51 protein-coding genes, 1 tRNA gene and 1 rRNA gene are annotated in these 57,671 nt (G+C 60.6%); 21 read left to right on the top strand and 32 right to left on the bottom strand.

The window, feature by feature from the left end; all coding sequences use genetic code 11:
• Nucleotides 1–2: 2 nt before the first annotated feature.
• The 10 genes from B3605_RS15565 to B3605_RS15520 all read left to right on the top strand — a co-directional run bounded on the left by B3605_RS15565 (nt 3) and on the right by B3605_RS15520 (nt 8,937).
• Nucleotides 3–758: an SDR family NAD(P)-dependent oxidoreductase gene (locus tag B3605_RS15565; RefSeq protein ID WP_112941142.1), complete on the top strand. Its 756-nt coding sequence runs from the start codon at nt 3–5 to the stop codon at nt 756–758.
• Between the two features lie 58 nt (nt 759–816).
• Nucleotides 817–1,818: a zinc-binding dehydrogenase gene (locus B3605_RS15560; RefSeq protein ID WP_112941141.1), complete on the top strand. Its 1,002-nt coding sequence runs from the start codon at nt 817–819 to the stop codon at nt 1,816–1,818.
• 45 nt (nt 1,819–1,863) lie between these two features.
• Nucleotides 1,864–2,217 (top strand): putative quinol monooxygenase, encoded by a 354-nt coding sequence (locus B3605_RS15555; RefSeq protein ID WP_296434939.1) that lies wholly within the window; start codon nt 1,864–1,866, stop codon nt 2,215–2,217.
• Nucleotides 2,218–2,312: 95 nt separating this feature from the next.
• A complete protein-coding gene (locus B3605_RS15550; protein WP_296434937.1) occupies nt 2,313–3,581 on the top strand; it encodes an epoxide hydrolase family protein in 1,269 nt (422 codons plus the stop codon).
• Between the two features lie 29 nt (nt 3,582–3,610).
• Nucleotides 3,611–4,054, top strand: a complete 444-nt coding sequence (locus B3605_RS15545; RefSeq protein ID WP_112941138.1) for a nuclear transport factor 2 family protein — start codon at nt 3,611–3,613, stop codon at nt 4,052–4,054.
• 144 nt (nt 4,055–4,198) lie between these two features.
• Nucleotides 4,199–5,482: an epoxide hydrolase family protein gene (locus B3605_RS15540; RefSeq protein ID WP_296434935.1), complete on the top strand. Its 1,284-nt coding sequence runs from the start codon at nt 4,199–4,201 to the stop codon at nt 5,480–5,482.
• 125 nt (nt 5,483–5,607) lie between these two features.
• Nucleotides 5,608–6,099, top strand: a complete 492-nt coding sequence (locus B3605_RS15535) for a DUF305 domain-containing protein (protein WP_296434933.1) — start codon at nt 5,608–5,610, stop codon at nt 6,097–6,099.
• 16 nt (nt 6,100–6,115) lie between these two features.
• Complete coding sequence (locus B3605_RS15530; protein WP_296434931.1) at nt 6,116–7,573, top strand: YncE family protein; 1,458 nt, start codon at nt 6,116–6,118, stop codon at nt 7,571–7,573.
• Between the two features lie 72 nt (nt 7,574–7,645).
• On the top strand, nt 7,646–8,173 hold the full coding sequence (locus B3605_RS15525) for an RNA polymerase sigma factor (RefSeq protein WP_113168385.1): 528 nt from the start codon (nt 7,646–7,648) through the stop codon (nt 8,171–8,173).
• Nucleotides 8,170–8,937 (top strand): anti-sigma factor family protein, encoded by a 768-nt coding sequence (locus B3605_RS15520; protein WP_113168386.1) that lies wholly within the window; start codon nt 8,170–8,172, stop codon nt 8,935–8,937. Before B3605_RS15525 ends, B3605_RS15520 begins: the two co-directional genes overlap by 4 nt.
• A 39-nt stretch (nt 8,938–8,976) precedes the next feature.
• Here the strand turns inward: B3605_RS15520 and B3605_RS15515 are convergent, their stop codons facing one another.
• The gene (locus B3605_RS15515) at nt 8,977–9,864 is read right to left on the bottom strand and encodes a LysR substrate-binding domain-containing protein (protein WP_183795240.1); all 888 of its coding nucleotides are present in this window, start codon (nt 9,862–9,864) and stop codon (nt 8,977–8,979) included.
• 106 nt (nt 9,865–9,970) lie between these two features.
• On the opposite strand from B3605_RS15515, the gene B3605_RS15510 reads away from it, so the two are divergent.
• Both B3605_RS15510 and B3605_RS15505 read left to right on the top strand, forming a co-directional pair.
• The gene (locus tag B3605_RS15510) at nt 9,971–11,224 is read left to right on the top strand and encodes an aromatic ring-hydroxylating oxygenase subunit alpha (RefSeq protein ID WP_113168387.1); all 1,254 of its coding nucleotides are present in this window, start codon (nt 9,971–9,973) and stop codon (nt 11,222–11,224) included.
• Entirely contained in the window at nt 11,214–12,305 is a 1,092-nt protein-coding gene (locus B3605_RS15505) for a hybrid-cluster NAD(P)-dependent oxidoreductase (protein ID WP_113168388.1), read from the top strand. The genes B3605_RS15510 and B3605_RS15505 overlap by 11 nt, the downstream gene beginning before the upstream one ends.
• A gap of 24 nt (nt 12,306–12,329) precedes the next feature.
• Here the strand turns inward: B3605_RS15505 and B3605_RS15500 are convergent, their stop codons facing one another.
• From B3605_RS15500 to B3605_RS15445, 12 genes are all read right to left on the bottom strand, one after another.
• Nucleotides 12,330–13,103, bottom strand: coding sequence for an MOSC domain-containing protein (locus B3605_RS15500; RefSeq protein WP_113168389.1), 774 nt, complete (start codon nt 13,101–13,103; stop codon nt 12,330–12,332).
• The gene (locus tag B3605_RS15495) at nt 13,070–14,080 is read right to left on the bottom strand and encodes a GlxA family transcriptional regulator (RefSeq protein ID WP_296434960.1); all 1,011 of its coding nucleotides are present in this window, start codon (nt 14,078–14,080) and stop codon (nt 13,070–13,072) included. Before B3605_RS15495 ends, B3605_RS15500 begins: the two co-directional genes overlap by 34 nt.
• A gap of 29 nt (nt 14,081–14,109) precedes the next feature.
• Nucleotides 14,110–15,108: a 4-hydroxyproline epimerase gene (locus B3605_RS15490; protein WP_113199775.1), complete on the bottom strand. Its 999-nt coding sequence runs from the start codon at nt 15,106–15,108 to the stop codon at nt 14,110–14,112.
• 8 nt (nt 15,109–15,116) lie between these two features.
• Nucleotides 15,117–15,974: an ABC transporter permease gene (locus tag B3605_RS15485; RefSeq protein WP_296434923.1), complete on the bottom strand. Its 858-nt coding sequence runs from the start codon at nt 15,972–15,974 to the stop codon at nt 15,117–15,119.
• A complete protein-coding gene (locus B3605_RS15480; protein WP_296434921.1) occupies nt 15,974–16,819 on the bottom strand; it encodes an ABC transporter permease in 846 nt (281 codons plus the stop codon). Before B3605_RS15480 ends, B3605_RS15485 begins: the two co-directional genes overlap by 1 nt.
• Nucleotides 16,820–16,841: 22 nt before the next feature.
• Nucleotides 16,842–17,933 carry a quaternary amine ABC transporter ATP-binding protein gene (locus B3605_RS15475; RefSeq protein WP_296434920.1) on the bottom strand — a complete coding sequence of 364 codons (1,092 nt, stop codon included), beginning with the start codon at nt 17,931–17,933 and terminating at the stop codon, nt 16,842–16,844.
• 85 nt (nt 17,934–18,018) lie between these two features.
• On the bottom strand, nt 18,019–18,870 hold the full coding sequence (locus tag B3605_RS15470) for a glycine betaine ABC transporter substrate-binding protein (RefSeq protein WP_113199778.1): 852 nt from the start codon (nt 18,868–18,870) through the stop codon (nt 18,019–18,021).
• A 77-nt stretch (nt 18,871–18,947) separates the two neighbouring features.
• The gene (locus B3605_RS15465; protein WP_296434959.1) at nt 18,948–20,294 is read right to left on the bottom strand and encodes an NAD(P)/FAD-dependent oxidoreductase; all 1,347 of its coding nucleotides are present in this window, start codon (nt 20,292–20,294) and stop codon (nt 18,948–18,950) included.
• Nucleotides 20,291–21,808: an aldehyde dehydrogenase gene (locus B3605_RS15460; RefSeq protein ID WP_296434917.1), complete on the bottom strand. Its 1,518-nt coding sequence runs from the start codon at nt 21,806–21,808 to the stop codon at nt 20,291–20,293. Before B3605_RS15460 ends, B3605_RS15465 begins: the two co-directional genes overlap by 4 nt.
• Entirely contained in the window at nt 21,801–22,715 is a 915-nt protein-coding gene (locus B3605_RS15455; protein ID WP_296434915.1) for a dihydrodipicolinate synthase family protein, read from the bottom strand. The genes B3605_RS15460 and B3605_RS15455 overlap by 8 nt, the downstream gene beginning before the upstream one ends.
• Nucleotides 22,712–23,428 carry a GntR family transcriptional regulator gene (locus B3605_RS15450; RefSeq protein ID WP_296434913.1) on the bottom strand — a complete coding sequence of 239 codons (717 nt, stop codon included), beginning with the start codon at nt 23,426–23,428 and terminating at the stop codon, nt 22,712–22,714. Before B3605_RS15450 ends, B3605_RS15455 begins: the two co-directional genes overlap by 4 nt.
• Before the next feature lie 306 nt (nt 23,429–23,734).
• Nucleotides 23,735–23,953 carry a hypothetical protein gene (locus tag B3605_RS15445; protein ID WP_296434911.1) on the bottom strand — a complete coding sequence of 73 codons (219 nt, stop codon included), beginning with the start codon at nt 23,951–23,953 and terminating at the stop codon, nt 23,735–23,737.
• Nucleotides 23,954–24,070: 117 nt separating this feature from the next.
• On the opposite strand from B3605_RS15445, the gene B3605_RS15440 reads away from it, so the two are divergent.
• Nucleotides 24,071–24,952 (top strand): LysR substrate-binding domain-containing protein, encoded by an 882-nt coding sequence (locus B3605_RS15440; RefSeq protein WP_112941130.1) that lies wholly within the window; start codon nt 24,071–24,073, stop codon nt 24,950–24,952.
• A gap of 900 nt (nt 24,953–25,852) precedes the next feature.
• Here B3605_RS15440 and B3605_RS15435 read toward each other — a convergent pair.
• From B3605_RS15435 to B3605_RS15420, 4 genes are all read right to left on the bottom strand, one after another.
• Nucleotides 25,853–26,890, bottom strand: coding sequence for an AI-2E family transporter (locus B3605_RS15435; RefSeq protein WP_112941249.1), 1,038 nt, complete (start codon nt 26,888–26,890; stop codon nt 25,853–25,855).
• 151 nt (nt 26,891–27,041) lie between these two features.
• Nucleotides 27,042–28,856 carry an SLC13 family permease gene (locus tag B3605_RS15430; RefSeq protein ID WP_113008598.1) on the bottom strand — a complete coding sequence of 605 codons (1,815 nt, stop codon included), beginning with the start codon at nt 28,854–28,856 and terminating at the stop codon, nt 27,042–27,044.
• 57 nt (nt 28,857–28,913) lie between these two features.
• Nucleotides 28,914–29,435 carry a DUF1269 domain-containing protein gene (locus B3605_RS15425; RefSeq protein WP_112941128.1) on the bottom strand — a complete coding sequence of 174 codons (522 nt, stop codon included), beginning with the start codon at nt 29,433–29,435 and terminating at the stop codon, nt 28,914–28,916.
• Nucleotides 29,436–29,575: 140 nt separating this feature from the next.
• The gene (locus B3605_RS15420; RefSeq protein WP_296434908.1) at nt 29,576–30,547 is read right to left on the bottom strand and encodes an alpha/beta hydrolase; all 972 of its coding nucleotides are present in this window, start codon (nt 30,545–30,547) and stop codon (nt 29,576–29,578) included.
• A gap of 471 nt (nt 30,548–31,018) precedes the next feature.
• Here B3605_RS15420 and B3605_RS15415 point away from each other — a divergent pair, with 471 nt between their 5' ends.
• Nucleotides 31,019–32,848, top strand: a complete 1,830-nt coding sequence (locus B3605_RS15415; RefSeq protein ID WP_113168400.1) for an SLC13 family permease — start codon at nt 31,019–31,021, stop codon at nt 32,846–32,848.
• Between the two features lie 79 nt (nt 32,849–32,927).
• Nucleotides 32,928–34,370 carry a metal-dependent hydrolase family protein gene (locus B3605_RS15410; RefSeq protein ID WP_112941125.1) on the top strand — a complete coding sequence of 481 codons (1,443 nt, stop codon included), beginning with the start codon at nt 32,928–32,930 and terminating at the stop codon, nt 34,368–34,370.
• Between the two features lie 346 nt (nt 34,371–34,716).
• On the opposite strand, the gene B3605_RS15405 is transcribed toward B3605_RS15410, so the two are convergent.
• On the bottom strand, nt 34,717–35,142 hold the full coding sequence (locus B3605_RS15405) for a hypothetical protein (protein WP_296434905.1): 426 nt from the start codon (nt 35,140–35,142) through the stop codon (nt 34,717–34,719).
• Between the two features lie 60 nt (nt 35,143–35,202).
• On the opposite strand from B3605_RS15405, the gene B3605_RS15400 reads away from it, so the two are divergent.
• The 4 genes from B3605_RS15400 (at nt 35,203) to B3605_RS15385 (ending at nt 41,683) form a co-directional block, all read left to right on the top strand.
• Complete coding sequence (locus B3605_RS15400) at nt 35,203–35,694, top strand: helix-turn-helix domain-containing protein (protein ID WP_296434904.1); 492 nt, start codon at nt 35,203–35,205, stop codon at nt 35,692–35,694.
• Nucleotides 35,695–36,072: 378 nt separating this feature from the next.
• Nucleotides 36,073–37,122 (top strand): helix-turn-helix domain-containing protein, encoded by a 1,050-nt coding sequence (locus B3605_RS15395; protein ID WP_113168401.1) that lies wholly within the window; start codon nt 36,073–36,075, stop codon nt 37,120–37,122.
• Between the two features lie 380 nt (nt 37,123–37,502).
• Complete coding sequence (locus tag B3605_RS15390; RefSeq protein WP_296434902.1) at nt 37,503–38,540, top strand: efflux RND transporter periplasmic adaptor subunit; 1,038 nt, start codon at nt 37,503–37,505, stop codon at nt 38,538–38,540.
• On the top strand, nt 38,537–41,683 hold the full coding sequence (locus B3605_RS15385; protein WP_296434900.1) for an efflux RND transporter permease subunit: 3,147 nt from the start codon (nt 38,537–38,539) through the stop codon (nt 41,681–41,683). The genes B3605_RS15390 and B3605_RS15385 overlap by 4 nt, the downstream gene beginning before the upstream one ends.
• 48 nt (nt 41,684–41,731) lie before the next feature.
• Here B3605_RS15385 and B3605_RS15380 read toward each other — a convergent pair whose 3' ends face one another.
• The 12 genes from B3605_RS15380 to B3605_RS15325 form a co-directional block, all read right to left on the bottom strand.
• Nucleotides 41,732–42,712, bottom strand: coding sequence for an urea transporter (locus tag B3605_RS15380; RefSeq protein WP_112820447.1), 981 nt, complete (start codon nt 42,710–42,712; stop codon nt 41,732–41,734).
• Between the two features lie 102 nt (nt 42,713–42,814).
• Nucleotides 42,815–44,518 carry an urease subunit alpha gene (ureC, locus tag B3605_RS15375; protein WP_414706966.1) on the bottom strand — a complete coding sequence of 568 codons (1,704 nt, stop codon included), beginning with the start codon at nt 44,516–44,518 and terminating at the stop codon, nt 42,815–42,817.
• A 9-nt stretch (nt 44,519–44,527) separates the two neighbouring features.
• On the bottom strand, nt 44,528–44,833 hold the full coding sequence (locus B3605_RS15370) for an urease subunit beta (RefSeq protein WP_296434895.1): 306 nt from the start codon (nt 44,831–44,833) through the stop codon (nt 44,528–44,530).
• A gap of 10 nt (nt 44,834–44,843) precedes the next feature.
• The gene (gene ureA / locus B3605_RS15365) at nt 44,844–45,146 is read right to left on the bottom strand and encodes an urease subunit gamma (RefSeq protein WP_037179616.1); all 303 of its coding nucleotides are present in this window, start codon (nt 45,144–45,146) and stop codon (nt 44,844–44,846) included.
• A 24-nt stretch (nt 45,147–45,170) separates the two neighbouring features.
• Nucleotides 45,171–45,929 carry an urease accessory protein UreD gene (locus tag B3605_RS15360; protein WP_296434891.1) on the bottom strand — a complete coding sequence of 253 codons (759 nt, stop codon included), beginning with the start codon at nt 45,927–45,929 and terminating at the stop codon, nt 45,171–45,173.
• A gap of 170 nt (nt 45,930–46,099) precedes the next feature.
• Nucleotides 46,100–46,630: a YqhA family protein gene (locus tag B3605_RS15355; protein ID WP_289729514.1), complete on the bottom strand. Its 531-nt coding sequence runs from the start codon at nt 46,628–46,630 to the stop codon at nt 46,100–46,102.
• Between the two features lie 53 nt (nt 46,631–46,683).
• Nucleotides 46,684–47,340, bottom strand: a complete 657-nt coding sequence (locus tag B3605_RS15350; protein WP_296434885.1) for an urease accessory protein UreF — start codon at nt 47,338–47,340, stop codon at nt 46,684–46,686.
• Between the two features lie 113 nt (nt 47,341–47,453).
• The gene (locus tag B3605_RS15345) at nt 47,454–48,032 is read right to left on the bottom strand and encodes a HupE/UreJ family protein (RefSeq protein ID WP_296434883.1); all 579 of its coding nucleotides are present in this window, start codon (nt 48,030–48,032) and stop codon (nt 47,454–47,456) included.
• Nucleotides 48,033–48,129: 97 nt separating this feature from the next.
• Nucleotides 48,130–49,566 carry a GntP family permease gene (locus tag B3605_RS15340; protein WP_113008600.1) on the bottom strand — a complete coding sequence of 479 codons (1,437 nt, stop codon included), beginning with the start codon at nt 49,564–49,566 and terminating at the stop codon, nt 48,130–48,132.
• Nucleotides 49,567–50,878: 1,312 nt separating this feature from the next.
• Nucleotides 50,879–51,889 carry a hydroxyacid dehydrogenase gene (locus tag B3605_RS15335; RefSeq protein ID WP_296434880.1) on the bottom strand — a complete coding sequence of 337 codons (1,011 nt, stop codon included), beginning with the start codon at nt 51,887–51,889 and terminating at the stop codon, nt 50,879–50,881.
• Nucleotides 51,886–53,742, bottom strand: coding sequence for a DUF2264 domain-containing protein (locus tag B3605_RS15330; RefSeq protein WP_296434878.1), 1,857 nt, complete (start codon nt 53,740–53,742; stop codon nt 51,886–51,888). The genes B3605_RS15335 and B3605_RS15330 overlap by 4 nt, the downstream gene beginning before the upstream one ends.
• 5 nt (nt 53,743–53,747) lie before the next feature.
• Nucleotides 53,748–54,779 carry a LacI family DNA-binding transcriptional regulator gene (locus B3605_RS15325; RefSeq protein ID WP_296434876.1) on the bottom strand — a complete coding sequence of 344 codons (1,032 nt, stop codon included), beginning with the start codon at nt 54,777–54,779 and terminating at the stop codon, nt 53,748–53,750.
• 137 nt (nt 54,780–54,916) lie between these two features.
• On the opposite strand from B3605_RS15325, the gene B3605_RS15320 reads away from it, so the two are divergent.
• Both B3605_RS15320 and B3605_RS15315 read left to right on the top strand, forming a co-directional pair.
• Nucleotides 54,917–56,200 (top strand): ABC transporter substrate-binding protein, encoded by a 1,284-nt coding sequence (locus B3605_RS15320; RefSeq protein ID WP_296434874.1) that lies wholly within the window; start codon nt 54,917–54,919, stop codon nt 56,198–56,200.
• A 73-nt stretch (nt 56,201–56,273) separates the two neighbouring features.
• On the top strand, nt 56,274–56,918 hold the full coding sequence (locus B3605_RS15315) for a ThuA domain-containing protein (protein ID WP_113168408.1): 645 nt from the start codon (nt 56,274–56,276) through the stop codon (nt 56,916–56,918).
• Between the two features lie 224 nt (nt 56,919–57,142).
• Here B3605_RS15315 and B3605_RS15310 read toward each other — a convergent pair.
• Nucleotides 57,143–57,219, bottom strand: a tRNA-Met gene (locus tag B3605_RS15310).
• Nucleotides 57,220–57,461: 242 nt separating this feature from the next.
• Nucleotides 57,462–57,576, bottom strand: a 5S ribosomal RNA gene (rrf, locus tag B3605_RS15305).
• Nucleotides 57,577–57,671: the final 95 nt, after the last annotated feature.

Genomic DNA, 57,671 nt, shown 5'->3' with positions numbered 1-57,671 from the left:
AAATGACCAACAGACTTGAAAACAAGATCGCCGTCGTCACCGGAGCAACCAGCGGCATCGGCCTCTCGACCGCCAAGCTCTTCGCCGCCGAAGGCGCTCGCGTCTACATCACCGGCCGCCGCAAGGATGCGCTCGATAAGGCAGTGGCCGAGATCGGCCATGGCGCGGTTGGCGTACAGGCCGACTCCTCGAGCAATGCTGATCTCGACAAGCTGTTCGCCCAGGTGAAAGCGGAACAGGGTCGCCTTGACGCCCTCGTCGTAAACGCCGGCGGCGGCAGCATGCTTCCGCTTGGCCAGATCACCGAGGAGCAGGTCGACGACACCTTCGGCCGCAACGTGAAGGCCGTGATCTTCACGGTGCAGAAAGCTCTTCCGCTGCTCGGCAACGGCTCGTCGGTCGTTCTGACCGGCTCGACCGCAGGGACCGAAGGCACCGCCGCCTTCTCCGTCTACTCCGCCTCCAAGGCCGCCGTCCGCAACCTCGCCCGCTCCTGGGCGCTTGATCTCAAGGGCACCGGCATCCGCGTCAACGTCGTCTCGCCCGGCGCCACACGCACCCCTGGCCTCGTCGAGCTTGCCGGCGACGACAAGGAGCAGCAGCAGGGCCTGCTCGACTATCTCGCCTCGCGCATCCCGCTCGGCCGCGTCGGTGAGTCCGAGGAGATCGCCAAGGCAACTCTGTTCCTCGCTTCCGACGACGCAAGCTTCGTCAACGGCGCCGAGCTCTTCGCAGACGGTGGTCAGGCCCAGGTCTAACCGCAAAACAGGAGCGGCGAACAGCCGCTCCACTTCTCATTCTCAAGGAGAGCTCGCGATGCGTGCCGCAGTCTATTTCAAGCATGGCAAGCCTGAGGACGTTCTTCAGGCAGTCGACGTCGAAGATCCCAAACATCCAGAGCACAACGAAGTGCTGATCCGGGTGCTTCTCCGGCCGGTCCACCACGGCGACCTTCTCGGTATAGCAGGACGCTACCAGCCGGGAGCAACGCTGCCGAAAGAGGGCGTGCGCGTCGGCTTCGAAGGCTACGGCATCGTCGAGGAAGCGGGCAGTGGCGTCGATCTGAAGCCAGGCACCCGCGTCGCCTTCTTCCCCGGCCGAGGCGCGTGGAGCGAAAAGGCAATCGTCTCGGCCGAATACGTCACCGAAATCCCCGATAACGTATCGGACGAAGCCGCAGCACAGCTGCACGTCAATCCGCTGACCACCGCACTCCTTTTGCGGGCCGTCGAGACATCCGGCGCGAAGCCGGGCCGCGACGTCGTCGTTCTCACCGCCGCAGGCTCGGCGGTCGCCAGACTGGTGATCGGACTGCTTCTCGATCGCGGCTTCGACGTCGTGGGTGTCGTCCGGCGCGAAGCCGGCGTGAACGAGCTCAACGTTGTGTTTCCGGATCTCCCGGTGGTTTCCACAGACAAGCCGGACTGGCAGGACAAGGTCGTTGCGGCTGCCGACGGCCATCCCATCGGCGTCGTGCTCGACCCTGTTGGCGGCGAGACCGCCAGTGCGGCGGTCGGCCTGCTTGCCCAAGGCGGTAGCCTGGTCTCCTACGGCGACCTTTCCGGACAGCCGATCTCGGTCCCCGCGCTTTACTTTTCGACACGTGACATCCGGCTGTCGGGCGTGACGGTCGGTCGATGGGCGGGCTTGCCCGTAGACGTCCGCAGAGCCGATCTGAAGCTCGCGCTTGAGCTCGCAGCCGGCAAGCCGGAGCTCTTTCAGGTCGAGCAGAACTTCGATCTCGCGGATGTCGGCAAGGCTGCCGCGCTTGTCGAGAAGCCAGGCAAATCCGGCACGGTTCTGATCGCGTCACGCTAGGCGCGACGCATCCCAAACACACAGCCACCCAAAGGAGAAACGGCCATGGCCGATCACGACAAGACACTGCCGACGAACATGCTCGTCAGCGCCTATTATCGCGTTCACCCTGACGATCGGCAGACCTTCATCGACGCGGTGATCCCTGACATGAAGGCGGCAACTGAGATCGACGGATGCGTCTTCTACGCCTTCGCACAGGATCTGACGGATCCGAACACCTTCCACCTTGTCGAGGGCTGGAGAAACGAAGCCGCCTACGAAGCGCACGAGAACTCGCCGATCTTCCTCGAGGCTCTGAGCACTGTCGTGAAGAATGTCCGAATCCTCGACCGACAGGGTATCCGCTACGATGTCGCAAAGCAGCACATCGATGACCCGCGCGGCCGCGTCTCCTGACGCCATCGGGATCGGATCGCGCCCCCCAGCGGACGCCTCCGATCCCGAAACGCTTGAGAGCGGGCTCAAACAGCAATCAAATCGAGGAATAAGAAATGACCGCCCCATCGACCGTCGCAACGCGCCGACGCATCCTTCAGTTCGCCCTTGCAGCACCTGCCGTTGCGTCGCTGGCATCCCAGGCGATTGCGGCGCAAGCGGAACCAATGCTTTCACCGGCAACCGACGCGGTGACGCCTTTCAAGGTGTCCGTTCCGCAGGCCGCGATCAACGATCTGAAGCGCCGTCTCAAGAATACGCGATGGCCCGATCAGGAAATCGTCTCGGACTGGTCGCAAGGCGTTCCGCTCCACAAGGCTAAGTCTTTGATCGCCTATTGGGAGCGCAAATATGATTGGCGGAAATTCGAGAAGCGTATCAATGCGTTTCCACAGTTTCGCACCCGCATCGATGGTCTCGGTATCCACTTCATCCATGTGAAATCGAAGCATGAGAACGCCCTGCCGATCATTCTCACGCATGGATGGCCGGGATCGGTCGTCGAGTTCCTCAAGGTCATCGGCCCCCTCACCGACCCGACCGCGCACGGCGGCTCGGCTGAGGACGCTTTCCACGTCGTCATTCCGTCACAGCCCGGCTTCGGCTTTTCCGACAAGCCGGCCTCGGAAGGATGGACTGTCGTTCGGACCGCCAATGCCTGGGCCACGCTGATGAAGCGCCTCGGCTACGACAGGTGGGTCGCGCAGGGCGGAGATTGGGGATCGGGCGTGACCCATGCGCTCGGACATGTCCGCCCCGAAGGACTTATGGCAGCCCATGTGAACTGGCCGCTCGTCTTTCCGGAGAAACTCCCGGAGAACCCGACGCTCGAGGAAAAGGCAGCGATGGATGCGGCGATGAAGTTCGCGAACGATCAGTTCGGCTACTTCAAGGAACAGGCGACGCGGCCGCAGACGATCGGATATGCGCTCGCCGATTCACCGGTCGGCCAAGCGACATGGATCTACGAGAAATTCCAGGCATGGACGGACAATCGCGGCGAGCCGGAAGACGCGCTGACGATCGATGAGATGCTCGATGACATCTCGCTCTACTGGTTCACGGACACGGCCGCCTCGTCTGCTCGCATCTACTGGGAAAACGCCCGTAACGGCGGCGGCTTCGACGCCGGCCGGATCGAACTGCCGATGGCCGCCACGATCTTTCCGAAGGAGATCTACCGCGCGCCGAAGGCGTGGGCGGAAGCCCACTGGCCGAACCTGTTTTACTGGAACGAGGTCGACAAGGGCGGTCACTTCGCCGCCTTCGAGCAACCCGACCTCTTCGCGCAGGAAATGCGCAAGGCCTTCAAATCCATCCGCTGATCAAGCTCTAGCAAAAGCAAGGAACCAACATGTCTACCAACGAAGAAATCATCCGCGAACTCTATCGGACCGCAGAAGTGAAGGATGTGGCGGCATTCGTCGCCCTCTTCGCCGAGAACGGCTATTTCTGGGATGTATCGGCCGGCGCGAAATATTACGGCGACGATATCGGCAAGACGGTCGATATCTACGCCACCGCCTTTCATGACATGCACCGCGAGCTCGGAAACTTCTACGTGACCGACGACGTGGTCATCGTGGAACTGACCCTCAACGGCACCCATACCGGCCCTCTCGCGCTGGCAGCCGGCACGATCGCCCCGACGGGCAAGGAAATGCACGCACCATGCTGCGACGTCTTCCACCTGAAGGATGGCAAGGTGACGTCCTTCCATTGCTACACTGCCGCAACGATCATCTTCGGCCAGCTTGGCGTGCTCGGCAACCTCGGCGCGTCGCTCCAGCAAGCGTGAAGCGGCTGCGGCCGGTTTCGAAAAGCCGCGGCGCATTCTGATCATCCATGCTGATGGATTGTATCTCCCTGCGCCGCCGCTTCTGCGCTGGTCGCCTGCCGCCTAGATCAAGGCATCTCTTTGAACCCCAGAATGGAAATGACGATGAACGATGTGAACCCTGATAGCCCCCGCGATATCGACCCTGGCCGCCGGCTGTTCCTTGGCGCTGCGGCGGCAGTTTCGGCCGTCATGGTGGTCGGTGGAGCGGCGGCGGCAATGCAGTCGACCGGCGGCATGGAGATGCCCGCTGCGACGAATGCCATCGATCCATTCAAGGTGAAAATCCCGGCCTCAGCAATTCAAGACCTTCGCGCCCGTCTCCGTGCTGCACGCCTGCCAGAAAGGGAAACCGTCTCCGACTGGTCGCAAGGTGCTCCCCTGAGTTCGGTCGAGGCGCTGTTGAAATACTGGCGCGACAGATACGATATGCGTCGGCTGGAAAAGCGCCTGAACGCCTACCCACAATTCCGGACCGAGATAGATGGCTTGGGCATTCACTTCATCCATGTGAAGTCGAAACATGCGAATGCACGGCCACTGGTCCTGACGCATGGATGGCCTGGTTCCGTCGTCGAATTCCTCAACGTGATCGGCCCGTTGACCGATCCGACAGCCCACGGCGGCAAAGCCGAGGACGCATTCCACGTCGTTATACCCTCGCTACCGGGCTACGGCTTTTCCGACAAACCGAAGGAGCCCGGTTGGGGCCTGCCGCGGATCGCGCGAGCATGGGCGCAGTTGATGCAGCGCCTGGGCTACACGCAATATCATGCGCAAGGTGGCGACTGGGGTGCTGGCGTCACCACATGGATGGCGAAGCAGCATGTAGCCGGACTGAAAGGTATCCACCTTAACCTGCCCCTGCTGTTTCCGCCGCCGATTGAAGGCACTCCTGATGCGGAAGAGCAGGCATCGATTGCCCAACTGGTCGCTTTCGGGACCCATGGCTCCGGCTACGCCAAAATACAATCCACCCGCCCGCAGACGATTGGCTATGCGCTTGCGGATTCTCCGACCGGTCAAGCGGCCTGGATCTACGAAAAATTCGGAGAATGGACCGATGCGGACCATCATCCGGAGAAGGAGCTCGGCTACGACCAGATGCTGGATGACATCATGCTCTACTGGCTGACGGACACTGCAGCGTCTTCGGCACGGCTCTACGCCGAAAGCTTCGATACCGATTTCAGCCCTCAGAAGCTCGATATCCCGGTCGCGGTCAGCGTGTTCCCTGCCGAGCTTTACAGACCTCTGAAGATTTGGGGGGACCGTATGTACTCAAAGCTGACCTATTGGAACGAGGCCGCGCATGGCGGGCATTTCGCGGCTTTCGAACAGCCTGAGATTTTCACCGACGAACTTCGCAAGGCCTTTGCGACCATGTGAGGCGTGAGACGTCAGAGCACTACAACGAGCCGTGTCGAGCGGGCGGCGCAAAAAAGTTTTGCGCCGTTCGGGAATAGAACCTCTGCCCGGGTGTCTACCTCAATGTAACAAGAAGGAATAAGCCGATGAACCTTTGGTCCTCCCGAAAGTCGATGGCTCTTGCTGCCACCATTCTCGCAACTGCGGGCGCCTGCGCCGCCTTCGCCAATGATCCCTCGCAGCACGATCATTCGGCGATGCAGATGGATGACGCCGGTCCTGAGGCGGCCTATCTCGCGGAAAACGACGCGGCCATGAACAAGATGATGGCGGACATGGAGGTCAAGCCATCAGGCGATGTCGATCGCGACTTCGTGGCGATGATGACGCCCCATCACCAGGGCGCCATCGAGATGGCGCTCGCCGTCCTCAAGTACGGCAAGAACGAACAGCTCAAGCGCATCGCGCAGGAGATTATTGTGGATCAACAGCAGGAGATCGCAGCGATGAAGCTTGCGATCGGCGATCCGCTCCCCCCATCCGAAGCGGCCCCAACCCAGGTCAGCCCGGAGACTACCCCCACCGGATCCACGCCCAGCAAGACCATGCAGGGCATGGACCCCAACATGAAGATGTAACCCAGAGGTCCTCCCAATGAACATTCGTACATCTTTTGCCGCCACCTTGCTGGCGGGCAGCATGCTATTGCCTTTCTCCGCCTTCGCCGGACAGGCGCCCTTCGCCGCCGCTGATCCGGACATTCCAGTCAGCAGCAAGGACCGCGTCTACGCCGCCGAGCAATTCTCCAACACCGTGTCGGTGACCGATCCCGCGACCAACAAGCTTCTCGGCGTCATCAAGCTCGGCGATCCCCAGCCCGGCAATCTCTCGCCGCTCTACAAGGGCCAGGTGCTGGTCCACGGCATGGGCTTTTCGCCCGACAAGAAGACGATCGCGGTGGTCTCGATCGGCTCGAACTCCGTGACCTTCATCGACACCGCAACAAACGCGGTGAAGCACACCACCTATGTCGGCCGCTCTCCGCACGAGGCATTCTATACGCCGGATGGCAAGGAAGTCTGGGTAACGGTCCGCGGCGAAGACTATATCTCCGTCATCGACGCCGCCACCTTCGAGGAGAAAACGCAGATCAAGGTGCCTGCAGGTCCCGGCATGCAGATCTTCTCGCCTGACGGCAAGTACGGCTACATCTGCTCGTCCTTCAATCCCGAGACCGTCGTCGTCACCGTCGCCGATCACCAGATCGTCGGCCACGTGAAGCAGGCAAGCCCCTTCTGCCCGAACATCGCGGCATCGCCGGATGGAAAACAGGTCTGGTTCACGCTCAAGGACGTCGGCAAGACCCAGGTCTTCAATGCCCAGCCGCCTTTCGATCTGATCCAGACGATCGATACCGGCCCGATCACCAACCACGTCAACCTCGTCACCAACAAGAACGGCAGCTTCGCCTACATCACCGTCGGCGGCCTCAACGAGGTCAAGGTCTTCCGCACCGACAATTTCGAACAGGTCGCGACGATCCCCGTCGGCAACCTGCCACACGGTGTCTGGCCCTCCGGCGACGGCACGCGCGTCTATGTCGGCCTTGAAAACGCCGATGCGATGGCCGCAATCGATACGCTGACCAACAAGGTCATTGCGACGATTCCGATCGGCCAAGCGGCGCAAGCCGTCAACTATGTGCCCAACGCCGTTCCTGAAGGCGACGGCATGCAGAACCTGCAGCCGCTCGGCACCGCAGGCGTCGCTGCTCATCTGACGCTGTCGGCAAAGGGCGACAAGGGCAACACGGCACCGACGAGCGTCACGCTCTTCGACCAGGGGCTGACGCAGGTGTTGCAGGCATCGGTGACGGGACTGGAACCGAAGACGATGTATGTGCTGGCGCTGTCAGACAAGGCGGATGGCAGCGGCCCCCTTCAGGGTCTGTCGAATTTCATGACGAACCCGGCCGGCTCGGCAATCGTCAACGCAGTCGGCCCGATCCGGCAGATCGTCGAATCCAAGCACAAGGACGAACGCAGGTATATCGTCGTTGCCTCATCGGTCGACGGCAAGCCCGGCAAGGTCCTGCAGGTGCAGGCCGATTGATGTGACCTGACTGGCACAAACCAGATGGTCCGCGGTTTGACTGCGGGCCATTCGCCCTCGAGGATTTGAGACATGGATGATCTGCTGACGCAGGTAGAGCCGATGATCCCGGCGCTGAGACGATACGCGCGCGGGCTGATCCGCGATCGCGAGGCAGCTGATGACATCGTCCAGGATTGCCTTGAGCGGGTCGTCACGAACTGGGCGCACCGACGCGATGCCAATGCCCGCTCCTGGGTATTCGCCATCCTGCACAATCTCGCGGTCAACAGGATACGCCAGGAGGCCAGGCGCGCCGGCCTCGTCACGATCGACGAAATGCCGGAAGCGACCGCGGCGGTCGATGCCAGCCAGGACAGCACCTTGTTCGGCCAGGATGTTCTTGCGGCCATCGAGCGGTTGCCGCCGGACTATCGGAGCATCCTACTACTGGTCGCAGTCGAGGACCTGAGCTACGCCGAGGCAGCGACGGTGCTTAACGTGCCCGTTGGAACAGTGATGTCACGCCTGTCTCGCGCACGGGAGCAATTGAGACTTCTTCTTGAGACCAAACCAACGAGCGCCAAACCTGTTGGTCCATTTATCCGGAGGGTCAAATGACGAATAGACCGATCAACGAAGATGACCTTCAGGCTTTCGTCGACGGAGCCCTCGATGCAGAACGGCACCAGGAGGTGGCTGCCTTCCTCGGGACGAACAAGGATGCCGCGAAACGCGTCTCAGCCTATCAGCAGGGTTCTACGGCGCTCAGATCGGCTCTGGGTCCGATCGCTGCCGAGCCTATTCCAAGCCGGTTGAACCTCGCAAACATCATCGAGAAACAACGACCCGCGAAGCGAAGCCGAGTTGCCCCGATGGCTGCCGCTGCCGTCATCCTGTTGGCAATCGGCGCTTCAGGCGGCTGGCTGTTGAAGGGCTACAGTATGCCTCCGACGGAAGGCGTCGCGGCCTTGGCGCAGGAGGCGTCGGCGAGTTACAGCGCGTTTGCCGCTGATCGCCTGCGACCGGTCGAGGTGCGGGCAGACGGCGGCGACGATCTGAAAAACCTGGCGTCCGCGACAATCGGTGGTCCGGCCATCATCCCCGATCTCAGCAAGGCCGGCTACCGGCTCATGGGCGGTCGCGTCGTCCCAACGCCACATGGATCCGGCCTCATGCTGATGTACGACGACGACAGGGGGAACCGGCTGGTGATGCTGACCCGTCGCATGCAGGTCGACCAGGATAAGCCGATGGTCGCGAGCGACCAGCACGACATTCGTGGATGGAGCTGGGCCAGTAACGGGCTCGGCTATAGCCTCGTTGGCGCAATCGGCTCGAAATATCTTCACACGATTGCTGACGAGATAAGATCACAGATCTGAGGTGCGGCCGTCGATCATGCTAACCAGTGCGTAGTCGGATCAAGCGTGCAGTGCTGCAGTCAGCCACGCCGCGGCCCGATCGATTGCCAACGTCCTACGAGACCTTATTGGCAAGACAACATTGTAACGGGCGCCGGAGGGGAGCCTCGTGTCATCGAACGGAACAAGGGTGCCGTCGTCCAGGAAGGTCTGCACGAGAAGACCCCAACCAAGCGCCAGCCCCTGCCCGCTCCTCGCGGCAAATACGGTTTCGGTGTAGTGGTTGAACCGCAGGGCCGGCCTGATCTCAAGTCGGACGTCCAAGCTCGCAAGCCAATTGCTCCACGAAAGCCAGGACCTGTCCTCGACATCAGTTTCGATCAGTTCGTCGGTCACTGCTAAAGGCCCGGGGCTGCGTCGCTTCAGGTAGTTCGGCGAGCACACGAGCATGATTTCATCGTCGCGCGACGCGATCGAGGTTCCGTCGTTGAACGGTGGAACGCCATAGCGAATGGCGATATCGATATCCCCATCGTCGAGGTTGATACGGCTATCTTGCGAAACAACGCGGATCTGAATTCCTGGGTTCTGCGATCGGAAGTCGGCAAGGCGTGGAAGAAGCCAGAAGGTCGAGAACGCGACAGTGGCACCAATGGTGACCACATCCTTCGCCGAAACCTTTATCGCATCGATCGTCTCCGCGATGTTTACGAAGCTTTGCGCCAATGAGGCGCCCAAAGCCTCGCAGGCGGCGGTGGGCTCGATGGCGCGATGCTTGCGAATGAACATCGGCACCCCGACTTCATCCTCGAGCAAAGCAATCTGCCGGCTGACGGCCGCCTGGGTAACGCCAAGCTCGCCGGCCGCCGCCGTGAAGCTTTTACGGCGCAGCACTGCCTCAAGCATGATCAGCGCCGTCAAGGACGGCAAACGTCTGCGAAACTGCATGCACCACCCATGCATTACATTTTATTATGCCAGCGTGAGAATTATTGCCGTTGAGAAGCAAGGCATGCAAGCGCAATCTCCGCTCAAACAAACATCAGGGGATATCATGCTAAACAAGCTCGCATCATCAATATCGTCACTGCTTGACGCTCGCACCAACGGTCACTCTCTGCCTGCCGGCCTCTACACGCGCGAAGATGTCTTCGAAGCCGACATCGACGTCTTCTTTCACAAGCACTGGATCTGCGTCGGTCTCGATTGCGACGTCCCGGAGCCCGGCGATGCAACGGTGGTCGATATCGGCAAGACCAGCCTGATCCTGCTGCGCGACGACGAGGGTGACATCCGCGTGCTGCACAATGTCTGTCGCCATCGCGGTTCCCGTCTGCTCAACGCAGGCAGCACGATCATCTCGAAGCTTGTCTGTCCCTACCATACCTGGACCTATGAGCTGACAGGCGAACTCAGCTATGCGCCGCACATGGGCAAGGACTTCGACAAGGACTGTCACGGGCTGAAGCAGGTCAATTTCAAGTCGATCGGCGGGCTGCTCTATGTGTGCCTCTCCGACAATCCGCCTCAGGATATCGACATTCTTGAGCGAACGATGATCGAGCGTCTCGCCCCTTACGATATCCGCAACGCCAGGATCGCGCACCAGACAGACGTCATCGAAGACGGCAACTGGAAGCTGACAATGGAGAATAACCGCGAGTGCTATCATTGCTCGGCGAACCATCCGGAGCTTTGCGTTTCCTTCGTGGATCTCGACTTCGGGTTCGATCCGGAGACGCTGAGCCCTGATGATCGCGCACAGGCCGAGGAACACTTCCGCCTTTACGATGAGCGAACGAGGGCATGGGAAGCAGATGGCTTTCCATCCGCCGCCGTCGAGCAACTGACGGATTGCGCCACCAATTTCAGGACACAGCGGCTGATCATCTCGGGCGCCGGCGAATCCCAGACCCACGACGCCACGGCAGCCTCGTCGAAGCTTCTCGGCCACATGACCAGAAAGGATCTGGGCGACACGCATCTGTGGGGGCACAATTCCTGGAACCATTTCATGGGCGACCACGCCGTGATCGCGATCGTCATTCCGCTGTCAGCCGGTCGGACCCTTGTGAGAACGAAGTGGCTTGTTCACAAGGATGCGGTCGAAGGCGTCGATTACGACTTCGACAAGCTGACCGATGTGTGGATCGCGACCACCGACCAGGACGCCGATCTGGTCGCGCGGTCTCATGCGGGCGCGCTCGATCCCGCTTATCGTCCTGGGCCATACTCTTGTTTTTCTGAAACCAATCTCGACAAGTTCGCGACTTGGTACATCGACCGGATGCGCGCAAATGGATATTGATCTGGTGACCAAACCGAGCGGCAGCACTGCAAGTCATAGCGTATGGGACCCGGAGCACGACGACACGCTCGTCTGCATCGATATCCATCAGGAAACCGCCGATGTGAAGAGCTTCACCTTCGCATCGCCCGACGGCAAGCAGTTCGATTTCCAAAGCGGCCAGTATTTCCTCTTCGACTTCCCGATGGGCGACGACGCGGAGGCGCGATGCTACAGCATCTCCTCGTCGCCGCATCGATCGAGGACCTTCACTGTCACGGTCAAGCGCGTGGTGAATGGTAGGGTCTCGAACTGGCTCCATGACAATCTGGCCAAGGGCGCGACTGTGAAGGCCCAGGGGCCATTGGGGCACTTCGTGCGCCCGCTCGCCGAATCCCCCAAGTTGCTCCTTCTGTCCGGCGGTTCCGGTATCACGCCCGTCATGTCGATCCTGCGCGATCTCGCCGACAGCCATGATCCGGCGGATGTCGTCTTCATGCATGCGGCACGGACACCGCTCGATCTGATTTTCCGCGACGAGCTGAACTGTCTCGCATCACGCATGAAGGGGTTGCGGTTACATTTTCTTCCCGAGACCGTCATCGGCGAGCCCTCCTGGCCCGGCCTTACCGGCCGGATCACGCCGGAGTTCATGAGACTGGCAGTGCCTGATATCGCGGATCGAACCCTCATGTGTTGCGGCCCCGCGCCGTTCATGGCCGCGGCTCGGTCGATCTCGTCTGAGCTCGGGGTTGCCGCCGGGAGCTACATCGAAGAAAGCTTCGATGCGGCGGTGATCGATGAGCCCGGACTTCCAATCGAGGAGGCCGCGGCGACCAAGACCTGGCAGGTCGAGTTCCAGAAGCAGAACCGCAAAATCGAGGTAAAGGGCGAGCAGACGGTTCTGTCGTCGGCGAAAAAGGCGGGTGTTCGTCTGCCGTCTTCCTGCTCGAACGGCGTCTGCGGCACATGCAAGTCGAGGCTAGTCTCCGGCTCCGTCGAGATGAACCACAATGGCGGCATCAGGCAGCGCGAGATCGATGCCGGCATGTTCCTGCCGTGCTGCTCGAAGCCGCTCAGCGATCTTGTCGTCGACAGATAGAGATCGCTGATGGAGCAGACGGCGTCAATGCCGAGACAGGAAGACGCCGTCTCCAACTCTCAACATTCCCGAAGCATCCGGGGCGCAATAGACGCCCATGTTGCGATTGCCGAAACGCATTACGTTTCTCAAGATTTCGGGGTCGTTAGCGATGCCTTCCTGTTCGATGATGGTGAAGCCGCATCGCTTCGTCGGAGCGATCACCTTTCCGCCAACCTCGCCCAGCCGTATACCCGCATCGATCCAGCCGAGTTCCTCGAACCCGCAAATATCGGGTTCCGATTGCATAAGGATATTGGGCCGGAAACGGCGGCGGTCGGGATTGCCGCCGGGGTGCAACGTCTTCAGACGGTCCACCGAGGCGGTGGTCAGAAGGTGTAGCGGCGATACGTCATACCGATCGAGCGCGAACGCATCGCGCCGGCTCGCTTCCAGCGTACGCTCATAGGGTCGCACGTCTGCATCGAAGCCTAGGAATTCGCTGAGGCTGGCGGCAAGGCCGGAGTCGTCGACGGATTGCCAATCGCATTCCGGCACAAGAATCTCGATGCCAGTGGCTGCAGTCCTCGACCTTATGAAGATAGCCTTTTGCCAACGTCTATCCCGCTCCGGATGCGCAACGATACCCGTTGCGCGATCGACTAGGGCATACCGGCGATCCCCGATCATCCCGGCGCTGGAGACTTCAACCTTGTCCACCTGTTCGCCTGTAACGGAACTGACGGGATAGCGCCAAAGCTCAGTAATGGCCCCAACTCGGTGCATCAGTTGGCTCCCGAAAGGGTGGAACGCAAGCATGACGGCGTCTGCCCGTATTCGCGTTTGAAAGAGCGGGTAAACTGTGAGGCTGTGTGAAAGCCGACATCCATGGCGATGTCGATCATCGGCAATTTTGTCTGCGCCAAAAGCACCTTGGCGCGCTCAAGCCGGACCTTTGCATAGGCTCGCGCCGGCGACATGCCCGCCTCTCTCTCAAAAATCCGCTCAAGCTGCCGGCGCGTAACGCCGACCGATGCTGCAAGTTGCGCGATCGGCATGTCACCGTCGAGATGCTGCTCCATCAGGATCATGACCGCCCTCAGGCGCGTATCTTTGTATTCCTCATAAAGCGGCCTTCGCGGCTGGACTTCCAGATGAGAGCGGGCCTTCTCGATCTGCAGCACCTCAAGCGCGTTTCGCTCCGCTTCGGGACTGATGTGGCGCCGGACGAGGGCCGCAGCCATATCGGCGGAACTGCTTCCTCCAGCGCACGAGCCTCGACGTCTGTCGAGATTGAATATCCTGTCGGAGCGTACAGACAAGTCGGGAAACCGGTCCCGGAAAGCCTTTGCGTGAAGCCAGCTGACGCAGACGTCGTGGTTCTTCATCATGCCGGCCTCGGCAAGAATGAACGTGCCGGTGCAAACACCGAGCAATGGGATCTTCTTGGCATCCGCCAGCTTTAGAAAAGCCACTGTCTCACGGTCGACAGGCTCTTCCCTGTTGAGCAATCCGCCAACGACAACAATATAATCGAACCGGCTGGGATCTACGAAATCCGACGTCGGTGCGACTTGCACGCCGCAACTCGAAGTGATGAGGTGACGCGTACTTCCAAGCACCTGCCAGTCGGCTTTCACTCGTCCGGACCGGTCCTGCTCGTCGCTTGCCAGACGCAGAGTATCGACGAACATTGCGAAGGCAGACAGCGTGAACGATCGCGAAAGAACAAAGCCGACCTTGAGCCGGTTGTTGCGAGCCTGGCTATGCTTGTCGTCATGGAGGGACGGTGTCATCAGATCGATCTCACGCGTGGTTTTGTCGCTCATCGGATCTGGAAACCATGCGCGAGCGGATCGCGATCATCAACAAAAATCGTATTGTGGCCAATAACGCGTGCCCATGCGCCGATGCTGGGAAGCACGCCCTGGAAGGCGCCGATTGCGACCGTATCTTCGATGCGCCCATCAAAGATTGTGCCGATCAGGCTTTCATTTCGGTAGTTTGCACCGACTGGCAGACGCCCTTTGGCGTGAAGCTGGGCCATGCGCGCGGATGTGCCCGTTCCTCCCGGAGACCTGTCGATGGCCTTTTCCCCGTAAAACACAGCCGACCGGCCGTCGGCACCGTCGCTGAGCGGCACGTCACACCAGATAGCATGATGCACACCTCTGATGCGGGGATCTTCAGGATGGACGGGATCAGAGACTCTGGAGAGCGCCTCACGAAGCCGTCGGCTATGCTCGACGATCTGAGTGGCAGTCATGCCATCGAAGCCTTTCCAGTTCCGCTGAGGCTCGACGACAGCGTAGAAATTCCCACCGTAAGCAATATCCACGTTGAGTACGCCAAGTTCCGGGACCTCCACCTCGACGTCGCTTTGATGAAGGTAGCTTGGGACGTTGTGCAACCTGACCGCGTCGACGAAACCGTCCTTGATGGTGTAGCTGACGTCAACTCTGCCTGCCGGCGTTTCAATCGCTACGGTTCCAGCTATCCGAGGCGTCACCAGGCCTTCCTCGATTGCAGCCGTTACGACGCCCACGGTACCGGCACCGCACATCGGCAAACAGCCACTCACCTCGATAAACAAGACGCCGAAATCGCAGTCGTCGCGATATGCGGGGTAGATAATCGCACCCGACATGACGTCGTGCCCGCGAGGTTCGAACATCAATGCACGGCGCACCCAGTCGTGATCCCGAACGAAGATCTCCCGCCGTTCGCTCATCGGCCGATGCGGCAGCATTGGCCCGCCTCCGGCAACGAGACGTACCGGATTTCCGCACGTATGGGCATCGATGCAAAAGAATGAATGTCTCATGGGCTGCCTCACTCAGCGGTCGGTCTAACGACAGTGTTGCGATCGAGCAGACCGCGGCTCAGCCGGTCCAGGAGAAGGGCGACGGCCACGATCGCGAGACCGGCACGAAGACCCAGGCCCATCTCCATTCGTGTCAGACCGCGTGTTACCTCGGCGCCGAGCCCTCCGGCTCCCACGAGACCAGCCAACACAACCATGGCCAGCGAGAGCAGGATGCACTGGTTGAGGCCGACAAGCAGCGTCTGTTTGGCCAGGGGAATCTCTATCTTCCAAAGCACCGAGCGCGGGTGTGCGCCAATGGCACTCCCGAGTTCCACGAACTCGCGCGGCACCTGGTTGAACGCCAACGTGGTCAAGCGCAGCATGGGAGGGATACCGTAGACGATCGTCGCAATGATCGCAGGCACGCGCCCGAGGCTGAAGATCATGACGGCGGGTATCAGGTAGACCCATGGCGGCACCGTCTGCATCACGTCGAGAATTGGCCGAACGATCGCCTCCAGCGTCCTGTGCCGCGAGCACATGACGCCAATCGGGAACGCGATCGCGACCGAGATCATAACGGCGACGGTCACGAGCGCGACCGTCTGCATCGACGCGGTCCATAGCCCGACGAGAAAGCAAAAGCCGAGGCAGAGCCCTGCCAGTATCGCTGCCCTGAGGCTAACGAAGAAAAACGCCGCGACGACGACGATAGCGATCAACGCATAGGGCGGAACCGACAGCAGTGCCGCCTCGATCGTCGAGAGGACGGCTTCGACCACGGTGCTGATCACAGCGAAAAGCGGATGCAGGTTGGTGTTCAGCCAATCGACCGCCGGAGCAAGAACGGCGCCGGGCGAAAACTGCAGGCTTGTGTCAGTCATCACTTTCTCCCCGTTCCGATACGAGCTGCACTCTGGGTGATGCGGTCGAGCACCATGGTCAGCACGACGATGGCAATCGCGCCATTGATCGAGGTGGCGATATCGAGCGTGCGGATCGACCCGTAAATCGTCTCGCCCAACCCGCCAGATCCGACGATGCCTGCGATGACGACCATGCCAAAGGCCATCATCAGGCTCTGGTTCACGCCGGCCATGATGCTCGGCAGCGCGAACGGCAGGCGGATCTTAAAGAACATCTTGGCCGGCGTCATGCCGATCGCTTCGCCGAGTTCGATGAACTCCTTCGGAGTCATTCTGATGCCGAGTGAGGTCAAGCGGATCGCGGGCGGAATGGCGACGATAACAGTGGCGATCAGGGCGGTGGCAGGGCCGTAGCCGAGAAGCGCAATCGCCGGCAGCAGATAGATGTAGGGCGGAAGCGTCTGGATGAGGTCCAGCCCCGGCTCCATGAAACGGTCGAGCGCCGTGAAGAAGCCGGCCGCGATCCCGATGGGGATACCGATCGCCAGCGCCATCACGGTCGCGGTCAGTACCAGGGCGAGCGTGCTCATGGTCTCCGGCCAGAGGCCCATCGCATAACAGAGGACGAGGGCGACACCGCTCAGAACCGCGAACCAGCGATTGACGAGCCGCCAACCGATCAGCGCCACAATGACGGCAACCACGTAGAAGGGTGGCAGTTCCAGCAGCCAGAGGATGCCGTTGTAGAGGCCTTCGAGAACGAACCGAACATAGTCGAACAGGGATTCGCCGTTGTCGCTCACCCACTCAAGGGTGGCGTCCGTCCATTCGTCGAAGGCATCCGTGAAGCTTGAAGTGTCCATTTGACGAAGATCCAGCTAGAGGTCAGGCCGCCGCGCGGTCGTTGTTGGAAGAACCCTTGACGCCCATCAGCAGGCTGCGGGGAGTGACAATGCCGACCACCTGTTCGTTATCGACGACCGCTATCGCATCGCGATCCGACTGCATCGTCAGCGAGATCAATTCGTCGATGTCGGCATCGGGCGTCGTCCTGACCAAGCTCGCGAGATCAGAATTCGGCTGAGCCTTCTGGAACTCGCTGACACTGTGCATGACGGAATGCGCCTTGATCAGATGCAGGCGCGAGATGCCGGCCACGAACTCGGCCACATAGTCGTCGGCCGGATTGAGAATGATATCTTCGGCAGTGCCCGTCTGGATGATCGCACCGTCTTTCATGATCGCGATGCGATCGCCGATGCGGATCGCTTCGTCGAGGTCATGGGTGATGAAGACCGCGGACTTGCCAAGCTGTTTCGTCAACTGCCGGAACTCGTCCTGCAGCTGCCGTCTGATCAGTGGATCGAGTGCGCTGAACGGCTCGTCCATGAGAATGATTTCCGGATCGGACGCCAGTGCGCGCGCAAGGCCGACACGCTGCTGCATGCCGCCGGACAACTCCCTGGGATAACGCTCGAGCCAGTCGGCGAGCCCGACCTTTTCGAGAGCCTGCCTGGCCGTATTGTTGCGCTCGATCTTCTGGATGCCCTGAACTTCGAGACCAAAGGCTGCGTTTTCAAGCACGGTCCGGTGCGGCAACAGCGCCACGTTCTGGAACACCATGCCGATGTTCTTCGCGCGCATCTCGCGAAGATCGGGTGGCGACAACGCGGCGACGTCGCGGCCCTTGACCAGCACCTTTCCGGCGCTTGGTGTGATGAGCTTGTTCAGGAGACGGATCAGTGTCGACTTACCGCTCCCCGAAAGTCCCATGATGCAGAAGATCTCGCCGCGTCGCACCTGCAGGCTGGCGTTGTTCACGCCGACCACACAGTTGAACTCCTGCAGCACTTCCTTCTTGCCAAGCCCGCGCTCGGCAATCGACCGCATCGCGGCGCCCTTTTTATCGCCGAAGACCTTCCAGAGAGACTGGCAGTCGATCAGGATTTCGCTCGATTGAGCAGCTTCGATTTTCATGGCGATCCCCTTGAGCCAATTGCGCTGGCTTCTCTGGTTGGCTGGGTAGACGTCGCCCGATCGGGATCGGGCGACATCCACGCGATCAGTTCTTCTTGATGTTTTCCCAACGCTTGATAAGGTCCGCATGGGCGCCGATCCAATCCTGGACCGCCTGATCCATCGTCTTGCCGTCCTTGACCGCGCCATTGATCGAGGTGATGTCGGCGATCGGCACGTAGACGCTGGCCATGACTTCGCGAGCATGTGGGTTATCGGCGGAGAAGCCTTTCTGGCCGATCCAGTAGTAGCTCTGAGGCGGAGGGAAGACGCCCTTCGGATCCTTGAGATACTTCACTTCGTACTTCTGGACCATCCACGACGGCTCCCAGATCGTGACGGCGATCCATTCCTTGCGATCGTAGGCGGACTTGAGCGCGGCCGTCATCGCAGCGGTGCTGCCTTCAACCAGCTGCAGCTTGACGTCGTAGTCCTTTACAGCGTTCGACGCGTCCTTCATCAGGCCCGAGCCCGGCTCGATACCGATGATCTTGCCGCCGAACTTGTCGCTGTTTTCGTTGAGCTGCTCAAGGCTGTCGATCGGCACGTATTTCGGCACCGCGATGCCCTGGTAGAGGCCGTGCGAAACAGGGGAGATCTTCTCGAGACGGTTCTTGTTCTTGTTCCAGTAATCCTGCGCGACATAGTCGGTCTGTGAAGCAAGAACCTGGATGTCGCCCTTGGCAAGAGCGGCGTAAGCGATGCCCCATTCGGAGAACTCGGTGACCTTGACGGTATAGCCGGCATCCTCGAGCACCTTCTTGGTGATGCCGGTGATCGGTGTCAGGTCCTCCCATGACAACGTGCCCATATTGATGGTCTTCTCTTCCGCACGCGCCGGAAGCATGCTCATTCCAATCATGGCGGCGGCGCACAGCGCCTTCCACATCGTCTTCATCGCTCTCACTCCTAGTTTTTGTTCCCACTTTCATTGAAGTCGCGCCGAGCGCGGGCCTCATATTGCGCGGCAAGGGTTCATCCCTCGCGGCCTGCACGCAATTCCTGCAATCGGATCACGCCATTGATGCCAAGCCACGCAAACGGCTCGGGCGGTATTCGTGACGGCTCCGGGTGATCCATGTATCGATTGAGCTCTTGGGACGTCGTCCCGGTCGCAAGATCAGCGGCCATGATGCCGGCGAGCGTGCTCTTCACAGTACCAAGCCCGTTCTCGCAACAAGCGGAGAAGAGCCCTTCTTCCACCTCACCGAAGGCCGGCGCATGGTTGCGACTAAGGCAGAGACGGCCGGCCCAGCTATGCTCGAAACCGGTCCCCGCCAGTTGCGGAAAACGTGCCTCGAACGAACGGCGATGCCCCTCTTTCATTTTCGCCATGCGACCTTCGCCGACGGCTACTTTCGTCTCATAGGTGTACTTCGTGCGGATGACGATCCGGGAGACACCATTCGCCGTAATCTTGCGGATCGTCGCCCCCATCGCATCGGCGGGAAGCAACGCCCAGCGATCCTTGCCTGAGGCCGGTGACCCGAACTCATCCGCGGGAAAGCTTGCGGTCATCGAAGCGTAGGCAAAGATGTGCATGAGCCGGCCGCCGAAATGGCCGAAATCGTCGATGTGGCCATTGACGCCCAGGATGACCTTCGGCGCAGTTACCTGTCCGGATGCACACGACGCGGTCCACTTTCCATCTCGCCGTGTGAGCGAGGTGACTGGTGATCGTTCGAAGATATCGATCTTGCCAGAGAGACCAGCGGCGAACTGGCGTACATAGTCGGCCGGCTGAATCAACACGGTGCCGGGTGTGTAGAGGCCGCCAACGTAATAGGCCGAACCGGTAAGCTCCCGCATCTCCTGAGCATCGAGGAACAGGTGCTTTTCGCCCGCAGCCTTCAGCGACTGTCCAAAGCTCGCGTTCAACTTCATTCCGCGGCTGGTTGCCGCGGCATTGATCTTGCCGGCCGGATCAAACGTCTCCCGCGACATCCCGTATTCTTGCGCCGCATCCCTGGCGAAACCGATTGCGAAGCGATTCTGGGCCATCTCGACTTGCGTCGCCTCGGCCCCTCCGCTGGAATACTCACCGGCCGAGAGGTTATGTGGGACATCGATCATGAAGCCCGAGTTGCGACCCGATGTGCCCTTGCCGATTTCACCAGCGTCCAGCAGGACGATTTTCTCGCCGGGCCGCAGCGCTTGCAGACGTCGCGCCGCCGAAAGGCCGGCGAAGCCGGCACCGACAATGAGCCAGTCCGCGGATACCGCACCTTCGAGCCTTCTTAGCGGAAACCGGCGTTCACTGATCGCCTCCCAACCGGAGACGCCATTTTCAACTGGCAGACGCCTCACGGATCCTGTTGTCATCTGATCGTCTCGTCCAGGGAGCGTTCGGAAACGTCGATCCAGATCGTCTTCAGTTCGCAATAATTGTCGTGAGCGAAGACCGACTTGTCGCGACCACCGAAGCCCGATTCCTTGTAGCCGCCAAACGGCGTGCTTGCGTCACCTTCGCCAAAACAATTGACGGTGACGACGCCGGCACGGATTTCCCGCGAAAGCTTGATCGCGTTCCGCAAGCTGCCGGTATAGACGGAAGCTGTCAGGCCGTAGTTGGTATCGTTGGCAAGCGCGATGGCCTCGGAAAGCGTATTGAACGAGGTTACCGACAGGATCGGTCCGAAGATTTCCTCCTGGAACAGGCGGCTTTTGGGCGTGACGCCATCGATCACCGTCGGCTCCACGAAAGCGCCGTCCTGCGTTGCGCCGCCATGGGCGACAGACAGCTTTTCGTTCTTGGCGTCGTCAAGGAATGACGTCACCTTTTCGAAATGCGCCTTGTTGACGAGCGCGCCGATACGGTTTTCCGGATCGAGCGGGTCGCCTGTTTTCCATTCCCTCAAATACGCACCGATGCGCTTGAGAAGTTCATCCTTCACCTTCGAATGAACGATCAGGCGCGAGGTTGCCGAGCAATTCTCGCCCATGTTCCAGAAGGCACCGTTGACGACCTGCTCGGCCACGAGGTCGAGATCCTCGGCATCATCGAGAACGACGGCCGGGTTCTTGCCGCCACATTCGAGCACAACCTTCTTGAGGTTGGAATCGGCGGCATAACGCAGGAAGCGACGACCGGTCGGCGTGGAACCGGTGAATGCGACCATGTCGACATCCATATGCAGGCCGAGAGGTTCGCCCACATCCTTGCCGCTGCCGGTGACGACATTGAAGACGCCGGCGGGAATTCCGGCTTCATGCGCGAGTTCCGCGACCCTAAGCGTTGTCAGCGTCGTGTCTTCGGCAGGCTTGACGACGACGGAGCAACCGGCAGCCAGTGCCGGGCCAATCTTCCAGGCGAGCATCAGCAGCGGGAAATTCCAGGGCAGGACGCAGCCGACGACGCCGATCGGCTCACGCACGATCATCGTCAACGCATTCGAGCCGGCGGGTGCGGTGTTGTCGTAGAGCTTGTCGATCAGCTCGGCATGCCAGCGAAGCGTATGAATGGTGTCGGGAACATCGACTGTCTGGCACTCGCGCACCGGCTTGCCGCTATCGAGGCTCTCCATCACCGCCAGTTCGTGGCGGTTGCGCTCGATGAGCTTTGCGAGCTTGAGAAGGACGGCTTTACGTTCTGCCGGATGCTGCAGGCGCCAGCGACCATCGTCGAATGCCTCGCGTGCTTTGAGGACAGCGAAATCGACATCCGTGCTGTCACATGCAGCAACCTTCGCAAGCGTTTCGCCGGTTGCCGGGTTCTTTGTCTTGAAGGTCTTGCCGGAGCTTGCGGGTCTGAACGTGCCATCGATGAAGGCGTTTGTCGGAAACTGGAGATCAGCGGCGATCGCCTTGTATTCGGCGGCGGTCAATGGATCATGCATGACGATTGGCTCCCGAGGTAATCTGTCCGACCGTGCGCTTCACAGTGGCGACAACGGTCTCAAGTGTTCTCTTTTCGTCGGAATTAAGTGGACGCAGCGGAGCGCGAACCGAACCGGCCTTGAGGCCAATGATCTCGCAACCATGCTTGATCGACTGCACGAACTTGCCGCACTCGAGGAAATCCATCAGCGGCAGCATCGCCGACATGATCGCGCGGCCCTTGTCGAAGTTTTTCTCGATGACGCAAGCCTCGTAGAGCGCGACATGTTCTTTCGGCAGGAAGTTCGAGCCGGCGCAGACCCAACTGCGCGCACCCCAGGCGAAGAATTCCAGCGCCTGGTCATCCCATCCACAGGAGAGCGCGATGTGCGGGAACTTGCGAGCCAGGAGATGGAGGTTCGCCATCTCGCCCGAGCTTTCCTTGATTGCGACGACATTCTTGGACTTGCCGACACGCGAGAAATACTCCTCGCCCATCATGACGCCCATGCGTGCCGGGTAGTTGTAGAGCATGATCGGCATATTGGCGGCGCGATCGACGGTCAGAGCGTGCACTGCGTTCTCCCTTTCGGTCGGCAGCGCATAAGGCGGCGTCGAGACCAGGATCGCGTCGGCGCCGATCGCTTTGGCGGCCTTCGCGTATTCGACGGAGTCTTCCGTGCGTGTCGCGCCGGTGCCGACGATGAGCGCAAGGCGATTACCGATGACATCCTTGGCATAGGCCGCGAGGTCAAACCGCTCCTGGCTGGTCTGAGAATAATATTCACCGGTCGAACCACCGACAACGATGCCGTGCACCTTAGCCTCGATCAGCGATTCCAGGACCGCTGCGAATGCTTTCCGATCGATCTGCCCGCTCTCGTCGAGCGGCGTTATCGCCGGCGTGTAGATCCCCTCAAACTTCACGATGATTTCTCCAGTGATTGCGTGGTCGGACCGCCAAGGCTTGCATCCGACTTGATGCCTTGTGGCGCGATGAACATTTCCATGTTCTCGCGTGACAGCTCCCAGTGCTCGAAGACAAGATCGACGACGGCGTCTTCGTCGTGAGCGCCGACCGCCTCGATGAAGCTGTCGTGATGCTCGACTGCCAGCTGCAAGCGACGCTTCATGTCGTCACTGCGAGGCCGGAAGAACGTGTGGCCGATGCGCGCGTGGTCGATGAGAAGGCGGCCTAGGCTCGGCTGCAGATAAGCATTGGCCGACATTTCGCCGAATATCTCGTGGAAACGGTTGTTCTGCAGCACCATACCGAGCGCGTCCTGATCGCTACTGGCCTTGCGAAAGCGCTCCTGCGCCTCCTTCAGGTCGGCAAGCTGCGCCTGCTTGAAATTCTGCACCGCCAGCCGTCCAATCGCGGCATAGACCATCGGCGCCACCTGGAAGAAGTTGCGAAGCGTCGTGTGGTTCATTGGAATGACGCGTGCGCCGCGGTTCTCGCGGATGTCGATGTAGCCTTCGCCCGCCAGCCGCCGAAAGATATCACGCACAGGCGTACGAGACAGGCCGTAGCGCTCGCTGAGCGAGACCTCATCAAGATCTGTGTCGGGATCGAGCTCCATGGTGAGAATTTGACGCTTCAAGTCCTCATAGAGGCTGCTCTTGACGGTTCTTGCCATTGCATAACTCCGAGCTTCCGAGTGCCGTGAGTTCAAGGATTGCACAGCGACCGGAAGGCGTCAAGCTATTGTGTACTTTGCGTACACATCAAGTGCATTCAAAATACACACTTCGCGAGCGACGCACGTTGATGCTGCGGATACAAAGGACCCCGCTCAGAAGATATTTTGGAGCACGTCCGACTGGCTCTGGCGAGACACGATGCCGCGGAGCGACTGTTAAGTCCGGACGGCCCTAGCGCGCTAGTTCGCAATCAGCGCCGCGCGAATAGGCAACCATCCAAGGCCAGACAGCCAGATCACGCATCAATCATGAAGGAGCATGTCGCTGATCGACGCGCTGGCCTCATCGGTAATCAAGGTATCCAGATAACAGTCCAGGGGTGCCGCCGCGGCCTGCTCGCTCGACGGCGCCGGTGCCGCACCCAGACCATGATCTGGAAGATGGCGCGCCGCAAACACGGCCAGCAAGAGCAGCAGCAGCCTTAAGATAAAGGCGCGCAGGATTTTTTCGGTCACGTTCATGGTGTTTCCTGGTTTTTCCAATGGCGTCCGAATAAAATGCGGAAGGCGACTTGGCACAATGTGGAAGATACAAGGGAAGCCTTCGTCAAATCCGAAGGGTCCTAGCCGGGAGGAAATATGCGCTTTGACATGACGGATCTTCGCCTGTTTCTCCATGTCGTGGAGGCGGCGAGCATCACTCAAGGATCCGAACGCTCAGGCATGGCCCTAGCGTCCGCAAGTGCGCGTATTCGTGGGATGGAGAACATGAGCGGAGTTCCGCTTCTTGACCGCAGCGCGCGTGGCGTGCGAGCGACGCAAGCAGGTGAGGCTGTCGCCCACCACGCCCGCATTGTGCTCGGGCAGATGGAGCAGATGCGGGGCGACCTCCAACTATTCGCGACCGGATTGCGCGGCCAGATCCGCCTGCTTTCGGGCCGCGCCGCAATGGCCCATCTGCCAGAAGCCCTTCGGCGCTTTCTTGTGGATCATCCGACGATAGACATAGATCTGGAGGAACGGCAGAGCCCTGACGTCGTTGCAGCCGTCGCTGGAGCTCTTGCCGATCTGGGCATCGCTGCTGATACGACCGACACCGGCTCGCTCGAGACCCGACCGTTCAAAACCGACAGACTCGTTCTGATCACTGCTTTCGACCATCCACTGGCGCAACGAAAATCGGTAGCGTTCCGCGACGTGATCGACGAACCATTTATCGGCTTGCCTGCTGACAGCGCGTTGCAGGGGCATCTCGCGACCCATGCCGCCCGCGAAGGCCGGCAATTCAAGTTACGCATCCGCCTTCACAGCTTCGCAGATATTTGCGCGATGGTCGCAAGTGGGGTGGGGCTTGCGATCGTTCCAGATATCTACGCCAAGCGATATCAGGACGTGCTTCCACTTGGCGTGCTTACACTCACGGACGCTTGGGCGCTAAGACACCTTTTGGTCTGCTCGCGTAACTTCGCTGCCCTGCCCGTTCACGCGAGACACCTCGTAGAGCACCTGACGGCCGAATGACCCTTGAGGGACGCCGTGCGTGCGTAGGCCCGAATCCCTGTAGAAAGCTTGCAAAGCAACTGCGCAATTGGCTGAGTCCGCAAGCAGGCCTGGCACCATCAGTTAGATGCGGTCGAATAAACGATCCATTCCTTGGTCCACCAATGTCGAAGATCCCATTTACCCGCTTGTCGAGCGGATACGCTGCGCGAGCAAAGATCAAACTTGGCCTGTCCACCAGTAACAAGACTTGTCAAGGCTCAGTGCGCCGCAGCCTCAGACGGACGAGATTCGCCATTGGCTAGCAATGCTGTTAACGGTGGGGCGTTTGCCGAATGAAGGCGCAGCGACTCGTCGACTACGCGTCCTCCTCACGGCGAGCGTAAAATGGCGAAGATTCTACGAACAATGTGAGTGGCCCAAACCAGCCGTTCAGGTGCAACGGCGCAATACTCGGCAATTACACATTCCTTATGCGTAAATCGTCCAGCAGATGGGCGATGCGTCCCTAATATGGGTCATTGCCGTGACTACTCATTGACAAGGCCTTAATTCCACAACTATCTCGCCGAACTTTTCATTGATGGAGTGGCAGGATGCGCCTGAATATATGGACTGCGTTTGCTTTGACCTGCGCTCTCGTGCTGACAGCGTCGCCTCCGGCTCCGGCTTATGCCGTGACTGTCAACATTCACGTCGGCTCTGATCTCAACTTCGGCCGCGCGATCAGTTGCAGGCAAGGGCAACAGCTCCTTCAGAACCGCGGGTTCCGCAATGTGCGCCGCGTCGATTGCAGGGGCAGAACATTCATTTATCACGCAAGGCGCGGCAGCAGCGATTTTGAGATCGCTCTCAGTGCTCACACCGGCCGCGTGATCCGCATGACCAGGCTTCGCCGATAACCATCCATTCAGCCTGACTTCATAGGAACTTGCCATCACGTTCGCTCGGCGCGCCGAGGATCTCCGCTATCCAGCGCGTCGCGGAAAAGCGTGTGCAGAAGGTAAGGATCGCGATCGTGATTGGGACGCCTATGAAAGCGCCGAACACGCCCCAGACGAACGACCAAGAAAACACCGAAAACAGCACCAGGAATGGCGACATCGCGAGCGCGTAACCTGCAACACGCGGCTCGATGTAACTTCCAATCACGAACTGTATGACGTTGAGCCCGACGAAGATGACGATCGCAGCTTCCGGCGAGCCGAATTGCGCCAGGGCGTAAGCGCTTGGCAGCAACGTTGCCACGAAAGGTCCCATAAACGGTATGTAGTTTAGCGTAAAGGCGATGACGCCCCATTCTGCGGCAAACCGCAGACCGAAGAGCGCGGAAAGCGCGCAGACCAACGTGCCGGTGGCTAGGCTCATTACGGTGCGCACGGCCATGTAGCGCCGCAGCTTGGCTGCCGTCTGCAACGCGCCGCCGATGATCGCATCGGCCTTCTCTTCGCTTAGAGCCTTTCGAATATTGCGCGCGACGGCCTCGGTATCGAGCAGCCCCAAGAGTACATAAACGACCACGACGACCCAGAAGGAGATCATCGTGTTCAAGCGAGCGGTCACGCCTTGCAGTACGCGGAGCAGCGAACTGAAGTTGAAGTAGTCCGCCCAGACGCCGGCGATGACGATGCCGTGCCCGTCGAGCCATTGAACGAGATTGCCATAAAGCAACTGGAACCGAGCGGCATCGCTGACGACTGAGCGACCGATGCGCCCGAAACCCCAAGCGGATATCGACGCCAGGGCAATGAAGACGCAGACTATCACGGCGACCACCACCGCAAGCGCCAACAGCTTGGGGAGAGCCCGTTGCAGGCTCTGCTGGAGCGGCCAGGCCAGACCGATGATGAAAAGCGCGCCGGCAACGGGAGCGAAGACGCTGGCAGCCATTCGGAGAACGCACAAGACCGCTATCGCAGCAAGGATCGCCAGGAGAGTGATGACCGCTCGGCTATTCATCCAGTCGACATCCTCTCCGATTGCCTTCGAGCGACCATCCTCACAAATATCATTGGCCGGGCAATCGGTTGCCTGTCCCAAAAGCATGCCTGACGTCTCTAATCGGTATGACGGTGACCTGTTCGCGGTCGCCTGCTCCTGACATCGACACCTAGTTGAACGGCCATATCCGCGGGACCAGGAAGACGGCGACGATGAAGAACCACGCCATAAGCGGGGTGCCGAGTTTCCAGTAGTCGCCGAACCGATAGCCGCCCGCGCCCATCACCATCATGTTGGTCGTTGTCGCGATCGGCGTCATGAAGGATGCGGATCCGGCGATGCAGAGGCTCATCAGCACCGGGTGCGGCTGGATATGCATGGCGGAGGCCGCGGCCATTGCGATAGGAATGACCAGCATGGTCGTCGCCGTGTTGCTCATGACCTGCCCCAACACCGCCGTGAGCACGAAGAGACCTGCGACCAGAGCGCTCGGTCCGGCCGAACCGAGCGCGGAGACCAGTTCGTCGGCGACGAACTTCGCCGTGCCGGATTGTATCATCGCCGTTGAGATCGGCATCATCGCGCCAATCAGGATAACCGTCGTCCAATGAACGGCGCGATAGGATTGCTCGACGGTGATCGCGCCGGAAGCAACAAGCACGCAGGCGCACAAAATGCCCGCGACGGCGGGTGGGACGATGTTCGACGCCAGCATGATGACAAGCCCGATCAACGTCGCAACGGCGACCTTGGCACCGGGCCCCATCGGCACGGCGTGGCGGCGAACGAGGTCAGGGGAATCGACGACGAGGACGTCGGGATCATCCAGGCGCATATCGAGCGCTTCCCAGCTTCCTTCGAGCAGGATGGTGTCGCCGGCCTTGAGCTCAGGCCTGGCATAGTCAATTTCCGCGCCGCCGCGATGCACCGCCAGGACGACGAGATCGCCGCTCTCGGTAGCCAAGCCGGGAAACATCGATTGACCGATCAGCTTGGATCGCGGCGGGATCATCACCTCGGCTAGGCCGGACCTGCGATTGAATGCGGTGCTGCCGCTGCCAGTCGGCGCATCCTCGCGAACAGCCAAATGGAGCCGTGCAGCAACCTCGGCGACAGCCTGGGCGGCGCCGCGCACGAGCAGGTAATCATCGGCAATCATGGCCCTGTCGCGCACCGGATAACCGGATGCGGTAGTCTGGACGGCCATCACCTGTATGTCGCTCGCAGCACCCAAGTCGATGTTGTCGGTGGGCATCCCAACCAGAGGCGAGTCTCGCCGTATGCGAAGCCGGAAAAGCCCGTCTTCAAGGCCGTAATGTTCGACCAGCGTCTGGGCGTGGCCGCTGAAGTCGGCGGGGAGCCGTGCATTTGTCTGCCTGGGGAGCAGATACTTGCCCAACAGCAGGATAACGAAGACGGTTCCGGCGAGAAGCGGAACGCCGACAAGGGCGAATTCGGTAAAACCGAAGCCTTCAAGCCTGGCATCTTCAAGTGCCTCCGAAACCAGGAAATTCTTAGGCGCCCCGGTCAACAGCAGGTTTGCTCCGGCATGGGCGGAGAAGGCCAAAGGCATTAATAACTGCGCGGGCGATTGATTGAGCCGCACCGCCGCGAACACCGCGATGGGGATGAGAGCCGCCACGGCACCGCTGCCGCTCAGAAGCGACGTGAGACACCCAACCGCGATCATGAGAACGAACAGAAGCCGGCTACGGTTGTTCTGACCGGCCAGCGAGATGAGCGCTTGTCCGCACCACGCGGTGACACCGGTTCTCTCAAGCGCGGCACTGACGATGAAGAGGCTGGCGACGAAAAGGACGGCGCGATCGCCAAAGCCGGCCAATGCCTGATCCAGCGTCACGAGCCCTGTCGCCCATAGTGAAAGCGCCGCCGCGAAGGCGACGGCGATGACGGGCAGCCTGTTCCACGCAAAAAGAACGATCGTCGCGAGGATGATGCAGCAGGTCGTCTGGATCGGGGTCAAGAAAGACCTCCCCGTCTAGCGTGCCGGCATCGATGAAACCTCCCATGCATGGCGGCGTTACGAGGTTGCCGCTGGCGCCGTCTCCGCTTCTGCCTGCGCCGCGGACAGAGCTTCGCGCAAGGCGGCCTCCCTGGTCTCATCGAAGGACGTCTGCAGCAGTTCGCCGCCAATACCCTTGAGATCGGCCAGCACCTTATCAACAGTCATCTTGCGCACGAGCAGAAAGAGCCCCGCCGTGCCCGGCTGCAAGGCCGACGCGGCCTTCTTCATGAACTCGTCGTTGATGCCGACATCGCTGAGTTGGCCCGCAAGCGCACCGGAAGCAGCGCCCAGCGCGGTTCCAACCAACGGCATCAGAAAGATCGCCCCGATCAATGTTCCCCACAAGGCGCCCGAGGCAGCACCGCTTGCGGTGAGATTGACCATCTGATTGAGCTTGATCTGAGCCTTCTCGTTCTTCACGACGACAACCGCGTCTTCCAGTTCGATGAGATATTCCTGTTGAAGCGACAGGACCTTCTGCCGCACCTCTTCGGCCTTCGCTTCCGTTGGGAACCCGATGAAAATCAGATCGCTCATGCCCGCACCCTTTTGCTGAAAAGTCGACCTTTGGCGATACTCACGCACGCGCCGCACTTACGCTAGCAATTGCCGCGGCAATAATGATGCGCGGCGAATCCCAATATTGCGCCGGTCGTCCCATTTTTGGCTTGGGCGTCTCATTGGCTGGTCGCCATGTCGAAGATCAATATTGGCGCGGCAACCGCAAATGTCGCGGCGGCGCCGATAGCATCGACAGCCGTCGTGGGTCTCGCAACATCAGCGTCCGAGATTTGCTGCCCCTGCACCAGCCGATCGCCGATCAGCCGGACGGCCTCGGGGCTGGTGGCGAACAGCGCGTGATTGACCCGATCGCCCGAACTCAATGCGCTCAGATCCAGCACCGTAACACCGTGTAGATCCGAAAGGGCCTTGCGGTAGTCTTCCTGTGAGGGGTCGATCCCGCCAAGACGGGCATCTCCACGCGCAATGAACCGCGACAGCCGAAGCGCCAAATCGTTGCGCGCGACGAAAATCGTAATCTTGGGCCGATTCGGCCCCATATCCTCCACCTGCCGGCGAAAGACGCCGACATCCAGATCCGGGGAAGCGAGGATGAGGCTTGAGACCTTGCTCGGCACACCGCCCCGCCGCAGAGCGACCTGCCTGATCGCCTCGACCGTGAGCCACGCGCCCATGGAATGGGCGAGCACCACCACCTCGTTGATCGACTGGCTGTCGATCGCGGCCTCAAGCAGATTTGCCAGATCCGATCGAGAGTAGGAGGCGTTATCAAGGTCGCGCTTGTAGTCGAGAAACCGCCCCCGCGACGGCCATGAAAACAGGATCGGGACAGCATCCGCATCTGAATCGTGCACGAGTTGCGCAAAGCGGAAAACCGCGCGGTCGAAAGTCGTGCTGTAGCCGTGCACGAAAACGAAGGCGCGCCGTTTGTGGACCCCTGGGGCACGAAACGCGGCGGCGACATCTTCGCGCTTGATCGGGGTTACGGATGTCGCGGCGAAGGTCCGCTCGGGATCGCCGGGAGAACGGCGCGGAAGTTCAAGCGTGCCGGCCTTTCGATTTGGAGGAACTGAAATCCCGATCCTGGTGTAAGACACCGATGTACCTCGCTCCCCGCCGTAGAGCACCGAGGGGTCCTCGACAGGCGCCCGTGTCGTCGCCGCGATGAGCGTGATCTGATCGGCTTCCTTTGCAGGGTGGGTTACGTTCAAAAGCCCCGCCTGCGGGCCGGCGCATGTCACGAGACATGCGGCGAGAGCCAATACCATGAACAGCCGCCGCCAGCGCATCGTTATCTCGGCACGTCAGGGCGGCGATGCGAGACCCTTTCGCCAACACACACGGTTACCATCGCAAGAACGCTCTCCAAGCCCTATCATGTTCACCTGCTTCTAGGCCCCGCACGGGGTCAATAGCTCCAGCCATGAAATCGATCGGACCCGGAATACTCCGGGACGCACAGCGTAGCTTCGGGACGCCCGGCTCATGACATCTAGTATCCCACGGCTCATCCTGTCGGTCGATTTCACTGGCCCTGGTCGGCAATCAGCACCGTTGAAATCACCTCAAGATCGGGTCTTCTCAAAGGGATAGTGGAATTGAGCCCGGTAGCCCTCGTTGCGATCATCGTCGCTGCAGCGATCGTTCTTTTCGTGTGGAACAAGCTGCCGGTCGCGGTTGTCGCCATGCTGGTGTGCTTGTCCCTGTGGGCCTCGGGGATCCTCAGTCTTGATCAGGCGCTTGCGGGGTTCGGCGATCCCGTTGTCATCTTCATCGCGACGCTCTTCGTTGTCAGCTCAGCGCTCGAAATTACCGGTGTGACCGCCTGGATCGGTAAGCACCTGATCCGCGCCGCAGGCGAAAAAAGCCGCAACCGCTTTCTCGTCCTGATGATGAGCCTCGCAGCGATCCTGGCGATGTTCGTCGGGACGACCGGGGCTGTCGTGGCGCTGTTGCCCGTCGTCATCGTGATTGCAGTCCGCCTTGGCCGAAAGTCCTCGCAACTTCTCATGCCGCTTGCCTTCACGGCGCATGCCGGCTCCATGCTGGCGCTGACCGGTACGCCAGTGAACGTCCTTGTCTCGGACGCCGCGATCGACGCGGGTTTCGCAGGCTTCGGCTTCTTCGAATTCGCCCTGGTCGGCCTTCCGCTCCTCTTCGGCAGCATGGCGATCATCGTGCTGCTTGGCGAGCGCCTTTTGCCGCAACGAAACGGAATAGCCATCCCCGCGGATTTCAGCCAGCACGCCCGGACGCTGGTCGAGCAATATGGATTGGGCAATGACATGCACCGCCTGCGCATTCGTGGCTCTTGTCACTATGTCGGCAAGACGCCATCGACAATCGAGATAGCGCCTCACGATGGCATGCAACTCGTTGCAGTACACGAGGGCGACACGGCCCAGCCGATCCGGCGGCAGCACATCGCGGAAGGCGATCATATTCTCCTGCGCGGCGACGCCGATATCGTGGCGAAGTTCGCGGCCGAGACGCACCTCTCCTTCCGCGAGCAGACAACAGGCGCCGACGACATTCTCTTCACCCACAAATCGGGGCTGGCCGAAGTGGCGATCCCACCGCGATCCGGCCTGATTGGGCAAAGCGTTTTCCCGGGCATGGTGACCGAGAGCGGCGATCTGATCGTCCTCGCCGTCCAGAAAGCCGACACTCCGATCGACGACATCGAGGCGAACAACCAAACCGGCGCGGTCGTGCTCGGCGCCGGCGACACGATGCTGTTGCAGGGAACCTGGAAGGCGCTGGACACGCGCCTCAGCGACCCGGATGTGCTGACCGTTGGCTCCCCGGATCTCGTTCGTAGGCAAGCGGCGCCAATGGGCGGCGACGCTAGGCGTACCGCCGCGATCTCGGCAGCGATGATCCTTCTTCTCGCGACCGGCCTCGTGCCGCCAGCGGTGGCAGGCTTGCTGGCAGCAGGAGCAATCGTTCTGTCGGGAATCCTCACAGCGGAGCAGTCCTACAATGCGGTCGGCTGGTCGACGGTGGTGCTCGTCGCCGCGATGAAACCGCTCGGCACCGCGATGACGGAAACCGGCGCGGCGCAACTCGCCGCCGACCACCTTCTCTATATTCTCGGGCAGAGCAGCCCGACCATGCTTCTCGCGGGTCTGTTTGTGACGACTGCGGTGCTTGGACAGTTCATCAGCAATATGGCGACCGCCTTGATCGCGATCCCGATCGGCGTTGCGGCTGCGGCCGGCATGGGCATCTCCCCACGTCCCGTCCTGATGAGCACCGCCGTCGCGGCAGCGGCAACCTTCTTGACGCCGATAGCAGCGCCGGCGAACGCCTTAGTCATGGGCCCCGGCGGCTACACTTTCGGTGAGTATTGGAAGCTGGGCTTGCCGCTACTTGCCTGGTTCTTCGTCGTTGCCGTCTTCATCGTCCCGCTCATCTGGCCGTTCTAGGTGGTGGGCAATGCCATTACAGATCATTTCGCGGCCATGCAGATCGGCCGCAACGCAATGAAACCAGGGAGGAAAGACAATGCTGCGGATGGGAGAGAAGTATCGCCACCTTGTCCACGACGCGGGCTGCGGCTGCTCGCATCCTGACCTGCAGAGGGCTTCGCGTCGGCTCGAAGCATTCTCGCGACGTGATCTCCTATCGGGCTTAGCGGCGACCGCCCTGGTCGGCGCCCTGCCCGCGCAGGGTCTGGGGCAGACGGCAGCCAAACCAAACAAGACCCTCTTGAGCAATGCCCGGCTCTTCGACAGCAAGGCCGGCACTGTCGTCGATAATGTCCAGGTGCTGATCAGCGACAACCAGATTGCCGATGTCGATCGCTCCCACGCGCCGCCGCCTGACGGCGCAACCGTTCTGGACTGCCGAAACGGCGTAATCATGCCGGGCCTTATCGATGCGCACTGGCACACGATTTTCGCAGCGGTGCCGCTGAACCTGCTCCTCGGCGGAGATCCCGGTATCGTCTTCGCCGCTTCCACCGCTGAAGCCGAGCGCACCTTGATGCGCGGTTTCACGACCGTGCGCGATCTTGGCGGCCCCGTTTTCTCCTTCAAGCAAGCAATCGACGCCGGCCTTATTCCCGGGCCACGGATCTATCCGTCCGGCGCCATGATCACCACGTCAGGCGGGCACGGCGACCTGCGTCTTCCCACCGAGATTCCGAGGGACGGAAACAAGCTAAGCAGCGGCGAACTCTTTGGCGGCGCTGCGATCGTCGATGGTGTAGCCGAATTGCAGCTTCGGGTACGCGAACAGCTTCTGCAGGGCGCATCACAGGTGAAGATCGTCGGCAGTGGCGGTGTTTCATCGCCCCGCAGCCCACTTGATATGATCACCTTCAGCGAGGACGAACTGCGCGCCGCGGCCGGCGTCGCGGCAGATTGGAACACCTATGTCGCCCTCCACGCCTACACCACCCGCGCCGTTCAACGCGCCTTGCGCGCGGGCGTCACCTGCATCGAGCACGCTCATCTGATCGACGAAGAAACAGCGATCATGATGGCCGAAAAGGGTGTCTGGCTCAGCACCCAGCCCTTCCTCACGATGGCGGACGCAGCCTCTCAAAGCGGACCCGGCGTCGAACGCGCCAAGCAGATCTTCCTCGGAACCCCAACGCTTTACCAATATGCGCGCAAGCACGGCATCAAGACAGCCTGGGGATCGGACGTGCTTTTCTCTCCAGAACTCGGACCGCGGCAGAACATCATGCTGACTCATCTGAGCAACTGGTACAAGAACGCCGAGGTGCTGCAGATGGCGACATCAGGCAATGCGCAACTGCTCGAACTCTCCAACATGCGCAATCCTTATCCCGGCAAGCTTGGCGTCATCGAGACAGGCGCCCTGGCGGACTTAGTGGTCGTCGATGGCAACCCGACGGAAGATCTGACCCTAGTCGAAAATCCGCAGAAGAATTTCCTGGCGATCATGAAGGACGGGCGGCTGCACAAGAACACCCTTTGACACAGCGGACCTTTCACGGGCGGGGCAGCCTGATTCCAGCTCCCCAACATCCGGAAACACGTTAACCGGGAAAACGGACACGCTTTGCGTCTTTCTTTTACATAGCAAGAATTGTATTAGTGATCTTCGCTTTAGGTTTACCTTCTGCACACAGTCAACATTGCCGTGATGGTGTAAATCAGCTTCCCTCCGGGGGCACCATCGCTTACGTCGATACTGGTCACTTCATGCTTGCTTAGTCTTGTGTTCAAGGAGCGACATCATGAATGCACGGGTAGAATTGGGGTCGACATCCGCCGCGGCTTTCGCGGACGAACCACTGAGATGCGCAATCGAATGTGATACTTCACGCGCTCGCGCGCCAGAGCGGTTCGAGGTTTTCCGAAACTGGCATTCGTCCATCCTCGATGTCGGCCTGAAGAGCGGCGAGACGATTACCTTTGAGGCGACGGAGAAAGTCTGGCAGATCGGCGATATCGCCTTTGCCGTCATCGATGCGTCTCCCGATCATCTCCTGCGGTGGGAGCACAAGAAAAAGCCGGCCGTCGACAATTGGGTCGTCAGCGTCAAAAGCAGCGGAGCATCGAGCACCGCCGATAGCACCTCCCGACGAAAGCTTGGCATAACGAACCTCACGGCGCCGCATGCCTGCGAAAGCGAGGGGAGATTGATCGCGCTCTTTTTGCCGTACAACACGGTTGATGCCTCCCTCGACCCAGAGATCGCGGACGAAGACGCCCAATTCCTCGCCGACTATCTGATCCTGCTGCATCACAATCTCACTCATCTGCGCCGGAGCAACGTTGCGAGGGTCGCCGAAGCAACCATACACATGCTCGCAGCCGTGCTCGCGCCGTCTCACGACAAGCTGGCGCAGGCACAGGCTCCCATCGATGCCGTGATAACGACCCGCGCAATCAGGGCGATCGATGCCAAGCTTGCTGACCCCGACCTAAGTCCGGAGTATCTGTGCAAGAGTGTCGGCGTATCGCGCTCGCGCCTCTACCGGATTTTCGAACCCGCGGGTGGAATTTCGAACTATATCCGTCGAAAACGCCTGCTTGAGACGCGCCGCGCGCTAGCCGATAGCGCCAATGTGCACTCGATCGCGCAGATCGCGGAAAATATGGGCTTTACCGATCCATCGACCTATAGCCGCATGTTCAAGCGCGAATTCGGACTGTCGCCGAAGGAAGTGCGGGCGCTGGGCTGGCAGGGAATGCTGCATCCGGGCTCGCTCAAGATGGATCAGGCAGGTGGCAGCAATCCCACATTGAACACGCTGCTAATCAGCAACTCTCTTGGCATGTCGATGGGCAACTGACGATTTTGGCGAGATTTCGTTCCTTCCGCTTGGTGAGGCAGAAATGGACACTCTGCACAGGATTGGGATGGAATGCATATATTCAAACCGGAACATATGAATAGAGTTCCGTGATATCGACACGCAATTGCAACCACTAATGTCCTGCCTGAACTCAGCTTTCTAAGTTCGACCGAAATGGCTTTCTCGTCCTGCCGGCCAGCGCCTTGTTGCTGACAAGCCGACGCTTCGTGATCGCCATCGAACACGGAGTAATGCTTATGAGAGCCACAAGCGCATTGGCGATCCGCCACACCCTGCCCGTAAACGCGCGCTACATCCTCCCCTCCGGGCAACCAACCTTCTGTCAGACATAGATGCTCAACAGCAGGATGGATCATGCAGCACGACATCAACATTACCGGCAAGGACGAGGGCCAAGCTCCCCTCACATGCGTCGTCGACATCGACACATCCGCCGCGCCGCCGACCGAACAATTTGATCTCTACCGATCCTGGAATGCCAATCTCGGCGATGTCACGCTGCTGCGCGAAAAGTTCAGTGCGTTCAGCGCGCGCCAGCAGGTCTGGCAGCTCGGAAGCCTAGCGCTGATGTCCCTGGATTACCGGGGCACCGGTTATCGTCGCCGTTGGACTAGCAAGAAGGATCCCGTTTTCGATCACTGGATTCTTAGCGTCCCGCTGACGGTCTCGGACAATGGCGAGCTGACCACCCCCGGCCAACTGCATTGGCATTGCCTTGCCGCCCCCTATGAGGCGGAAGGCGAGGATGACGGAGCGCTTGCGCTGCTGCTTCCCCGCGACTTCGCGTTCTCACAACCCTTTGATCTCGCCATTCGCCCCGAGATGGCGGCCATGATCGTGGATTACCTCCAGCTACTGCACCGCTCGCTTCCCAACCGGATGGAGCGAGACGCCGAACATGTCGCGGTCGCGACGACCACATTGCTTGCCGCCTGCCTTGCGCCATCGCGCGATCACATCGTCGAAGCCGAAGGACCAATCAACGGCGTGATCATGGCGCGCGCCAAGAAGCTCATTTCCGCGCAACTCGCCAGGCGCGATCTATCGCCGGAAAAACTGTGCCGCGACCTCAACATCTCGCGGTCTCGGCTCTATCGGATTTTCGAGGCCAGCGGCGGCATTTCCAACTACATCCGCCGCCAACGCCTGCTGCGCACCAGGGATATCCTTTCCGACGACAAAGACACGCGCTCCATCTCGCTGATTGCCGAGGAATGGGGTTTTATGGACCCATCGACATATAGCCGAACCTTCCGGCGCGAGTTCGGGATGACGCCGAAGGAAGCCCGCGAGACCGGATGGCTCCGGACCAACGAGGCGCCGAGACTTTCCGCCGCCCATTTCGCCGGCGGCCCGCCTTGGAGCTCTCTGCTGGCGAGCGGCGATACAGCGAACCGCTCTTAACCGCTCCCGGAAACATCCTCCTAAGCCCACCGGACCACTCGCGGCGCCGTTCGCGTTCGTGACAACGCGGCCACTTGCTCGTGCCTGTGCAGTTTATCCCAGCGTCGTGCACAGTATCCATTTCTACGACAATGAGCGTGAAACTACTGTTTAAACGGCATTTTCCGCTTTCCGGGCCATGCCCTGCAGAAATAAGCTTCGAGTGCCGCCGTCGGAGCGGAACGTCTGAACTCGCGTTCCATCCACCGCTTCGGCCATGGCCATTGACGCTTTCAGGAGTGTGACGGATGAGAATTCCTGGCAGATTTTCTAGTGTCTTTCTCGCCTCGTTCATCGCAGCCTCGCATTCAATAACGGCACGGGCTCAGGACGTGCCGAAAGTGGCAACCATCACCGTTGCAGTTGAAGATGTTTCGCCAAAGCACGAATTCGTCGGGCGCGTCGAAGCACTGAATGCCGTGGACATTCGCTCCCGGATTGATGGCTTCGTCGATGAAAGACTTTTCGAGGAAGGCGCCGTGGTCGAGGAAGGCCAGGAGCTATTCAAGATCGACAGCCGGGCGCTTGAGATCGCCCTGGCCGATGCCAATGCCAACCTCGCCCGCGCCAAGGCGACGCTGCTCGATGCCGAGCGCCAGATGGTGCGTAACCAATCCCTCAACCAGACCGTTGCGCGCGCGACGATCGAGCAAAGCGAAACCGCGCGAGACACCGCCGCAGCAAACCTGCAATCGGCGGAAGCGGCCGTCAAGCAAGCGCAGCTCAATCTCAGCTACAGCCGCATCGTGGCTCCGTTGAAGGGCCGGATCGGAACCGCTGCCTTTTCTCCCGGAAGCTTCATCACCACCGCCTCACCCGCATTGGCGCGCGTCGTGCAGATGGATCCCGTGAGGGTGGTCTTTTCGGTCAGCGACCGCTCATTGCTGGATCTGCGCGAAGCCGCCGGCAATGTCAGCAAGGACGAGCTGGCCCAGCGCTACCAGACGCGTCTCAGGTTATCCAACGGACAGATTTATCCGCAAAACGCACCCATCGCCTTCCTCGGAAACGAGGTGGATGAAGGTACCGGCACTCTAGCTGTCCGCTCGGTCTTTCCAAACAGCGATTCCTTGCTGATCCCGGGCCAGTTCGTCACCGTCGTCGTCTCTGAAACCGCGCGGAAGGAACGGCCCACGATTCCGCTGGGGGCGGTGCAACAGGACCGCGAGGGAAAGTACGTGATGCTGGTCACACCTGACAAGAAGGCCGAGGAGCGCAGGATCAGCGTCTCCGAGCAGCGGGAAGGAAGCTGGATCGTCGAGGACGGGCTGAAAGGTGGTGAAAGCGTCATCATTGAGGGGCTTCAGAACGTCGCCACGGGATCCGCGGTCGAGATCGTCGAGGACAAGGACGCGTCCCAGCCGGCGGTGTCCAAATGAACATTTCCGCTCCCTTCATCGGCCGCCCACGCTTCGCGATGGTGATCGCGGTCGTCATGCTTATCGCCGGCACGGTTTCGCTCATGCAGATCCCGGTCGCGCAGTTCCCGCAGATCACGCCGCCGGAAGTCCAGGTCACCGCCAGCTACCCGGGGGCCAACGCGCAGGTGATGACCGACAGCGTCGGCGCGCCGATCGAAGAGCAGGTCAACGGCGTCGAGGGCATGATGTACATGTCTTCCTCGAGCTCCGACAACGGCACCTACAGCCTGACCGTGACCTTCGAGGCCGGGACCGATCCCGCGATTGCCCAGGTCAATGTCCAAAACCGGCTCGCTCTGGCGACCCCCCGCTTGCCGGCAGTGGTCACGCAAGCGGGCGTCACGGTGCGCAGCCGCTCGTCGAGCATGCTGCTCGGCCTTGCGCTCTATTCGCCGAAAGGCACTCGCGACGAAGTCTTCATCAGCAACTACGCGACGATCAACATCCGCGACGCCATCTCCCGCCTTCCCGGCGTTGGCGAAGCCGCCGTGTTCGGGCCGACCTACAGCATGCGCATCTGGATGATGCCTGATCGCATGGAGGCGCTGGGCGTCACGGCGGCCGACCTCATGACCGTCATCCGAGCCCAGAACGCCCAGGCATCAGCCGGGCAGATCGGCTCGCCTCCGGCGATGACCGGGCAGCAGCTACAGCTCACGGTGACGGCGCGCGGAAGACTCGCCGATGCCGCCGAGTTCGGCAATATCATTGTTCGCAGCAATCGCGACGGCGGCGTTGTCCGTCTGCGTGATGTCGCCCGCGTGGAGCTCGGCGCCCAGTCCTACGACACGGCCTCGACGCTGAACGGCCGCCCCAGCGCGACAGTCGTCGTCTATCAGGCATCCGATGCCAACGCGCTTGCGGTGTCGAACGCCGTGCTTGGCGAAGTCGAGCGGCTCTCTAAGCAGTTCCCCGATGATGTGGCCTACACGCTCGTCTTCGACACAACCTCTTTCGTGCGCGAAACCATCCGCGAGATCTTCGTGACGCTCGCCATCACCTTCGTGCTCGTCGTGGCCGTCGTCTACGCGTTCTTGCAAGACTGGCGCGCCACCGTCATCCCGACGCTGACAATCCCGGTCTCCCTGATCGGCGGCTTCGCCGTTCTCTACGTTCTCGGCTATTCGGCGAACACGATCACGCTCTTCGCCGTGATCCTGGCGATCAGCCTCGTGGTCGACGACGCTATCATTGTCGTGGAAAACGCCCAGCGACTGATGAGCGAAAAAGCGATGGATATACGAGCCGCGACGCTCGCCACCATGCAGCAGGTCACCGGACCGATCGTCGCGACCACGCTTGTGCTCGCCGCACTCTTCGTCCCGGTGGCATTTCTGGCCGGGATCACCGGCGAACTCTACCGCCAATTTGCCGTCACCATCCTGGTGACCGTGGTGTTTTCGACGATCAACGCACTCACGCTGAGCCCGGCGCTCTGCGTCCTCATTTTGAGGCCCGCCCCTGAACGCAAGACGGGCCTTTTTGGGCGGATGAACAACGGCCTGGAGGCCTCCCGCCGCTTCTATCTCGGGCTGTTTACGATGTTTGCCCGCCGTCTCGTCCTGGCGGGCGTGCTCTTCGTCGCCGTCATCGGCGGCATCTACGGCTTCTACCGCGTTCTGCCCACCGGCTTCGTGCCGGCCGAGGACCAGGGCTACCTGTTCATGAACGTCCAGCTGCCGAACGCCGCATCGCTGGAAAGAACGCAGCAGACGATTACGCAAGTCAGCGCTCTCCTGCAGCAGACCCCCGGGATCGCCAATACGATCGGCATCGCCGGTGTCAGCATGGTAGGCGGCGGCGGCTCGAACACCGGCATGATCATTTCCGCGCTGGAGCCATGGAGCGAGCGCCCAGCGGACCAGAGCGCCTTCGCGCTGATCGCCAAGCTGCGCCCGCAACTGGCTGCCATCTCGACGGCATCGATCGTGCCCTTCAACCCACCGGCGATCCCCGGCCTCGGCACGACAGGTGGCTTCGACCTCCGCCTGCAGGCGCGCGCCGGTCAGAGCCAGCAGGCGCTCGCCGAGGTCATGCGCGACCTGATCATCCAGGCAAACCGGACACCCGGCCTTGCGGGCGTGTTCAGCACCTTCTCCGCCGACGTGCCCCAGGTCTATCTCGACATCGACCGAAAACGGGCCGACCTCTACGGCGTCTCGCCGGCGGCGATCTTCAGCACGCTGCAGGCACATCTCGGATCAGCCTATGTCGACGACTTCAACATTTTCTCGAGAGTGTATCAGGTCCGGCTGCAGGACGAGCCCAGCTATCGCCAGCGTATAGACGACATCCAGCGGCTCAGGGTGCGCAGCCACTCCGGCGAGCTTGTTCCGCTGCAGAGCATGATCTCTATTCAGACGATCTATGGGCCGAGCTCGGTCAACCGCTACAACCTGTTTTCATCGGCCGCGATTAACGGCCAGGCTGCGGCCGGCACCAGCTCCGGTCAGGCGCTCGGGATCATGGGCAACCTCGCCAATGAAACCATGCCCGACGGCTTCGGTTTCGAATGGACCGGGCTCGCGCTTCAGGAGCAACAATCGGGCAACGAGACCGTGATCATCCTGATCGCAGGCATCGTCTTCACCTATCTCTTCCTCGTCGCCCAGTATGAGAGCTGGAGCGTGCCCGTTGCCGTCATGCTGTCGGTCACGGTCGCGGTAGTCGGAGCTCTGGGCGCACTCGTCATCGGCGGGATCGACCTCAACATCTACGCGCAGATCGGAATGCTGCTGCTGATCGGCCTCGCGGCCAAGAATGCCATCCTGATCGTCGAATTCGCCAAGGAACGTCGCGAGGAAGGGATGAGCACGCTGGACGCGGCCTCCGAGGCGACGTCTCAACGCTTCAGGCCCGTCTTGATGACCGCGCTCGCCTCGATCTTGGGTGTCGTGCCGCTGGTGGTCGCAACAGGCGCCGGAGCGGGGAGCCGCCAGGCGATCGGCGCCACCGTTCTTGGGGGCCTGCTTCTCGGCACGGTTCTTGGGCTTGTCGTGATCCCGGTTCTCTACCTGGTCGTTCAGAGCCTTCGCGAGACGCTGAAGCAGCGGCTCTTCGGCGTCGAACCCGATCCGGTGACCAACGTCGCTGCGGAATAGGTGCTTGCGCCGGCTCTATCCGGCCCGGGTTTCCTTAGGCGCCGTGGGCTACTCCGCGGATGCCGGCTCAAGCGCTTTGAACGCTCCCTGCCCCAGGAGCATCAGCCATGTCACGAGCACGAAGGTGGAGGTCAGGACCGGCATTGCGATGGGTGTCAGGAAAATGGCGACGGAGGCCCAGAGCCAGCTGGAGATGACGGCGCCGAAGACCGCATAAATCAGGCTGCGCCAATTGAAGGCAAGAAAAACACCACACAGCGCCATCGCCGTCAGCGCGGAATTGTAGCCGAAGAGACCGTCGCGAACCGCGCCCTCCGGACCTCCATAGATGGCCGCCACCAGTGTGCCGACCACAGCACCAAGCAGCCCCATCGCGGCGCTGATGCGGGAATTCAGGGCAATGGCGGCTATGATGAGGTAGCCCGAAATCCAGTTGTCCTGGAAAAATATCTGCCCGATCGAGGTCCCTATCCCCTCGTACCAGGTCGCAAAGACATAGGGCACCGTATCGGAAAACTGTTCCGGCGACACCGGCTTTGCCATCGGCCCCGCATCGATCGCGTCGAACTTCAGCACCGCGAACAGAAATAGCCACCCGACGAGAACGAAAGGCATGGTCAGAGGCGCGGTCTTGTAGGGTGCCAGAACCGCGCCGATGCTGGCGAAAGCCATTGTGGTGAAGGCGGCGGCGCATACGAGATAGACAACCATGGCAACGGACGGGACGGCGCCCGTGCGAAAATCCTCGCTGGTGAAGGCGACGAGCGCCAAGCCCACCAGCGCACCGTTGAAACCATAAAGCCCATCCCGCATCACCGCCCTGTCGGCCTTTAGAACGAGCGCGGTCGCCGTGCTGGCGATGACGCCGAGAACGCAGATCGCGGCATAGATCCACGAGTTCCACGCAAGTGCTACGAGGATGACAAGTCCCGACAGCGGATTGTTCTGAAAGACGACCTGTCCGACGCCGCGCAGCGACCAATCCACGAAGAACAAGGATGGATGATCACGGAAACGATCCAAATTCATTGATCTCTGCTCCTTCGCTCGGCCTGGAAGAGACAGCGTGCCTCGTGCCCGCGGCGTGTTGGTCCGGCCCAAGCGCGACCTCACGCCCGGGCTTTAGGCTTCCTAGAAGAGGAAGTATCGCTGCGACATCGGCAATACATCCGCCGGCTCGCAGGTGATGAGCTGGCCATCGACGCGGACATTATAGTTCTGCGGATCGACCTCCAGCTTCGGCGTCAGATTGTTGTGCACCATGTCCTTCTTGCGCACCGTCCGCGTGCCCTTCACGGCTGCGAGCTGCTTGGAGAGCTTCAGCTTTTCGCCAATTCCGTCGTCGAGTGCGGCCTGCGAGACGAAGGTAACGCCCGTCGAGCCGAGAGCCCTTCCGAGCACGCCGTACATCGGACGATAGTGCACCGGCTGCGGCGTCGAGATCGAGGCGTTGGGATCACCCATCGGCGCGATCGCGATCATGCCGCCGATCAGCACCAGCTGCGGCTTGATCCCGAAGAAAGCCGGTTTCCAGAGCACGAGATCTGCGCGCTTGCCGACCTGGATCGAGCCGATATGATCGGCAAACCCATGTGTCAGCGCCGGGTTGATCGTGTATTTGGCGATGTAGCGCTTGACGCGGAAATTGTCGTTGCGCCCGCTATCCTCGGGCAGCGGACCGCGCTGCACCTTCATCTTGTGCGCCGTCTGCCAGCACCGCAGCGTCGTTTCGCCGATACGGCCCATAGCCTGCGAATCCGACGACATCATCGAGAACACGCCGAGATCATGGAGAATGTCTTCGGCCGCGATCGTCTCGCGCCGGATGCGGGATTCCGCGAATGCGACGTCCTCGGGGATTTGCGGGCTCAGATGGTGGCAGACCATCAGCATGTCGAGATGCTCGTCCACCGTGTTGATCGTATAGGGTCTTGTCGGATTGGTGGACGATGGCAGCACATTGTCCTCGCCCGCTGCCGTGATGATATCCGGCGCATGGCCGCCACCGGCGCCCTCAGTGTGGAAGCTGTGGATCGTGCGTCCCTTCATGGCCGCGAAGGTGTCGCGTACGAAGCCGCTTTCGTTCAGCGTATCGCTGTGCAGTGCCACCTGAACGTCCATCTCGTCGGCAACCGTCAGGCAATTGTCGATCGCCGCCGGTGTCGTGCCCCAGTCCTCGTGAAGCTTCAACCCGACAACACCGGCACGCACCTGTTCGCGCAGCGGATCGGGCAGGCTGATATTGCCCTTTCCGAGCAGCCCGACATTGATCGGTAGCGCTTCCGCCGCCTCAAGCATGCGGTGGATCGCCCATGGGCCGGCTGTCACGGTGGTCGCGAGCGTGCCGACCGTCGGGCCGGCACCGCCGCCGACAAGCGTCGTCGTGCCGCTCGCCAGCGCCTCTTCCGCCTGCTGCGGCGCGATGAAGTGAATATGCGTGTCGATCCCGCCCGCGGTGAGTATCTTGCCCTCTCCCGCGATCACATCCGTCGCGCCGCCGACGACGATGTTAACGCCCGGCTGGATATCGGGATTACCCGACTTACCGATCCCGGAAATGCGTCCGTTCTTGATGCCGACATCGGCTTTGATGATGCCCCAGTGATCGATGATGATGACATTGGTGATGACGACGTCGGCGACTTCGGCATAGGGGCGTTGCCCCTGCCCCATGCCGTCGCGGATCACCTTGCCGCCGCCGAAGGTCACCTCTTCGCCGTAAACCGTGCGGTCTTCCTCGATCTCGATGACGAGCTCGGTATCGGCCAGCCGAAGCCTGTCGCCCTTGGTCGGGCCGTAGAGATCGGCATAGGTCTGCCTTGTGATCGTTGCCATCATAGCCTCCTACAGCTTGCCCATGATCTTGGCGTTGAACCCATAAACCTCACGCTTGCCGTCGAGGCCCACAAGCTCCACCGTTCGTTCCTGGCCCGGTTCGAAGCGGACCGCCGTGCCGGCCGGAATGTTGAGCCGAAATCCCCGCGTGGGCCCGCGATCGAATAGCAGAGCCTCGTTGGTCTCGTAAAAATGGTAGTGAGAACCGACCTGAATCGGTCGGTCGCCGGAATTGGCGACATCGACCTTCAGGGTCTGCCGGCCCGCATTGATGTCGATCGAGCCACTCTCGATGAAATATTCGCCAGGGATCATGATAGCCTCCTCAGGGAATCGGGTTGTGGACGGTCACGAGCTTCGTGCCGTCGGGAAAGGTTGCTTCCACCTGGATGTCGTGGATCATCTCTGGCACGCCCTCCATGACCTCCTCGCGGGTCAGCAGCGTCGCGCCGTAGGACATGAGGTCCGCCACCGTCCGCCCCTCGCGGGCGCCTTCCAGGAGGGCTGCCGAGATATAGGCTATGACTTCGGGGTAATTCAGTTTCAGACCCTTCGCCTTGCGCCGCTCCGCGACCAATCCGGCCGTAAAGATCAGGAGCTTGTCTCTTTCACGCGGTAGCAGTTCCATGAGCTTGCCTCCTTGTTTTGCTGTTCACGTTGCCCAGATGCGGGGAGCGACGGCCTTCTTCATCAGGCCGCGTTCGCGAAGAATGCTCCACGCTTGCAGAAAAAGTGCCTTGCCCTCGGACATGCGGCTTCCGAGATAGCGGCAGACGATCACGCGCTCTAGCTGGCTGGCCGAGAAGACGCCGCGCGCCTGCTCGCCGAGTTCGTCGCGGATATGCTGAACGGTGTTTTCCAGCGCCGGCCCCGCATAGACCATCGTCCCGACGATGGGCTTTCCGGCAAAGAAAACCGGCGCGTCCAGAACGTCAGGTGCGCGCGAAAACGCCATTCGTTCGAACCAGATCAGCTTGTCGCCGCGAAAAATCTCGACGCGATGGGCAAGTCGTCCGGTTGCGAAGCCCTCGCCCGCGGCGGGGCGGCCTAGGCTGACGAAATCCCAACCGACGTAGGCTGCATCCTCGCCGAGCGTCACGCTTGTGCTGATCGAGGCATCCGCGCCTTCGAAAAGGATCGTCTCCTGCGGGAGATTCTCGCAGACCGCACCGGCGCCGACATCGATCCGTATGCGCTGCGTACTCGTGCCGATTTCGCTGCGGTAGAACTTGGTCGCACCAGGCGTCGTCAGAACGCAGCGCGCCTCGGGCGCAAGGCCGCAGGTGATGTTGAGAACATCGCCACCGGCCACGCCGCCTGGCGGATGCAGGATGTAGACATGCGCCGACCCATCGTCTTCCGGGTGAAAAGCGCGCTGCACAGCCAGCGGCCCGACATGCCGCCGGCGCATCAGACGCGTCTTCCCGTGGGAATTCGCGAACCACAAATCGAGCTCGGCATGCCAACCATTGACCATTAGCGAAAAACCTTTCTCAATCCGGCCTGACGGCCCTTGCTGTCCCTCTGTTATCTCGGCGTGTTACGTCCCGTTCGAAGTCGACCGCGATCGCTGAAAGCGCTTCACGCTTGATCGCCTGGCTTCTGCTTCTCGCTTCTGTCGTGTCGTTTCTCTTCCGAAAGATGGTGCGAACTGGCGGTCAATTTCATCGCGCCTGCGAGAAGCAGCGCCGACACCGGCAACACCAGTGCCTCCCATTGCGGAGGCGTTTGCGTTTCACCTACCTGGGCCGCAAAGTGCACGACGAGGTAGAGAATGATCATCTGGAAGAAGAGGTTCTTCAGTTCCGCGACGGTATCGATGATCATCCACTGCGGTAATCTCGATCGCTGTTCCGGCGGGATATCGAGGGCAAAGCCAAGCGCGATGCCGCAGCCGACCACCATCAACACGATGCCCAGGAGGATCTTGTCGGTCGCACGCAGGACCGATACGATGACCGACATATCCGGATTGAGCCGGGTCATCCGGAAGGTTTCCACGAGCATCAAGATCGCTTCCCAGAACATCAGGAAGGCACCGAAAAGCACACCCGCGGCAGCAAGTATCAGAATGGACCGGAGGCCGCGGAACAACGAAATCAATGCACTCATCCCCCTGGATCAATTCGGTTGCATCCGCGCGGCTCTCTTTGCCCAGTCAGCGCCTAGGAGCGAAACAGCCGGCTGTATTGCGTTTCATGCCATGCGCTTGCCATTGCCATTGCCGGCGCCGCATTGCCGATCTCATCGTCACCAGTCGTCTCCGCCGTGCGCGCGGCACGCTCGATGATCTCGGCCGCGGCGATAAGAAGGCGCTGGCCGGCGGTATGCCCCAGCGGCACCAGCCGAATGGCAGCCGATACCTGCCCTTCCACCGCACTCCACAGCAGCCCGCGCAGCGCATCTGCCGGCGCGATCTTCCAATATGTGGCCGCGAGGGCAAAGACCGCCGGGTAGGTCAGCTTCCTGCCGCTGAAAGTCTTGGCGGAGGAGACGCCGAGATCGCAGAGGACCGTCAGCATCGATGCGCCCATCTGCTTGTCCTCCAGCTCCACTTCCTTGCTTTCTCGCGCGGCAGACAGCCAAGCATCGGCTTTCAGGAACGCCGCGCGATCATCAGCTTCGAGCGCATGCATCATGCGCAGGAACAGCGCCGCATCACAGACGGCGTAGCTGTGTTCGATCAGCCTGAAGATCCAGTCTCGTGCAGTCGCCTCGTCGCGAACGGTCCGATCGTGGACCGCCCATTCGAGGCCACGGGAATAGGCGAACGCGCCGACCGGCTGGCTTGGACTGACCAGCCGCAGCAGCTGAAGCGGCAAGCCGCCCGATATTGGTTGGCCCAATGTTGGTTGAAACGTCACATAAATCTCCCGAAACAATCGCCCGTGGCTGGGCCGAACACCGACCCTCGCGGTTCAAATGCCCATGCGCCTCAGCTCGCCAGCAGCAGCACGCCGCCAAGCGCGGTGGCTCCACCGGCTATCCGCAGGGCTGTCGTGCCGCGCGTCAGGCGACCGGCGGCGCTGCCGATTCCCATCCCCACCGCGTGCAGGAATGCCGTCGCCAGCACAAAGCCCACGCCGAAGGAAAAGGCGTTCGCACCTGCCATCTCGGCGCCATGCGCATGCCCGTGAAAGAATGCGAAGCAGCCGACAATGGCCGCGACTAGCGTGGGCGATGCCGGCCGCGCAACCGCGACCAACAGTCCGATGACGACGGCCGAGGCAAGAATAACCGGCTCGACAAAAGGCAGGTGCATACCCGCAAGGGCGGCGACAAAGCCGACGATCATGACACTGACGAAAGCGACGGGGATGGCGAGCCGCGCGCGGCTCCCAAGCATCACCGCTGCCAGGCCGACTGCGACCATGGCGAGAACATGATCCGGCCCCGTGAGAGGATGCAGGAACCCGGAGACGAAGGACCCATGGTCACCGGGGCCAACATGCGCGAATGCCGGCGTACTTGCCATCAGCAAAGGCGCGACGATCAAGAGATGCATCTTCTTCATGGCACGAATCTCCCTAAGGTTGGTCGAATAGGAACGATTGACATCCAGTCTTTCAGGCACTCCATCGAACTCATGCTGGCACTACGATCTGGCCACTTCAGAACGAGCCGAACATCGACCCAAGCACGAAGACCGCGACAAGCGAGATAATGACGCCGACGATCACGGTCATCACCATGTCGAGATAGCTTCCTGAGTGCGTCTGCTTGCTGATCTGCAACAGCAGAAGCACCGTGCCGTTGTGCGGCAAAGCATCGAGCGTACCGGCGCTGATCGTCGTCAGGCGATGCATCAGCGCGGGATCGATACCGTGTTCGGCTGCAAGCTTCATGTATTCGGCGCCCAGCGCATTGAGCGCGATGGCCATGCCGCCGGAAGCGGTGCCCGTCAGCGCCGCCAGCGCGTTCATCGCCACGACCAGCGATACGAGCGGGCCGCCCGGCATCTGCAGGACGGCATCGCGCACGACGTTGAAAGCTGGCATGGCCGCGACCACCGCGCCGAAGCCGACGAGGCTCGCAACAGTCATGATCGGCAGCACTGCCGAATTGGCGCCTGCGTCGAGGCTTTCGCGCAATGCACCCAGCCGTCCATAATTCAGTCCGATCACCGTGACGATCGCCGCAGCCAGCGCAATCAGCACGGCCCAGACACCAACCGTCGACGTGATATTGATGCCGAGTGCTGCTTCGGCGCTGGAGAAATCGATCTGGGGCAATACCACCAGCGCCATCAGGAAATTGACACCGATGACGACGATCAGCGGCAAAACGGCGAAGAGGAAGGACGGTCCCTGATCGCTCTTCTTGCCATGGGTGAGTTCGCTCGGGTCGAAGTCGCCCGAGGTCGTTGCCTGTTCGCGCACCTTTTCGCTTATGACGACAGGCGTTTCGTCCTCCGTATACCCCTCATTGGCGGCCCGTGCCCTGGCCTCGATATGGGCCAGCCACCACATCCCGAAGGCGAAGGTGATGATCGAGGCGATGATGCCGAGGCCGGGCGCCGCGAAGGTCGTCGTGCCGAAGTAGGGCATCGGGATGGCGTTGTTCGTCGAGGGCGTGCCGGGCATCGCCGACATGGTGAAGGTGAACGCGCCGAGGCCGATCGCCGCCGGCATCAGTCTGGCCGGAATATTGGCCGCGCGGAACATTTCGCGCGCCATGGGTACGAGTACGAAGAAGGCGACGAACACGCTGACGCCGCCATAGGTGACGACCGCGGATGCAAGCACCACCGATAGCATGGTTCGCTTCACGCCCAGCCGCTCGGTCAGGAAACGCGCGATCGAGGTAATGGAGCCGCTGTCATCCATCATCTTGCCGAAGATGCCGCCGAGCAGGAACATCGGGAACCACTGCGTGACAAACCGCGCCGTGCCTCCCATGAACGTTGAGGTCCAGTGCGGCAACAGCGGCTGGCCTGAAGCCGCGGCGACGATGAGGGCAGCCGCAGGCGCCAGAAGCAAAACGCTCCAGCCGCGATAGGCGAACCACATCAGCAAACCAAGTCCCAGCAGAATTCCGAACAGCCCCATGGATCCGCCTCTCAAAGCAGCCAAGCCGGCGGAGATGTCTTGCGATCCATAGCTTTCGCCCTTCAAGGTGCAGCTACGATACGCGTCACAACTCACGGCCTTCTCCGGTTTTCATGAACCACACATGCGTATGTGTCGACCGGTCGGGCGCGCAAAGCCCAGGGGCGGCGCAAGAAATGGACGCCGTGCTCACTCCTGGGATTTCTTACTTAGCATAGCCAGAGATTGCTCCTGTTCGAGGAGAACGACATCCAGACTACGCGCCGCAAGGTTGCGTCGGGATGAGTTGGGATCGGTGGCCACGCGTCCAAACGCTCGGGGCACAGCCCGACGCTAAACTAAGCGCTTCTATGAACGAACAAAACCGACATCGAGATCGAGCACTCATTGGCTCCAAATGTGCCCGCGACACACCCAAGTCGGAACGGCATATGCCTGCGCCCTCCTGGCGAACGTTCCATTACTGCGGATACGACGAAAGCAGTTGACTGGCTGCCGTAGGGCCAAATCGACACGACGTGCACCACGGCGGTCTCGATCGGCCGAAAGATACCAACCAGTTTGCTATTTGGCGAAGTGCGTTAGATCATCGCAATCCGCACTCCGGCACCACCGACCGTACCCTACCCATGGTCATTGCAGAAGTCCTGCCCTTTTAATCGCGGGAAGGGGACACGCTCTGCCCGGTCGGCTTGTCGATGCCGACGAGATCGATTATCGGGCTACCGTTCTCCCCGAGAGCCGAATTGCGTGAACTTTTCTTGACCTAGATACAGCTGGTGCATTTGGTCGCAGAACTCTGGTGTAGGTGTGTTCACGGAGCTGATCTTCGATGGTTGTCAAGCGACGGCGAGCTTCTGCGATCCGTCAATTCTTACCGTGGGGAAGTGCAAATTAGAATCTCGCCAAGGCGTGAGCATTGGCGACTCATCCCGCCGCTTTGAAGAAGCGGATCCAAGGGCGCAATTATACGTCGCTCACGCGACGTGCCCGGCGGACGTTCGGTTGGCGCCGTTGCACTCTTTTGTCGACGGCTTGGTGAATCCGCGTGAAACTGGTCTCTGAACCGGATGTCAGCACCGGCAGGCAAGGCAGCACGAGCAATTCTGGTTCCAATGCAGGAGCCGATTGCCGCGATCCGTGGATTCGATTCTTCTGATGCGCATGAAGCCTTCGTATTCATGGAGCGCAACGTGGAGATGGGCGTCGATAGGCAACTCACAAAGGAACTCGCCGATCGAAATCGGGACCAGCAAGAACGTTGCACTCGGTCGCGACCTCTTCGAATGACTATCAACAAAGAACGCCGCCCCTAAGCAATTCTAGCAAGGTCGGCCCAGGTGATCCCGTAAGCCAGTGGCATACCACCAAGGTGTCGCTCTATCTCGTCGACGGCCATCTCACCCAGTCGCACCCGCTCTAGACCGATGGCGCCGGCAACGTGAGGTGTGAGGAACACGTTCGGCAGGTCGTAGAACAGGGACGCAGCCCCTGGTATCTCAGGGTCGGTCACGTCTATGATTGCATCGATTCGGCCTGTCGAAAGCGTCGCCAGAAGTGCTGTTTCGTCGATGAGAACACCACGTGCAGTATTGATGAGCGTGGCACCATTCTTCATAAGCGCTAGAATTTCAGCATCGATCATGTGCCGCGTCGACGGCAGGGAAGGCGCATGCAGCGAGACGATGTCGGCGGTGCGCATCAGGGTTTCAAGGTCAGCTTTCTCAGCACCGATTGCCGTGCACTCCGATGCGCACAATGTGGGGTCGAAAAGGATAATTTTGAAACTGAAGGGCTTCAGCAGCTCGATCACGCGCCGGCCGATGCGCGACGCGCCGATTATGCCAACCGTGCGGCCGTAGTTTCCAATCGCAAGCCTCTGCATCGCATGGGTACGATCGCGGTTGCGGTCCGCGACGTAAGTGTCGCGGAAGCGGAAGACCTGCTTGCCGGCGAAAAGGATAGCGGCAAGCGTGTACTCGGCTACCGGGATCGAATTGGCCTCAGCCGCATGGCTAACGGAAATGCCTGCGCGAAACACTTCCTCGTCGATGAGCCCCTTAACTGTTCCTGCGGCATGGACGATAATCTTCAGCCCTCCGGCCAGTGAAAGCGCATCGCGGCCGACATACGGGGCGCCCCATCCGGTTATGAGGATTTCCGTGTCGGGCAATATTCGCCTGGCTCTTTCGTCAGCGAAGGTCTGAAGCGGTTCCCGGTCGAGCAATCGGCCCAAACTTTCCAGCCGGTCAAGAAGGCGATCGGGGAGGACATGCTCCGTTCGACGCGGGTGCATGGCAAGTGCAATACCCGGTCGGTTCATGACATTTGCCCCGGCGCTTCGATGGCGCTGACAGTGACGCTATCCTCGGCAATCCGGGCTTTAAGCGCCGAAATGTCCGGTGCCAACGGGGGGCTAATCCATGCGCTGGAAACCGCGGCCGGGTCATCGAGCGCTAGCACGGCCGTGACGAAAATAGTCTCACCGGCCGGGATTTCGCCGCGCAATTGAGGGATAAGTGTCTTGGCGACGATCACGTTGGTGTTAGGGAGAGCCTTCTGCGCCAGCCCGGTTCGCTTCACCGTCGAGCCCAGGTCAAGAATGCCGGAGAAGTCAGCTTCCCCGATAACGTGAGCACTCCCCGGCGCTGCCCCAAGCACATCGAGATCGAAGTCGCGCTTGGCAATCGCAAAGCCACCTTCGGCCGTCTGCAGCTGGCGCGGCGAATTGATCCGGTGGACGCGAATGTGCCAGGGCGCTGCTGGAGCCAGCCAAGTTTCGACGGAAACATCCTTGAATGGCGACCATCTTGAATAGAGCACGTCGCCTGCGACTTTCGCTTTAACATTGGTCTCACGCACGCGGTAGTGCAGTCCATCGTCGCTGAAGGCAAGCGCGGAATCGAACGCACCGCCGGCGAAGCTCCGTTCATCGGCTTCGACGCTGAAGCCATAGCGCGCCGAATAGGCGAACTTCGCGTATTTCTCCGTGCCGAAGCGCATCTGGAGATTTTCTTGTCCCGATGACAGGGCCACCACATCGCCACCTGCCCGCATCAGGACCATGCCGGGATGGCGCTGCTGCGAGACGCTTTGGCTCGGAGTCGGAGCCTTCTCTTCCGCAGTCCAGAACGGGTGGTCATCCGCGATCGCCAATGGCAGAAAGGCCTTGAACGCCCAATAGGGCGATCCCGCCGAGTTGTAGCTTTCCGACATCAACAGGTTCGGATAGCCGAAGCCGATCGACAGGATGCCGTCGCGATTGGTCATCGGCTTGTCCTTCCACCAGCGCAGGTGCTGCAGGCAGAGATGCTTGATCTCGCCCCAGGGAAGCGCCTCCAGATCGGCAAAGGCGAGTGCCGACCAGAAGCCGGCGCAGGCGAAGCGATAGGTCAAACTGCGGCCGAAGGGGATAGTCGCGCCATCGGGCGCAAACCAGTTGCGGAAATCCCTGGCAAACAGAACAGCGCGCTCGCGGTAGCGCTTGGCGTAGTCGTCATTGACGAGCTTGGAATAGATCAGCCCATAGAAATGCATGGCGAAGGGGATGTAGTGGTCGATGCGGCGCACATTGCCATCGCGATACCAGCCGTCACCGATATAGAAGCCCTCAAGCTCCTCGAGGTACTGCCTTGTCAGGCTGCGGTCGAACTCGGCGCCGACGCGATCAAGGGCGATGTCGACGAAGATGCGGAAGAACTTCCAGTTGTTATCGGCATAATCGAACTGCCGCGCATGCTTGAGATAGGCGATGACATTAGCTCGCGCCGGCGCGCTCAGGGGGGCCCAGATCTTGTCGGGGACAAGCGCCAGCGCGAAACCGAGCGCCGCGAGCTCGACCATTCGCTGATCGCGACCGTTGACCGCGCCCCAATATTCCGGGTGCTCGGGATCCGTGCCGTTCGCAAGCCCCTCCGCAAAACGCTGCCAGTGGGCAAAGTCACCTTTTCCCGCTCCAAACGGCGCCAAACCCCAGAGAGGACGGGCAAACCCTTCCAGGTCCGCGGCGGCGCGGTCAAAATGGGCGCCGGCACCATCGAGCCGAACGCGTGCATTACCCTTCGAAAAATAGGGAAGCAGCGGGTCGAAGAGGTCGAGGAGCGCGCGGATCATGTCCTCGCGCGTCTCCAGCGGGTTGCCTGCTAACGGATTGGCGCTGGCCGGATCATAGGTCATCTCTATCACTCATCGGTTTTCGGCATTGGTGCGGTGCCCCCCACAACGGGAACGACCGCATGGCATACGTGGCGGGCCGGCGCCGACCGATCATGGAACCTGTCGATCATCAGGCCAATGGCCTCCCGACCAAGCGCGGCCCGATCAACGCGCATGGTGGAGAGCGGAGGACTCGTCATCAAGGCGCAGGGCAGATCGTCGAAGCCGACGATCGCGAAATCTTCCGGCACACGAAGACCCGCCTCGGTGACGGCTTCAAGAACACCGACCGCGATGAAGTCGTTCATGCAGAAGGCGGCAGTGAAACCCGCGTTCTCCTCCAGGATGGCGGCCATCAACTCGTGGGCTTCCCGGCTGGCACTGCCTTGGAAACTCATCGGAACCACCCGGCAAGAGGCGCCATCAACCGATGCGACCGCCGCATCAAAGCCCCTGACGCGTTCGCGGATGGTGTGGCGGTGAGAACCGGTGAAATGCAGGATATTGCGATGTCCCGCCGCAAGCAACCGTTCGCCGGCTTGTAGGGCGCCGAAGAAGTTGGCTGGAGAGACGCCGTCGAGGCGAAGATTCGGATCAGTACCGTTGACGAGAACGACCGGAATCTTCTCCGCCTCGATCCACTGTCGAAGCGCAGGGTTGGGGTCGATACCGACTAGGAAAAGGCCTTCCGCGTTAGTGGCCTCCATCTGGTCGCGAATTACATCCGGCATGGCGCGATCCTCACGGACTAGCCTAACTTCGAAGGACATTCCCGCGTTCGCCGCCCCCCCCCGCAAGCCTTCCACGATCGTTTCGTAAAAGACGCTCAGCCCCCCAGTTGCTCCATCGCTGGCAATCAAAGCAAGACCGCCCGCCATTGGCTCCGAGGAGCCTTTGGTTTGGTAGCCGTGTTCGGCGGCAACGCGCAGAATGTGCTGCCGAACACTTTCGCTGATACCGGGCTCATTCGCCAGCACACGCGACACGGTCGATACGGAGACGCCTGCGGCGGCGGCAATATCGGCCTGACGTGGCCGCTTTGTTTTAATCTCGTTCATAGACGCAGACTTATGCAATTTACGCAAATTTGCAACAGAAAGATATTTTATTGCAAACAGAACGTTTTTGCGTAATCTTCCCGCCACATGCCCGAAAGGCGTTGGAGGACGCCGGGCAGACAACCGGAGGAACCAGCATGCAGATCAATCGACGTTCATTTCTGATGGGCTCCGCCGGCGTGGCGAGCGGCCTTGCACTCGGCGCCGGCATGCCGGCCTTCGCGGCGGACACACAGCTGCGCGCCATGTGGTGGGGCTCGAACGATCGGGCGAAGCGCACGCTCGATGTCGCCCGGCTTTATCAAGGCAAGACGCCAGGCGTGTCGATTATCGGCGAATCCCTTAGCGGGGACGGATACTGGACCAAGCTTGCGACACAGATGGCCGGCCGCTCGATCGCGGATGTGTTTCAGCTCGAGCCTGGAACAATCTCGGATTATTCCAAGCGCGGCGCCTGCCTGCCGCTAGACGAATTCATACCCTCTACGTTGAAGGTCGATGCTTTCGGCAAGGACATACTGAAACTAACGACCGTCGACGGAAAGCTTTACGGCGTAGGTCTTGGCCTCAATTCCTTCGCGCTCTTCTTCGATCAGACGGCATTCGAAACGGCAGGCATCCCGTTGCCCACGCCTGATCTCACCTGGGATGAATACGCCAAGCTGGCGGTCGAGCTCACAAAGGCTCTCGGCAAGACCAATTACGCGGGCGGCCCCTACGGCGCGCGCTACACCTACGTGTTCGACGCCTGGCTGCGGCAGCGCGGAAAGAGCCTCTACAAGGACGCGGCGCTTGGCTTTGACGTCGAGGACGCCACGGAGTGGTACAGCTTCTGGGAAGACCTGCGGAAGAAGGGCGGAACCGTTGCCGCCGATGTGCAGACGCTGGACCAGAACACGATCGACACCAATTGCCTGGCGCTCGGCAAGTCGGCAATGGGCATGGCCTATTCCAACCAGCTCGTGGGCTACCAGCTCCTCTCGAAGAACAAGCTCGCCATCACCATGCTGCCTCGCGAGAAGAAAGGCGGGCCATCAGGCCACTACTATCGCCCCGCTCTCATCTGGAGCGTCGGCGCGACGACGAAGAACGGCGAAGCCGCCGCGCAGTTCATCAGCTTCTTCGTCAACGACCCGGAGGCCGGCAAGATCCTGGGTGTCGAACGCGGTGTCCCGCTGTCGCCGGCGGTCCGCGGGGCGATTTTGCCAAACCTGAACCCGACGGAGCAGGACACCGTGAAATACGTGGACCTGCTCAAGGATCAGGTCGGCGACTACCCGGCACCCGCGCCTTTGGGATCGACCGAGTTCGACCAGCGCGTCCTGCGCCCGATCGCCGACGAGCTGGCGTTTGAGCGCACGACGCCCGCCGAAGCGGCGGCGCGGCTGGTCGAAGAAGGGAAAGCCACGATCCGCAGCTGAGATCGTTGCACAGTGTTGAACCGCCGGCGCGCCGCAGCCCGGCGGTTCAGCACATCAGAGATAGGGAAAGATCATGCGCAAGGCGATCATCGTTTGGGGCGGCTGGAAGGGTCACGAGCCGGAGCAATGCGCTCGCATCGTCGCCGGCCTTCTTGCCGAAGACGGCTTCCAGACCGAAGTCACCAACGATCTCGGCATCTTCCGTTCGCCGCAGCTTGCTCAAGCCGATCTTCTCGTGCCCGTGATCACGGGCGAAAGCCTCGAAAGGGCCCATGCCGACGCCCTCGTGGAAGCCGTACGCGGAGGACTTGGGCTCGGTGGACACCACGGCTCGCTCGCGACCTCATTCAAGGAAAGCGCGCCGTTCCGCTATGTCTCCGGCGTCACCTGGGTCGCCCATCCCGGCAATATCATCGATTTTCGCGTCGCGGTAACCCGCCCGGAAGACCCTGTGATGCGAGACATTCCGGATTTCGAGTATCGATCCGAACAATATTACCTGCACTACGACCCCTCGATCGAAATCCTCGCGACCACCACCTTCACCGGCGAACATGATCCGGCAGCCGCCAATGTGAGTATGCCGGTTGTGTTCAAACGTAGATTTGGCGCCGGCCGTGTGTTCTATTCTGCCCTTGGTCACGTCGCCGCAGAGTTCGATAATGCACATATGCGACTGATATTGCGGCGGGGATTGGTCTGGGCAGCACGCAGCTAACGGATACACTAAATTCGAGCAAAATCAGCGTGTTGTGGCGAGAGCCAAGCTGGTTCGATGCTCTCGAATGAGCATATGATTGTCGGCGGAACGAGGAACAACGACTGAAGGCTCCATCAACCAAACATGCGGCTCAAGACGACGAGCTGATAGGGATGCTCAGTTCGAACTTGCCCTACAGCGGGCCTTAAATCTGTTCTAAGACTTGTCTCGAAAAGAAGTTTTGGTTGCGGGGGCAGGATTTGAACCTGCGGCCTTCAGGTTATGAGCCTGACGAGCTACCGGGCTGCTCCACCCCGCGCCAGCGCAAAGCCTTCGGCTTTGTCGCGTCCGAGTAAACCGCGAAGCGGTTTGCTCTTACATCAGGAGCAAAACCCTATGGGTTTTGTTCCTGTAAGGGACGCACCTTTGTTTCAGGTGCTTGACCCATTCATTTTGCTCTGCATTTCGGCCTTTGGAAAGCAGAAAGGACCGCTTTAGGCGGCCCTTTTGTTTCGGCCTTGGCCGTCATGTGATGAGAAGATTTTATGTTGCGTTTAGCAGACCTGGCAGCGACCGACTCTCCCGCGTCTTAAGACGAAGTACCATAGGCGCAGGGGCGTTTCACGGCCGTGTTCGGAATGGGAACGGGTGCAGCCGCCCCGCCATAACCACCAGGTCAGCGAAGCGCAACGATGAGAAGCTGGTGAAGGCAGAGCCTTCTTTTTAGTCTTGAACACGTCTTGGCGTCATCTGTTTGATGAGCATAAGCAA

The sequence above is a fragment of the Rhizobium sp. UBA1881 genome, from assembly GCF_002338015.1.
Lineage (GTDB): Bacteria > Pseudomonadota > Alphaproteobacteria > Rhizobiales > Rhizobiaceae > Rhizobium.
This window is presented reverse-complemented; position numbering and strand designations above follow the sequence as displayed.

Excerpts from the sequence above, each read along its gene's own strand:
- B3605_RS15465 (WP_296434959.1), bottom strand. The coding sequence starts at position 20,294 with ATGACAACAGGATCCGTGAGGCGTCTGCCAGTTGAAAATGGCGTCTCC.
- B3605_RS15550 (WP_296434937.1), top strand. The coding sequence starts at position 2,313 with ATGACCGCCCCATCGACCGTCGCAACGCGCCGACGCATCCTTCAGTTC.
- B3605_RS15460 (WP_296434917.1), bottom strand. The coding sequence starts at position 21,808 with ATGCATGATCCATTGACCGCCGCCGAATACAAGGCGATCGCCGCTGAT.
- ureC (WP_414706966.1), bottom strand. The coding sequence starts at position 44,518 with ATGGCAACGATCACAAGGCAGACCTATGCCGATCTCTACGGCCCGACC.
- B3605_RS15325 (WP_296434876.1), bottom strand. The coding sequence starts at position 54,779 with ATGAACGAGATTAAAACAAAGCGGCCACGTCAGGCCGATATTGCCGCC.
- B3605_RS15360 (WP_296434891.1), bottom strand. The coding sequence starts at position 45,929 with ATGCGCCGGCGGCATGTCGGGCCGCTGGCTGTGCAGCGCGCTTTTCAC.
- B3605_RS15535 (WP_296434933.1), top strand. The coding sequence starts at position 5,608 with ATGAACCTTTGGTCCTCCCGAAAGTCGATGGCTCTTGCTGCCACCATT.
- B3605_RS15370 (WP_296434895.1), bottom strand. The coding sequence starts at position 44,833 with ATGATCCCTGGCGAATATTTCATCGAGAGTGGCTCGATCGACATCAAT.
- B3605_RS15315 (WP_113168408.1), top strand. The coding sequence starts at position 56,274 with ATGCGCAAGGCGATCATCGTTTGGGGCGGCTGGAAGGGTCACGAGCCG.
- B3605_RS15485 (WP_296434923.1), bottom strand. The coding sequence starts at position 15,974 with ATGACTGACACAAGCCTGCAGTTTTCGCCCGGCGCCGTTCTTGCTCCG.
- B3605_RS15500 (WP_113168389.1), bottom strand. The coding sequence starts at position 13,103 with ATGCTTGCGTTCCACCCTTTCGGGAGCCAACTGATGCACCGAGTTGGG.
- B3605_RS15395 (WP_113168401.1), top strand. The coding sequence starts at position 36,073 with ATGCAGCACGACATCAACATTACCGGCAAGGACGAGGGCCAAGCTCCC.
- B3605_RS15525 (WP_113168385.1), top strand. The coding sequence starts at position 7,646 with ATGGATGATCTGCTGACGCAGGTAGAGCCGATGATCCCGGCGCTGAGA.
- B3605_RS15495 (WP_296434960.1), bottom strand. The coding sequence starts at position 14,080 with ATGACACCGTCCCTCCATGACGACAAGCATAGCCAGGCTCGCAACAAC.
- ureA (WP_037179616.1), bottom strand. The coding sequence starts at position 45,146 with ATGGAACTGCTACCGCGTGAAAGAGACAAGCTCCTGATCTTTACGGCC.
- B3605_RS15480 (WP_296434921.1), bottom strand. The coding sequence starts at position 16,819 with ATGGACACTTCAAGCTTCACGGATGCCTTCGACGAATGGACGGACGCC.
- B3605_RS15425 (WP_112941128.1), bottom strand. The coding sequence starts at position 29,435 with ATGAGCGATCTGATTTTCATCGGGTTCCCAACGGAAGCGAAGGCCGAA.
- B3605_RS15560 (WP_112941141.1), top strand. The coding sequence starts at position 817 with ATGCGTGCCGCAGTCTATTTCAAGCATGGCAAGCCTGAGGACGTTCTT.
- B3605_RS15510 (WP_113168387.1), top strand. The coding sequence starts at position 9,971 with ATGCTAAACAAGCTCGCATCATCAATATCGTCACTGCTTGACGCTCGC.
- B3605_RS15435 (WP_112941249.1), bottom strand. The coding sequence starts at position 26,890 with ATGAATAGCCGAGCGGTCATCACTCTCCTGGCGATCCTTGCTGCGATA.
- B3605_RS15410 (WP_112941125.1), top strand. The coding sequence starts at position 32,928 with ATGCTGCGGATGGGAGAGAAGTATCGCCACCTTGTCCACGACGCGGGC.
- B3605_RS15335 (WP_296434880.1), bottom strand. The coding sequence starts at position 51,889 with ATGAACCGACCGGGTATTGCACTTGCCATGCACCCGCGTCGAACGGAG.
- B3605_RS15565 (WP_112941142.1), top strand. The coding sequence starts at position 3 with ATGACCAACAGACTTGAAAACAAGATCGCCGTCGTCACCGGAGCAACC.
- B3605_RS15520 (WP_113168386.1), top strand. The coding sequence starts at position 8,170 with ATGACGAATAGACCGATCAACGAAGATGACCTTCAGGCTTTCGTCGAC.
- B3605_RS15490 (WP_113199775.1), bottom strand. The coding sequence starts at position 15,108 with ATGAGACATTCATTCTTTTGCATCGATGCCCATACGTGCGGAAATCCG.
- B3605_RS15400 (WP_296434904.1), top strand. The coding sequence starts at position 35,203 with ATGCTCGCAGCCGTGCTCGCGCCGTCTCACGACAAGCTGGCGCAGGCA.
- B3605_RS15540 (WP_296434935.1), top strand. The coding sequence starts at position 4,199 with ATGAACGATGTGAACCCTGATAGCCCCCGCGATATCGACCCTGGCCGC.
- B3605_RS15330 (WP_296434878.1), bottom strand. The coding sequence starts at position 53,742 with ATGACCTATGATCCGGCCAGCGCCAATCCGTTAGCAGGCAACCCGCTG.
- B3605_RS15385 (WP_296434900.1), top strand. The coding sequence starts at position 38,537 with ATGAACATTTCCGCTCCCTTCATCGGCCGCCCACGCTTCGCGATGGTG.
- B3605_RS15440 (WP_112941130.1), top strand. The coding sequence starts at position 24,071 with ATGCGCTTTGACATGACGGATCTTCGCCTGTTTCTCCATGTCGTGGAG.
- B3605_RS15555 (WP_296434939.1), top strand. The coding sequence starts at position 1,864 with ATGGCCGATCACGACAAGACACTGCCGACGAACATGCTCGTCAGCGCC.
- B3605_RS15475 (WP_296434920.1), bottom strand. The coding sequence starts at position 17,933 with ATGAAAATCGAAGCTGCTCAATCGAGCGAAATCCTGATCGACTGCCAG.
- B3605_RS15355 (WP_289729514.1), bottom strand. The coding sequence starts at position 46,630 with ATGAGTGCATTGATTTCGTTGTTCCGCGGCCTCCGGTCCATTCTGATA.
- B3605_RS15340 (WP_113008600.1), bottom strand. The coding sequence starts at position 49,566 with ATGGGGCTGTTCGGAATTCTGCTGGGACTTGGTTTGCTGATGTGGTTC.
- B3605_RS15530 (WP_296434931.1), top strand. The coding sequence starts at position 6,116 with ATGAACATTCGTACATCTTTTGCCGCCACCTTGCTGGCGGGCAGCATG.
- B3605_RS15505 (WP_113168388.1), top strand. The coding sequence starts at position 11,214 with ATGGATATTGATCTGGTGACCAAACCGAGCGGCAGCACTGCAAGTCAT.
- B3605_RS15405 (WP_296434905.1), bottom strand. The coding sequence starts at position 35,142 with ATGCAGCAGGATCAGATAGTCGGCGAGGAATTGGGCGTCTTCGTCCGC.
- B3605_RS15515 (WP_183795240.1), bottom strand. The coding sequence starts at position 9,864 with ATGCAGTTTCGCAGACGTTTGCCGTCCTTGACGGCGCTGATCATGCTT.
- B3605_RS15320 (WP_296434874.1), top strand. The coding sequence starts at position 54,917 with ATGCAGATCAATCGACGTTCATTTCTGATGGGCTCCGCCGGCGTGGCG.
- B3605_RS15450 (WP_296434913.1), bottom strand. The coding sequence starts at position 23,428 with ATGGCAAGAACCGTCAAGAGCAGCCTCTATGAGGACTTGAAGCGTCAA.
- B3605_RS15545 (WP_112941138.1), top strand. The coding sequence starts at position 3,611 with ATGTCTACCAACGAAGAAATCATCCGCGAACTCTATCGGACCGCAGAA.
- B3605_RS15380 (WP_112820447.1), bottom strand. The coding sequence starts at position 42,712 with ATGAATTTGGATCGTTTCCGTGATCATCCATCCTTGTTCTTCGTGGAT.
- B3605_RS15470 (WP_113199778.1), bottom strand. The coding sequence starts at position 18,870 with ATGAAGACGATGTGGAAGGCGCTGTGCGCCGCCGCCATGATTGGAATG.
- B3605_RS15345 (WP_296434883.1), bottom strand. The coding sequence starts at position 48,032 with ATGAAGAAGATGCATCTCTTGATCGTCGCGCCTTTGCTGATGGCAAGT.
- B3605_RS15445 (WP_296434911.1), bottom strand. The coding sequence starts at position 23,953 with ATGAACGTGACCGAAAAAATCCTGCGCGCCTTTATCTTAAGGCTGCTG.